This window comes from Chryseobacterium cheonjiense, from assembly GCF_012927265.1.
Lineage (GTDB): Bacteria > Bacteroidota > Bacteroidia > Flavobacteriales > Weeksellaceae > Chryseobacterium > Chryseobacterium cheonjiense.
Window position 1 is genome coordinate 57,672 of record NZ_JABBGF010000003.1, and the last position, 57,671, is coordinate 115,342.

The 57,671-nt window shown below is 36.4% G+C and carries 57 protein-coding genes and 1 tRNA gene (2 of these 58 cut by a window edge); 26 read left to right on the plus strand and 32 right to left on the minus strand.

Features of this window, described 5'->3' with window-relative positions; translation table 11 throughout:
- Both HHL20_RS15105 and tsf read right to left on the minus strand, forming a co-directional pair.
- Positions 1-2,653, minus strand: the 5' portion of a protein-coding gene (locus HHL20_RS15105; RefSeq protein ID WP_169232033.1) for a T9SS type B sorting domain-containing protein. It extends 716 nt beyond the left edge of the window; 2,653 of the gene's 3,369 nt are visible here — the first part of the coding sequence; the start codon lies at positions 2,651-2,653; the stop codon falls past the left edge of the window.
- A 193-nt stretch (positions 2,654-2,846) separates the two neighbouring features.
- Positions 2,847-3,671, minus strand: coding sequence for a translation elongation factor Ts (gene tsf / locus HHL20_RS15110; RefSeq protein WP_169232034.1), 825 nt, complete (start codon positions 3,669-3,671; stop codon positions 2,847-2,849).
- Between the two features lie 145 nt (positions 3,672-3,816).
- Between tsf and HHL20_RS15115 the strand changes: the two genes are divergently transcribed.
- On the plus strand, positions 3,817-4,524 hold the full coding sequence (locus HHL20_RS15115) for a DUF6759 domain-containing protein (protein ID WP_169232035.1): 708 nt from the start codon (positions 3,817-3,819) through the stop codon (positions 4,522-4,524).
- Positions 4,525-4,582: 58 nt separating this feature from the next.
- Here the strand turns inward: HHL20_RS15115 and HHL20_RS15120 are convergent, their stop codons facing one another.
- Positions 4,583-5,539: an acetyl-CoA carboxylase carboxyltransferase subunit alpha gene (locus tag HHL20_RS15120; RefSeq protein ID WP_169232036.1), complete on the minus strand. Its 957-nt coding sequence runs from the start codon at positions 5,537-5,539 to the stop codon at positions 4,583-4,585.
- 52 nt (positions 5,540-5,591) lie between these two features.
- Positions 5,592-7,322 (minus strand): glutamate--tRNA ligase, encoded by a 1,731-nt coding sequence (gene gltX / locus HHL20_RS15125; protein WP_169232037.1) that lies wholly within the window; start codon positions 7,320-7,322, stop codon positions 5,592-5,594.
- Between the two features lie 239 nt (positions 7,323-7,561).
- Here gltX and HHL20_RS15130 point away from each other — a divergent pair, with 239 nt between their 5' ends.
- From HHL20_RS15130 to HHL20_RS15150, 5 genes are all read left to right on the plus strand, one after another.
- On the plus strand, positions 7,562-8,956 hold the full coding sequence (locus HHL20_RS15130; protein WP_169232038.1) for an MAC/perforin domain-containing protein: 1,395 nt from the start codon (positions 7,562-7,564) through the stop codon (positions 8,954-8,956).
- 184 nt (positions 8,957-9,140) lie between these two features.
- Positions 9,141-9,485 carry a phosphomannose isomerase type II C-terminal cupin domain gene (locus HHL20_RS15135; protein ID WP_034689333.1) on the plus strand — a complete coding sequence of 115 codons (345 nt, stop codon included), beginning with the start codon at positions 9,141-9,143 and terminating at the stop codon, positions 9,483-9,485.
- A gap of 85 nt (positions 9,486-9,570) precedes the next feature.
- The gene (locus HHL20_RS15140; protein WP_169232039.1) at positions 9,571-10,371 is read left to right on the plus strand and encodes a glycosyltransferase family protein; all 801 of its coding nucleotides are present in this window, start codon (positions 9,571-9,573) and stop codon (positions 10,369-10,371) included.
- Positions 10,372-10,373: 2 nt separating this feature from the next.
- The gene (locus HHL20_RS15145; protein WP_169232040.1) at positions 10,374-11,027 is read left to right on the plus strand and encodes a glycosyltransferase family 2 protein; all 654 of its coding nucleotides are present in this window, start codon (positions 10,374-10,376) and stop codon (positions 11,025-11,027) included.
- A 12-nt stretch (positions 11,028-11,039) separates the two neighbouring features.
- A complete protein-coding gene (locus tag HHL20_RS15150; protein WP_169232041.1) occupies positions 11,040-12,302 on the plus strand; it encodes a glycosyltransferase in 1,263 nt (420 codons plus the stop codon).
- Positions 12,303-12,358: 56 nt separating this feature from the next.
- Here the strand turns inward: HHL20_RS15150 and HHL20_RS15155 are convergent, their stop codons facing one another.
- From HHL20_RS15155 to pdxA, 12 genes are all read right to left on the minus strand, one after another.
- The gene (locus tag HHL20_RS15155) at positions 12,359-13,603 is read right to left on the minus strand and encodes a glycosyltransferase (protein ID WP_169232042.1); all 1,245 of its coding nucleotides are present in this window, start codon (positions 13,601-13,603) and stop codon (positions 12,359-12,361) included.
- Positions 13,604-13,606: 3 nt separating this feature from the next.
- Positions 13,607-14,794: a glycosyltransferase gene (locus HHL20_RS15160; protein ID WP_169232043.1), complete on the minus strand. Its 1,188-nt coding sequence runs from the start codon at positions 14,792-14,794 to the stop codon at positions 13,607-13,609.
- Positions 14,794-15,786: a glycosyltransferase family protein gene (locus HHL20_RS15165; RefSeq protein ID WP_169232044.1), complete on the minus strand. Its 993-nt coding sequence runs from the start codon at positions 15,784-15,786 to the stop codon at positions 14,794-14,796. The genes HHL20_RS15160 and HHL20_RS15165 overlap by 1 nt, the downstream gene beginning before the upstream one ends.
- Before the next feature lie 4 nt (positions 15,787-15,790).
- A complete protein-coding gene (locus HHL20_RS15170) occupies positions 15,791-16,552 on the minus strand; it encodes a glycosyltransferase family 2 protein (RefSeq protein WP_228463202.1) in 762 nt (253 codons plus the stop codon).
- A 19-nt stretch (positions 16,553-16,571) separates the two neighbouring features.
- Positions 16,572-17,237: a polysaccharide deacetylase family protein gene (locus HHL20_RS15175; protein WP_169232045.1), complete on the minus strand. Its 666-nt coding sequence runs from the start codon at positions 17,235-17,237 to the stop codon at positions 16,572-16,574.
- 92 nt (positions 17,238-17,329) lie between these two features.
- Positions 17,330-18,118 (minus strand): glycosyltransferase family 2 protein, encoded by a 789-nt coding sequence (locus HHL20_RS15180; protein ID WP_169232046.1) that lies wholly within the window; start codon positions 18,116-18,118, stop codon positions 17,330-17,332.
- Positions 18,115-19,368, minus strand: a complete 1,254-nt coding sequence (rocD, locus tag HHL20_RS15185; RefSeq protein ID WP_169232047.1) for an ornithine--oxo-acid transaminase — start codon at positions 19,366-19,368, stop codon at positions 18,115-18,117. The genes HHL20_RS15180 and rocD overlap by 4 nt, the downstream gene beginning before the upstream one ends.
- Before the next feature lie 308 nt (positions 19,369-19,676).
- Complete coding sequence (accC, locus tag HHL20_RS15190) at positions 19,677-21,032, minus strand: acetyl-CoA carboxylase biotin carboxylase subunit (protein WP_169232048.1); 1,356 nt, start codon at positions 21,030-21,032, stop codon at positions 19,677-19,679.
- Positions 21,033-21,116: 84 nt separating this feature from the next.
- A complete protein-coding gene (gene accB, locus HHL20_RS15195) occupies positions 21,117-21,602 on the minus strand; it encodes an acetyl-CoA carboxylase biotin carboxyl carrier protein (protein WP_169232049.1) in 486 nt (161 codons plus the stop codon).
- A gap of 127 nt (positions 21,603-21,729) precedes the next feature.
- Entirely contained in the window at positions 21,730-21,933 is a 204-nt protein-coding gene (gene rpmF / locus HHL20_RS15200) for a 50S ribosomal protein L32 (protein ID WP_034746606.1), read from the minus strand.
- 59 nt (positions 21,934-21,992) lie between these two features.
- On the minus strand, positions 21,993-22,517 hold the full coding sequence (locus HHL20_RS15205) for a YceD family protein (RefSeq protein WP_169232050.1): 525 nt from the start codon (positions 22,515-22,517) through the stop codon (positions 21,993-21,995).
- A gap of 84 nt (positions 22,518-22,601) precedes the next feature.
- Positions 22,602-23,693 (minus strand): 4-hydroxythreonine-4-phosphate dehydrogenase PdxA, encoded by a 1,092-nt coding sequence (pdxA, locus tag HHL20_RS15210; protein WP_169232051.1) that lies wholly within the window; start codon positions 23,691-23,693, stop codon positions 22,602-22,604.
- Between the two features lie 49 nt (positions 23,694-23,742).
- On the opposite strand from pdxA, the gene HHL20_RS15215 reads away from it, so the two are divergent.
- Genes HHL20_RS15215 through HHL20_RS15225 form a run of 3 tightly spaced genes read left to right on the plus strand, consistent with a single transcriptional unit; the run spans position 23,743 to position 26,484 of the window.
- Entirely contained in the window at positions 23,743-24,348 is a 606-nt protein-coding gene (locus tag HHL20_RS15215) for a riboflavin synthase (RefSeq protein ID WP_169232052.1), read from the plus strand.
- A complete protein-coding gene (locus HHL20_RS15220) occupies positions 24,329-25,783 on the plus strand; it encodes a sensor histidine kinase (protein ID WP_169232053.1) in 1,455 nt (484 codons plus the stop codon). Before HHL20_RS15215 ends, HHL20_RS15220 begins: the two co-directional genes overlap by 20 nt.
- Positions 25,783-26,484, plus strand: a complete 702-nt coding sequence (locus tag HHL20_RS15225; protein ID WP_169232054.1) for a tRNA1(Val) (adenine(37)-N6)-methyltransferase — start codon at positions 25,783-25,785, stop codon at positions 26,482-26,484. The genes HHL20_RS15220 and HHL20_RS15225 overlap by 1 nt, the downstream gene beginning before the upstream one ends.
- A 28-nt stretch (positions 26,485-26,512) precedes the next feature.
- Here the strand turns inward: HHL20_RS15225 and HHL20_RS15230 are convergent, their stop codons facing one another.
- On the minus strand, positions 26,513-27,223 hold the full coding sequence (locus HHL20_RS15230; protein ID WP_169232055.1) for a cell division ATP-binding protein FtsE: 711 nt from the start codon (positions 27,221-27,223) through the stop codon (positions 26,513-26,515).
- 153 nt (positions 27,224-27,376) lie between these two features.
- The gene (gene rpmH / locus HHL20_RS15235; RefSeq protein ID WP_007843334.1) at positions 27,377-27,535 is read right to left on the minus strand and encodes a 50S ribosomal protein L34; all 159 of its coding nucleotides are present in this window, start codon (positions 27,533-27,535) and stop codon (positions 27,377-27,379) included.
- Between the two features lie 230 nt (positions 27,536-27,765).
- Here rpmH and HHL20_RS15240 point away from each other — a divergent pair, with 230 nt between their 5' ends.
- Positions 27,766-28,773: a DHH family phosphoesterase gene (locus HHL20_RS15240; protein WP_169232056.1), complete on the plus strand. Its 1,008-nt coding sequence runs from the start codon at positions 27,766-27,768 to the stop codon at positions 28,771-28,773.
- Positions 28,774-28,946: 173 nt separating this feature from the next.
- Here HHL20_RS15240 and HHL20_RS15245 read toward each other — a convergent pair whose 3' ends face one another.
- The 9 genes from HHL20_RS15245 to tilS form a co-directional block, all read right to left on the minus strand.
- The gene (locus tag HHL20_RS15245; protein WP_169232057.1) at positions 28,947-29,744 is read right to left on the minus strand and encodes a patatin-like phospholipase family protein; all 798 of its coding nucleotides are present in this window, start codon (positions 29,742-29,744) and stop codon (positions 28,947-28,949) included.
- 1 nt (position 29,745) lies between these two features.
- Positions 29,746-30,528 carry an alpha/beta fold hydrolase gene (locus tag HHL20_RS15250; protein ID WP_169232058.1) on the minus strand — a complete coding sequence of 261 codons (783 nt, stop codon included), beginning with the start codon at positions 30,526-30,528 and terminating at the stop codon, positions 29,746-29,748.
- Positions 30,529-30,537: 9 nt separating this feature from the next.
- A complete protein-coding gene (locus HHL20_RS15255; RefSeq protein WP_169232059.1) occupies positions 30,538-31,047 on the minus strand; it encodes a hypothetical protein in 510 nt (169 codons plus the stop codon).
- Between the two features lie 60 nt (positions 31,048-31,107).
- Positions 31,108-31,635, minus strand: a complete 528-nt coding sequence (locus HHL20_RS15260) for a biopolymer transporter ExbD (RefSeq protein ID WP_169232060.1) — start codon at positions 31,633-31,635, stop codon at positions 31,108-31,110.
- A gap of 214 nt (positions 31,636-31,849) precedes the next feature.
- Positions 31,850-33,904 carry a protein-disulfide reductase DsbD family protein gene (locus HHL20_RS15265; protein WP_169232061.1) on the minus strand — a complete coding sequence of 685 codons (2,055 nt, stop codon included), beginning with the start codon at positions 33,902-33,904 and terminating at the stop codon, positions 31,850-31,852.
- 271 nt (positions 33,905-34,175) lie between these two features.
- On the minus strand, positions 34,176-35,090 hold the full coding sequence (locus HHL20_RS15270) for a hypothetical protein (protein WP_169232062.1): 915 nt from the start codon (positions 35,088-35,090) through the stop codon (positions 34,176-34,178).
- A gap of 13 nt (positions 35,091-35,103) precedes the next feature.
- The gene (locus HHL20_RS15275) at positions 35,104-36,063 is read right to left on the minus strand and encodes a redoxin domain-containing protein (protein ID WP_169232063.1); all 960 of its coding nucleotides are present in this window, start codon (positions 36,061-36,063) and stop codon (positions 35,104-35,106) included.
- 87 nt (positions 36,064-36,150) lie between these two features.
- On the minus strand, positions 36,151-36,705 hold the full coding sequence (locus HHL20_RS15280) for an RNA polymerase sigma factor (protein WP_169232064.1): 555 nt from the start codon (positions 36,703-36,705) through the stop codon (positions 36,151-36,153).
- A complete protein-coding gene (gene tilS, locus HHL20_RS15285) occupies positions 36,678-37,964 on the minus strand; it encodes a tRNA lysidine(34) synthetase TilS (protein ID WP_228463203.1) in 1,287 nt (428 codons plus the stop codon). Before tilS ends, HHL20_RS15280 begins: the two co-directional genes overlap by 28 nt.
- A gap of 115 nt (positions 37,965-38,079) precedes the next feature.
- Between tilS and HHL20_RS15290 the strand changes: the two genes are divergently transcribed.
- The 5 genes from HHL20_RS15290 (at position 38,080) to HHL20_RS15310 (ending at position 42,465) form a co-directional block, all read left to right on the plus strand.
- The gene (locus tag HHL20_RS15290) at positions 38,080-38,913 is read left to right on the plus strand and encodes an OmpA family protein (RefSeq protein WP_169232066.1); all 834 of its coding nucleotides are present in this window, start codon (positions 38,080-38,082) and stop codon (positions 38,911-38,913) included.
- A gap of 383 nt (positions 38,914-39,296) precedes the next feature.
- Positions 39,297-39,944 carry an O-methyltransferase gene (locus tag HHL20_RS15295; RefSeq protein WP_169232067.1) on the plus strand — a complete coding sequence of 216 codons (648 nt, stop codon included), beginning with the start codon at positions 39,297-39,299 and terminating at the stop codon, positions 39,942-39,944.
- 77 nt (positions 39,945-40,021) lie between these two features.
- Positions 40,022-40,738, plus strand: coding sequence for a C40 family peptidase (locus HHL20_RS15300; protein ID WP_169232068.1), 717 nt, complete (start codon positions 40,022-40,024; stop codon positions 40,736-40,738).
- Between the two features lie 20 nt (positions 40,739-40,758).
- Positions 40,759-41,226 (plus strand): DUF1648 domain-containing protein, encoded by a 468-nt coding sequence (locus HHL20_RS15305; protein WP_169232069.1) that lies wholly within the window; start codon positions 40,759-40,761, stop codon positions 41,224-41,226.
- Between the two features lie 9 nt (positions 41,227-41,235).
- Positions 41,236-42,465 (plus strand): 3-deoxy-D-manno-octulosonic acid transferase, encoded by a 1,230-nt coding sequence (locus HHL20_RS15310; RefSeq protein WP_169232070.1) that lies wholly within the window; start codon positions 41,236-41,238, stop codon positions 42,463-42,465.
- On the opposite strand, the gene HHL20_RS15315 is transcribed toward HHL20_RS15310, so the two are convergent.
- The 3 genes from HHL20_RS15315 to HHL20_RS15325 are packed head-to-tail and all read right to left on the minus strand — an operon-like array spanning position 42,457 to position 44,833.
- The gene (locus HHL20_RS15315) at positions 42,457-43,083 is read right to left on the minus strand and encodes a deoxyuridine 5'-triphosphate nucleotidohydrolase (RefSeq protein ID WP_169232071.1); all 627 of its coding nucleotides are present in this window, start codon (positions 43,081-43,083) and stop codon (positions 42,457-42,459) included. The two genes, HHL20_RS15310 and HHL20_RS15315, sit on opposite strands and share 9 nt — an antisense overlap.
- Before the next feature lie 9 nt (positions 43,084-43,092).
- Positions 43,093-43,851, minus strand: a complete 759-nt coding sequence (locus HHL20_RS15320) for a glycosyltransferase family 2 protein (protein ID WP_169232072.1) — start codon at positions 43,849-43,851, stop codon at positions 43,093-43,095.
- Positions 43,852-43,861: 10 nt separating this feature from the next.
- Positions 43,862-44,833 (minus strand): acyltransferase family protein, encoded by a 972-nt coding sequence (locus HHL20_RS15325; RefSeq protein ID WP_169232073.1) that lies wholly within the window; start codon positions 44,831-44,833, stop codon positions 43,862-43,864.
- A 154-nt stretch (positions 44,834-44,987) separates the two neighbouring features.
- Between HHL20_RS15325 and HHL20_RS15330 the strand changes: the two genes are divergently transcribed.
- From HHL20_RS15330 to HHL20_RS15380, 11 genes are all read left to right on the plus strand, one after another.
- Positions 44,988-45,461, plus strand: a complete 474-nt coding sequence (locus HHL20_RS15330) for a lipocalin-like domain-containing protein (RefSeq protein WP_169232074.1) — start codon at positions 44,988-44,990, stop codon at positions 45,459-45,461.
- Between the two features lie 183 nt (positions 45,462-45,644).
- Positions 45,645-48,461, plus strand: a complete 2,817-nt coding sequence (gene leuS, locus HHL20_RS15335) for a leucine--tRNA ligase (RefSeq protein ID WP_169232075.1) — start codon at positions 45,645-45,647, stop codon at positions 48,459-48,461.
- A gap of 240 nt (positions 48,462-48,701) precedes the next feature.
- Entirely contained in the window at positions 48,702-49,565 is an 864-nt protein-coding gene (locus HHL20_RS15340; protein WP_169232076.1) for a MotA/TolQ/ExbB proton channel family protein, read from the plus strand.
- Between the two features lie 61 nt (positions 49,566-49,626).
- Complete coding sequence (locus tag HHL20_RS15345; protein WP_169232077.1) at positions 49,627-50,235, plus strand: ExbD/TolR family protein; 609 nt, start codon at positions 49,627-49,629, stop codon at positions 50,233-50,235.
- 12 nt (positions 50,236-50,247) lie between these two features.
- Positions 50,248-50,820 carry an ExbD/TolR family protein gene (locus HHL20_RS15350; protein WP_169232078.1) on the plus strand — a complete coding sequence of 191 codons (573 nt, stop codon included), beginning with the start codon at positions 50,248-50,250 and terminating at the stop codon, positions 50,818-50,820.
- A gap of 25 nt (positions 50,821-50,845) precedes the next feature.
- Positions 50,846-51,688: an energy transducer TonB gene (locus tag HHL20_RS15355; protein WP_169232079.1), complete on the plus strand. Its 843-nt coding sequence runs from the start codon at positions 50,846-50,848 to the stop codon at positions 51,686-51,688.
- A gap of 72 nt (positions 51,689-51,760) precedes the next feature.
- On the plus strand, positions 51,761-51,958 hold the full coding sequence (locus HHL20_RS15360; RefSeq protein ID WP_394352921.1) for a C4-dicarboxylate ABC transporter: 198 nt from the start codon (positions 51,761-51,763) through the stop codon (positions 51,956-51,958).
- Positions 51,948-52,820, plus strand: a complete 873-nt coding sequence (locus HHL20_RS15365; protein ID WP_169232080.1) for a PstS family phosphate ABC transporter substrate-binding protein — start codon at positions 51,948-51,950, stop codon at positions 52,818-52,820. Before HHL20_RS15360 ends, HHL20_RS15365 begins: the two co-directional genes overlap by 11 nt.
- Before the next feature lie 95 nt (positions 52,821-52,915).
- A complete protein-coding gene (locus HHL20_RS15370; RefSeq protein ID WP_169232081.1) occupies positions 52,916-54,565 on the plus strand; it encodes a tetratricopeptide repeat protein in 1,650 nt (549 codons plus the stop codon).
- 74 nt (positions 54,566-54,639) lie between these two features.
- Complete coding sequence (gene bshB1 / locus HHL20_RS15375; protein ID WP_169232082.1) at positions 54,640-55,359, plus strand: bacillithiol biosynthesis deacetylase BshB1; 720 nt, start codon at positions 54,640-54,642, stop codon at positions 55,357-55,359.
- A gap of 35 nt (positions 55,360-55,394) precedes the next feature.
- Positions 55,395-55,470, plus strand: a tRNA-His gene (locus HHL20_RS15380).
- A 169-nt stretch (positions 55,471-55,639) separates the two neighbouring features.
- Here the strand turns inward: HHL20_RS15380 and HHL20_RS15385 are convergent.
- A complete protein-coding gene (locus tag HHL20_RS15385; protein WP_029295477.1) occupies positions 55,640-55,975 on the minus strand; it encodes a DUF3276 family protein in 336 nt (111 codons plus the stop codon).
- 99 nt (positions 55,976-56,074) lie between these two features.
- Positions 56,075-57,671, minus strand: partial view of an ABC transporter ATP-binding protein gene (locus tag HHL20_RS15390; RefSeq protein ID WP_169232083.1) — the 3' portion only. It continues 65 nt past the right edge of the window; the window shows 1,597 of its 1,662 coding nt (coding positions 66-1,662); its start codon lies beyond the right edge, outside the window — the gene reads right to left on this strand; it ends in the stop codon at positions 56,075-56,077.

A 57,671-nucleotide genomic window follows, 5' to 3' on the forward strand; every position in this document is an offset into this window, starting at 1 on the left:
TCGGACACTCCGCTGCACTTGTAAATCTTATATAAAAAGTAGTTAAAGGTGAAGTAATAATCTGGGCAGGAGATATAGCATTGGTTCCTGACTGTGCATTCGCCAGAGTGCTATGAAAGGTGAGTGTTACTCCCGCATTTGTAGTGAACTGATTTTTATAGTCATTTAAATTTATGCTCTCGGAGCCGTTGATATCATTATCACAGACATCAGCATTTACCGTTGAGGTCAGCAATGCAATTCTGTTACCTATCTTAAAATTAATTTGACCAAAAGCCGGGGGGCAGCTTCCTGTAAGTGCATCGACACGAACATAAACCGTTGTATTGGCAGTATAACTCCAGTTGGCTGGTAAACTGTTAGTATTTCCAGCATTGGCATCTGTTTGCAGAAGGTAGTATCTTACGTTAACGATAGCCGGATTAGGTACAATGGATGAAGTAACGGTTTGAAAATTAACATTTACAATTCCGTCGAAATTATCATCGCAAAGAGTAGCATTGAAGTTTCCTGTATTTACAGACGGAGAGGGAGTTGTTGTTAATGTGATCTGTGCGGCTTTTGTACATCCATATTGAGAAGTAACATTGGCATAAACTGTTCCGGCAGGTCCGTTATAAGCTGCAGGATTGGCAATAGGAGTGCCGCTTAATACAGCATTGGTAAAGTACTGAACCGTAGTTCCGGGATCCGGGGAAACGCTTACGGAACTAAGATTGAATGTCCCGTTTCCATTTGTGTCAGTACATGATGTTAATGAGCCATTGGATGTTTGTAAAACATCTATATTGATGATTATTTTAAAGTATTCAAAATCAGCAGGGTTGCCGTTTCCTTCGGTATAATAAATAAAAGTATCTGTAGTGTCTGCCGTAAGACCCGGATTCGGAGTATAGGTGATTTGCCCCGTCGTAGGATTTATAGTTGCTGTTCCCGAGGTCGGTGCCAGAATAATACTTGTATTGGCAGGTACAATGGTTTGAGTGGATGTTGTAAAAGCTGGAGAAATAAGTTTTGTATTACACGAGCCGATAGTATAAGTGGTAGTTGTAATGGGTGGGCACAGTGTATAATTGTAGCCGGTTGTAAGTTTCGACTCGCAGTTGTTTTTTGTCACAAGACAGGTATACGTTCCGGCTCCGTACAATTCTGGATTAATTGAATATGAGGTTGCACCCGGAATCGGGTTGCCGTTGAGGTACCACTGATAAGCGTCATAAGTATTGTCTACCTGTAGTAAAATTCCCAGATAGCAGTCTCCGGTTTTTGAAATTACAGGAACTGATGAAAATCCTGCAAAATATCCGCCGTATCCTACAGCACCGCTTCCGGCTGCAATTCCGGCTGTAACAGGTTTGGTCGAATTTACCGTAACTGTTCCTGAGACGCTTGGGATAGAATAAGTTACCCAGTTTGGATTACCGGTTACAGGAACCGGGCCATTACTTGCAGCAATAGGATTCCCGTTTAAAGTTACGGTTGCACCGGTTTGGGTAATGATATTCAGCCTTGTGCTGTACGCCTGATTCCCGATTTGGTTAATAAAGCCGATTTCATCAATTTTGTTCGGAAGGAAACAACTGAGCGGCGGGATAAAATTCATTCCTCCCGTAGGATATTCGTTACCCCCTGAAACTCCTGCCAGAAACTGATATACGTATGCGTTTTTATTAGTGGAAATCCCCATATTGTAGATCCCGTTTCCCTGATTGATGTAATTGATGCTTGGGATCATATAATATTGTCCTTCATTCAGGGTAATTCCCGAATTGACTCCGTTAATCGTAATCTGCGTATTGTTTTCTGTAGCGATCACCAATGCGGATTCCATTTGTGAGGATACGGAACCATTTCCTTTCACCACCACAAAATCCTTTCCAAGCCTGTCTACAGGAACTGCCTGATCCATAAGGATGTCGTTGTTGGTAAGACCGTTTGCAGGGTAATGCATTCCGTTAAAATTTCCATTGGTTACGGATATGGGTTTTGTTGCTGTAATTTTAGCACCGATCAGTCCGTCCAGGTTGAAAAAGCTGTCTGTGGCGCGCACGTCCATAATGTAGGACTGTCCTTTATTTAGAGTGAAATTTTTTGTGGGGGTTGAGGAACCATCGGAAAAAATGACATTAGGATTATATCCTGAAACAACAACTGCTGTATTATCTTCGGTAGCCGTTACTCCTATTGTTGAATTGATGATCGGCGAACTTATATTCGGCGAATTCGTATTATTGGGAGCCATTGCCGCATAAAAAGTAGTGCCTAATCCGGCGAGGCCTTTTGATGTGATAATTTCTGCGTGATTCTGGAGAGAAAAACGGTAGTTGGCAAAAAACTTTTTAGAGCCTTTCACATACATTCCCATAGAGTTGGGGGTGAAAAGATCCTGTTGATCAGTCGTGATAAGAAAAGAATTTGGGATGGCCACTTCCACAGGATTACCTTTACTTACCTGTACCGTTGTATATAATATATTGTTATTGAAAATCTGGACACTAAAAGGAGTTGCCTCATTCGTAGAAAGATATAGATATCCCTGCAATGCACTGTTTCCGACTCTTGATGACATGGGAGCAAACCAATGATCCGTATCCAGCTGGGCATTGAATAATAAACAAAAAAAAGTACAAATGGTTAGTAGAAGTTTTTTCATGTTTTTAGATAAGGGATGCAAATGTAAGTATTAAAAATCAATTATTTATATAAATTTAACAGATAAATTATATAATTTTAACAATTATTGAATATTTAATATATTTTTAATGTGTCATAAGATCTCATAATTGTGAAATACAAAAAAATCCCGGTGATATTCACCGGGATCTGTATTTTAAATCAAAAAAGGATTATAAGCTTACTCTTACAAATCCGGTTACTTTAAGATCTGAATTTACAGATTTTACATAGTCAGCAACAGTCATGTTTGCGTCTTTAATGAAAGACTGGTGTACAAGAGTGTTGTCTTTGTAGAATCTCTGCATTTTACCTTTAAGGATGTTCTCAATAATATTTTCAGGTTTTCCTTCTTTAATAAGAAGTTCTCTTTCAATTTCTAATTCCTTATCAATTGTTGCCTGAGAAACAGAAGTTTCATCAAGAGCGATAGGGTTCATAGCAGCTACCTGCATAGAAACAGCTTTAGCAGCTTCAGAAGCTCCTTCTACATTAGCAGAAAGTGAAGTGATCGCAGCGATTTTGTTTCCAGCGTGAATATAAGCTCCTAAGAAAGGCCCTTCAATTCTTTCGAATGCACCGATCTCAATTTTTTCACCGATTACACCTGTCTGCTCAACTAATTTTTCAGCAACAGTAATTCCGTGGAAATCTGTAGCCAAAAGTTCTTCTTTTGTAGCAGCAAAGATCGCCATTTCAGCTAGTTCGTAAGCCAGTTCAATGAAAGCTTCGTTTTTACCAACGAAGTCAGTTTCGCAGTTTAATGAAATAACAGCACCTAAAGTGTTGTCTTCGTTTACTCTTGCGATCACTGCCCCTTCAGTAGATTCTCTGTCTGCTCTGTTTGCAGCCACTTTCTGTCCTTTTTTTCTAAGGATATCTACCGCTTTTTCGAAATCTCCTTCAGCTTCTACTAAAGCTTTTTTGCAGTCCATCATACCTGCACCTGTTTGGTTTCTCAATTTTGCTACGTCTGCAGCAGCTGGTGTATAAGACATAATATCTATTATTTTTTTTATTTAAGATTAGTATTAATTTTTAGCTTAATTTTAAAGCGATGCAAAGATAATGATTTTAATGATAAACTAAAAAATGACTTTTTGCGTTATTTATATATTTAATAAAATTTTAAATGTCTCTTTAATGAAAAAAATACTTCTCCTTATATTTTTATGCGTATTTGCCCTTGGTTTTTCACAGAAAAAGAAAAAAACAAAATCGAAAGCTATTGTAGAAAAAGAAACGGCAATTATTTATACCGAAAATGATGCGGAAACTACGGCTGAAGCAAGAGTGGTTGCAGGATTTCTGAAACAGAACCCGGGACACGCCAAAACCGATTATTTCAAGAGAAAGCTTATGCAGATCGTTATGGCAAACAACTCTCCCGAAGCCAAGCCTACGATAAAAGCGCTGAGTGAAGATAAGATCAAACAAATGGTCATTGATAACAATAATCTTAACAAAGGTAAAGCTATTGCTGCTAATACCGGTAGTGCAACACCTGAAAGAACAGTTAACTACGCCAGTGTTGGCGGGGCAACAAGTAAAAAATCAGGAGCGAGTGAGCAGAATAAAAAAACTGCCGCAATGCTTACGCACTTGTTTAATAATGATCCTATGGATAAGGAAGCATACATTAATATCAAGAATAGATCAAAATGTAACCTGATTGTAAAGATCAACGGTAAAAAATATTATAACCTTGATGTTCCTGCCAACGGCCAGAATTTCCTGCTTGTGGAAAAAGGAGAATACATTCTTACAACAATGGTTTGTGATGCAAAATATTCATCTTTAAAGAAGATCAATAAAGATATTGAGATCGAGCTGAATTTAAGGGAAGACTAATAAATTTTAGAATATAAAAATAAAAATCGGATGAGAATTTCTCATCCGATTTTTATTTTTATCCTTTAAATTGACCCATTGCAATGAATTTATCCTGCCTTTGGGTTTCAAGTTCCTGTCCTGTGAATTTTGCGAAGGCTTTGATATTCTGTAAAATAGAAGTCTTCAGATTCTGAAAAGTAGCTGCCGGATCGTAGTGGGCTCCTCCAAGAGGCTCTTCAATGATTCCGTCAATGAATTTCTCTCTTAAAGCATCTTTCGGGGTAAGGTTCAATGCATTGGCAGCATCTTCCTTATGATCCCAGTTTCTCCAGAGAATGGATGAGCAGCTTTCCGGAGCGATTACGGTGTACCAGGTATTTTCAAGCATGTATACTTTATTACCTACTCCGATTCCCAATGCGCCGCCACTTGCTCCTTCACCGATGATGTAAGTGAAGATTGGCGTTTTAAGCTGAACCATTTCAAAAATATTTCTTGCGATGGCTTCACCCTGGCCTCTTTCTTCAGCTTCCAGTCCCGGATATGCTCCCGGTGTGTCTACTAACGTTACAACAGGGATCTGAAACTTTTCGGCAAGTTTCATCAATCGCAGGGCTTTTCTATATCCTTCAGGATTCGGCATTCCGAATCTTCTGTGTTGTCTTTCTTTTGTTGTTCTTCCTTTCTGGGTACCGATTACCATCACTTTTTGTCCGTCCAGTGTAAGTAAGCCACCTACCATTGCCGGGTCATCAGCGAAATTTCTGTCTCCATGAAGTTCAAGGAAACTGCCTTTATCTGCCATTCCGTTGATATAATCCAATGCGTAAGGACGATCCGGGTGACGGGACAGTTGTACTCTTTGCCAAGGCGTAAGATTTCCGTAGATCTCTTTTTTCTTTTCTAAAATCTTATCCTCGATTTGGCTACATGCTAATTTTACATCAACACCACTTTCTTCTCCTACTAAAGAACAGGTCTGCAGTTGATCCATCAGGTCTTTGATAGGAAGTTCGAAACTTAAATATTCCATTTCTTGAAGTAAATTAAATCTTTCAAATTTATGAAAAATTATATGAATCTATTTAAAAATTATTGATCGCATTGTTTATTCTGGAGATAGTTTCCTCTTTTCCAAGAAGTTCCATGATGTCCGGTACGTCAGGGCCCTTAAGTTCTCCAACCAACGAAAGACGCAAAGGCATCATCACTTTCCCCATTCCCAAGCTTTTCTTTTCGGCAAAATCATGAACAGCCTGCTTCAGGTTTTCGGCAATAAATTCTGTATTTTCCAAATCCGAAGCTAATTCTCCTAAAATAACCGAAGTCTGATCATTCCATGCTTTTTTTGCTGCCTTTTCATCATAAGAAACAGGTGCTTCGAAAAAGAATTTTCCTTTTTCGTTATCCAGTGTAAGATCTTTCACAAAGGTCAGCCTTTCCTTCATTAATGAAATTATTTTCAGTAATTTTTCATCTGAAAGTGTTGTGTTAAAGTCTGAACTTTTTAAAATTTCAAGCAATTCTTCATCAGATTTTTGCTGGATATACTGGTGGTTGAACCATTCTGCTTTCTCTTTGCTGAATCTTGCCCCGGCTTTATGAACTTTATTTAAATCAAATTCTTTTGCCATTTCCTCCAGAGATAAAATTTCTTTATCGTCCGCAGGAGACCAGCCTAAAAGAGCCACCATATTGATGAATGCTTCAGGAAGATATCCGCTTTCTCTGTATCCTTTGGAAACGTTTCCTGTTGCATAATCCGTAAAATTCAGAGGAAATACCGGGAACCCGAATTTATCGCCGTCTCTTTTGCTTAATTTTCCGGAAAGTCCCTTCTTTAAAAATTGTTTTACAGCAGCAGTTAAAGCATTATCTTTTTCATTTTCTCCCAACATAGATTTGAATCTTGGGCTTTTTACTTCTGAAAAGAAAGATTTAATAAGTTCTGCAGATTCGTCAAAAGAAAATTCACTGTTTTTAGTTACAAATTCTTCAGAGAAAGATTTTGTAATACTGTCAATATTTTCTTTATTAATTAATGTTGACACATCCGGCTTTAAAATCAAAGAAAGATGTGCGAACTGGGGAGCTTCCCAACCCATAGCTTCGTACAACAGAGTATGCAGGCCCAAAGATGGCAGCCATTCTTCACCCCGGATCACGTGGGATATTTCCATTTCGTGGTCATCGATGATGTTGGCAAAATGATAAGTTGGCATCCCGTCGTTTTTTACCAGCACTTTATCATCTAAAGTGTTGGTATTGACAGAAAATTTTCCGCGGATAATATCTTCAAGATTCAGCGTTCGGTCTACCGGCATTTTGAATCTTACTACATACGGCGTTTTTTCGTCGAGCAGCTTCTTTACTTCTTCTTCAGAAAGAGCCAGGCTGTTTCGTAACTGGTTCCTTGTTTTGTTGTCGTAAGAGAAAACGTCACCTTTTGCTTCGTACTCTGCACGTGTAGCGTCCAGTTCTTCAGCTGTATCGAAAGCGATATAGGCATAATCCGTTTTTAGGATTTGCTCTGTATAACGATCGTAAATATCTCTTCTTTCAGATTGTCGGTACGGAGCAAATTTCCCTCCTTTTTTAGGGCTTTCATCGGCTATAATCCCACACCATTCAAGGGCTTCCTCTATATATTCTTCTGCGCCTTCCACGTATCTGGCGGTATCGGTATCTTCAATTCTCAATACAAATTCACCACCCTGGTTTTTAGCAAAAAGATAATCATATAATGCGGTTCTTACGCCTCCCAAATGTAATGGTCCTGTAGGACTCGGAGCGAAACGTACTCTTACTTTCTCCATTGTAAATAATATTTGGTGCAAATTTAGTTAAAATTATAAAGGTAGAAATTTCTAAATTTCTTTTATTTTAAGTTTTGTTCATCTGTATGATTTTTTTATTCAACAATATTTTTTTTAAATGCAATGGTTTGGTAAATAATACCTTATATTTTTTTTCACTGTTTTATGATAAAAATCAGGACCTCAGTTTTTTATCACTAAATAATGATTAATATTTTTGTGCAGATAAAAATTATACTATGAAAAGACAATTTGCACTTTTTTTAAGTGCTCTACCTTTGGTTTTTATGACTTCATGTTCAGTTGAAGAACTTGATAACAATGCCAATGTAGAAAGTACAAAAGCTTCAAGAAGCAACATTTCAGCAGCGAAATATTCTGGTGATGGCATTTATGATGTTTTAGGGCACGGTTATAATGCTGCCGGGGAATATGCTAATGCTACGTCAGCAGGGGCTAAGGTTATTGATGTTGAAAAACTTAAAGCGGAACAAAATAGAGTAGATGAAAATATAATATCTTCCCAGGAATATAAGGAAGAGTATGGTGAGAATGCAGAAAGTTATTCTAAAATGATTTCAACAAAAGTAGATGTTACTGCCGGATTTTCATTGTTTAAAAAAAGTATTTCTGTAGGTTTTAATTCTGCAGTAACTACAAACAATAAATTCGATGCAAAATATATTTATGGAAGCTATAACCTCACTATTATACGCAAAAGAGTAAATTTCAATGCAACTATAGATATGCTTAGTAATTATCTCACAACTCAATTCACTGAAGATTTACAAACGAAAACACCTCAGCAGATTGTGCAAGATTATGGTACTCATGTCATGACCGATATTTATACCGGAGCTAAAATGGATATTATGTTCCAATCAGAAACGACTAACGAAAATCGTGAACGTGCTGCGAGAATCGGAGTTAAAGTAGGTATGGATAAAGTCTTTGATGTAAACGTTACCAATGATGTAAATACATCAGAATCTTATAAGAATTACTCTAGCAAATTATGGTATAGAACGAGAGGAGGAGATCCTTCAAAAGGTTTAATTGGTGAAATTAATCTAGAACAGCCGACTACAAAAATTAATATTTCTAACTGGCAGAGCAGCTCGACTGTAAACAACTCTGTTTTGGTTGATTTTGGGCAAAACGGTCTTGTATTTATCTATGATTTGGTAAAAGATCCTGCTAAAAAGGCTGCATTAAAAGCTTATGTAGATCAATATTTGATTGATAATAAAGTGTTTTTAGATTATATACCTGTACCTGTTTATGGATTTTATAGCCCAGCTGATAGAGATCACTTACTTTCAACACATGCAGGAACACCTTATAATTATCAGGCGGAAGGTGAACAGTTTAAAGTATATAGTTATAAGGCACCGAATACAGTTCCGGTTTACCAGTTCTATAGTGCAAGCGACAGAGATCACTATTACTCAACTTACGCGGGTACGCCATGGAATTATACATATGAGGGAATTGCATTCTACGCCACAATGGATAGTTCTAAAAAGCCTATTTACCAATTCTATAGCGGAAGCCAGAGAGATCATTACTACAGTACTTATCCGGGCACACCAAATGGATATGTATCTGAAGGTATTCCTTTTTATGCTTATTAAAACTTTTATTGGATGCTATTATAAAGTGATTTATTTAGACATTTTATAAATCTGTGTAAAAAGCAATCGAATCAAACATAGGGAGGCTGTAAAACAGTCTCCTTCTTTTTTATTACAACTGAAAAAGATTATGTAATTTTGGTTTTTTTAAATGCTTAAATATTTAAATTTGTAATAAAAAATTATGTTAGAAATAGGCGAAAGACCTTGGGGAAAATATTATGTTTTGGCAGATGAACCGAATTATAAGCTAAAAAGAATAGAAGTAAACCCGGGACAGAAATTATCATATCAATATCATCACAAAAGACAGGAGCAATGGACCATTATTGAGGGCGACGCTACTGTTGTTCTTGATGATAAGGAAATCAGCCTGAAATATGGTGAAAGTATTTTCATTCCGCTGGGAGCCAGACACCGGATGATGAACCTTTCCGATAAGCCTGTTGTCTTTATTGAAGTGCAGACAGGAACCTATTTCGGGGAAGATGATATTGTGAGGATTGAGGATGAGTATGATAGAAATTGATTCTAAATAATAGCAAACTGAAGGGCTGTGTGAATTTCATACAGCTCATATTTTTTTTAAATGTATTTTTGTAGCCAAATAATTCATGATGAGAAAAGCAATCTGCCTTTTTATCGTAGGTGAGAAGTACCGAAAAATGTACGATAAAAGCAAAGCACAGTTTGAAATGTATGCACGGAAGTGCGGCGCAGATATTAAAATTATTAATCAACCGCTGGATGACAAATTTCACCGTCCGCTTTTGTCTCAAAAGTTATTGATTCCTGATGCAACTAAAGAATATGATATGGTTCTTTTTATGGATCTGGATATTGTAATTTCAGAAAAGGCACCTTCTGCTTTTGATTATCTTCCTGAAAATAAGTTTTTTGGAGCAATCCTTGATCCGAGAGGAACAGAAGAGTTTAACAAAACCTGGGGGCACATCCCAAGAATTCTTGAGGAAACCAATGAAATATATTTCACAGACCGTCATTTTGAAAATAATGAGCTGCTTGAGGGAAGTATTAACGGAGGAGTTTTTATCTTTCGGCCAGGAAAAGTTGCAGAAATCTTTAAAGATTACTATTTTTCAGACCATAACCAAGGCGAATTAAATAGTTTTGAAGAAACTCCTTTTGCCTATTTTTCCCAGATCAATAATTGGTTTGAAGCGTTGCCGATTGAGTTTAATACCCAAATCTTATATAAGATAAAAGGAACAGATAAAGGCAATTCAATACTAGAGAAAGAACAAAAGCTTCCTCGATTTTTTCTGAAATATTATTACAAAAAAACTGGTAGCTGCATGTATCCCACAAAAGCCTACAAAGACTATGTAAACCAAATTATCGCTGAAAATTATTTTATCCATTTTTCCGGGAATTACCCTATAATATATAACTGATTATGAGCTTACTTTCACGCATTTCAAGCAGATTTATTACCATCACGTACGGAATTACAGTCAATGATGAAACCAGAGAATTAAAATATTTACTGGATACTCTTCTCCCATTAATTGACAAAAATGATGAGGTTATTGTACTTCAGGATATTACCAATGAAAATAGGGAAGTGTCTCAACTGCTTGAAAATTACAGCAATATTATTTTGCTTAAAGCAAAACTGAATGGCGACTTTGCTGCCTTTAAAAATAAACTGATTGAGAAAGCAACTTCTCAATATCTTTTTCAGATTGATGCGGATGAATATCCAACAGAACATGTTATTAAAACGTTAAAGCCTTATCTGAAGAAAGAAAAAAGCGTGGACGTATTTTTTGTTCCCAGAATTAATATCGTAGAAGGAATTACTCAGGATTATGTAGATAAAATGGGCTGGAACCTGAATAATGAAGGATATATTAATTTCCCTGATTACCAAGCAAGAATTCTCAAGAATAATAAAAAAATATTCTGGAAAAATAAAGTACATGAAGTACTTTTCGGAAATAAAAATTTTACAGAAATTCCGAAAGATTACCGCTTATCTCTGATTCATAAAAAAAATTTTGAAAAACAGAAAAAACAGAACGATTTCTACGAAACACTTGAAGATTAAAAAAATAAAATCATGAATACAGGCATCAATGTTTTTGGATTTATTACTGGGGAATTTGGTATCGCCGAAGCTACCCGTCTGAATTGTAAGGCAATTCAGGCTGCGGGACTTCCTTTAAGTATCCTCAATTATGATGTAAAGACAAATCACAATACTAATGATCATACTTTCACGGAGTTTTCGGAGGATGCGCCCCATCCTATAAATTTGGTACAGGTTTCCCCGTCAACAACGGAAATCGTACATTTTTTTGAATATTTCGACTCTTCATTATTTAAAGAAAAATATAATATTCTTTATGTAGCATGGGAATCCGAAACACTGCCGGGAGATTATATTGTTAACATTAACCTCTTTGATGAGGTGTGGACGCCTTCCGAGTATTGTAAAACATGTCTTGAAAAGTTTATAGCATTGCCTATAAAAGTTATTCCTCATCCTATCGATATTGAATTAAAGCCTACCTATGATACCGATGCAGAACATTTTTATAATAAAGAAATGTTCAATTTTCTGTTTATTTTCGATTACAACAGTTCTATTGAAAGAAAAAATGTGATCAATTTAATTCAGACTTTCAGAAGCACTTTTGAAGGCTGGGATAATAATGCTTTTTTAACGATCAAAACCTCGAAGTCGGAAAAGTTTTCTGCCGAGAAAGATCAGATTATACAGGCTGTAGGAGATTCGGGAAAAATAAAAATTGTTGAGAAAATTTTTGCTAAAAATGTTCTGAATTATATCATCAGCCGATGTGACAGCTATATTTCTTTACATCGGTCGGAGGGTTTCGGGCTTACAATGGCCGAGGCGATGTATTTCGGTAAACCAACAATTGGTACGGGTTATTCAGGGAATTTACAGTTCATGAATGATGAAAACAGCTTTCTGGTAAAAGCACAAAAAGTTTCTTATGGATCAGATGATCTTAATTACAACTCTGAGACCATATGGTCGGAGCCATCTTTAGATGAAGCTTCAGAATATTTGAAAAAAATATACAGTGGGGGAGAAGCCGTTAAAAAGCAAGCAGATCAAGGACAGGCAACGATAAGAAATCATTTTTCTCTTGCCGGAATTGGAAGCATGATCAAAAAAAGATGTGAAGAGATCATCGAAGACCAAAAAATTGTACAAAGCAGATCGGGACTCATTTCCATGTATGCTGAAAATATCAGCCTAAAAAAAGATCTTAGAATTTATAAAAAGAGCAAACTTATAGAAGCTGTTTACAAAATTAAAATGTATTTTAGAAACAGAAAGCAGAAGAAATAACAAATTTATTATCAGTAAAATAAAAGTGCAGCAAAGTGTAATACTTTGCTGCACTTTTATTTTTTTCCTTTTATTTTTTTTAAGAAAATATTGATCTTTTTCCTTATTTTATTGTATAGTGTCTTTTCGAGATAATGAACTCTCCTGGTCAGCTTATCGATCTCTGCCAGATAAAAAATAGTGTCTGCATTATTGCCGCTGCTTTCCTTTTTCTTTAACCGGCTAATAAAAGATAATCTTATTTCAAATAATTTTCCTATTGTTTCCACAGAAAAATGATCTCTGATATGCGCTTCTGCATTATCTCTTATTTTACCTAAATTGGAAAAATTATTTTTAATATACTCAAGTTTTTCTGCGGCATCGGAAACGTCTGGTTTAGCCAGGGTAAGCCCTTCTTCAATCAATCCTTTTGTATTTGAGGTTTTAATTAAATTATAACGTACTAAAAAAGAGTTGTTTACATTCATGAAGTCCAAATTTCCCGAGTAACCTGTTCCAACTACAATTTTTCCGTAAGACATGGCTTCGGCCAAAGTTAATCCGAAGCCTTCTGAGCCGTGAAGTGAGATTAGCACATCAGATTGCTGAATTAGGGAGTGAAGTTTTCCTTTGGAAAAATGCTCATTAATGATGATGACATTTGAAATACCGCTGTATTTTTCTAATGCTTTAGCAGCATCTTTACTCCTTTCGAGATTGTGGGTTTTTACAATGAGAATGTTTTCAGAATCATTTTCAAAAATATTGAGAAAGGCACTGATCGTACCCTCAGGGTTTTTTCTAATCGTAGTACTTAATGAATCAAAAATAGTGATGTATATTTTAGCTTCCGGCTTAATGAGGTATTCATTCCGGTCAAATTCTTGAGAAGGGTTAAATTTTTGAATGGGGTGTGAAAAGCGGATCACCGGAATTCCGGTGTATTTTGTGAAGATATTAACACAAAAATCGCTTGGCACCCATAGCTCGTCAAATATATTTAAAAATTCTGCTGTTTTATCTGATACTTCTGGAAATTCCCATGCCCAGTAAACAATATTATAATAATCGGAAAGACGAATATCCTGATTTTTAGAGAAGAATTCGTAGGTTACATTGCTGTTGATGTGAAAAATGTTAACAGGTGCGTCAAGTTTCTTTTCAGCATCGTTTGTTATTCTTTCAAGAGTAGTTGCAGAATAATTGATTCTATTGACTTTAATGCCTGCATTTTCCATGGCAATGGCATTAACTCTTGTTGCCTCAGCAATTCCGAACTGGCCGTCAAAAAATCCGTGATAATTTACACTGAGCTGCATAGGTTATAAATTTTTTATTTTTCCTTCTATTTGTTCTACTGAAAAAGGCTTCAGGCTGTCCGCCGAGTTTTCGCAGAGCGTACCCCATAGCTTTTCGTCATTATTCAGCTGGATAATGGCTTCTGCAAAGGATTTCTCATCATTAGCGATGAGGACATTCTTTTCATTTAAAAGCTGCATGCCTTCGGCCCCGATGTCGGTAGTGACTACCGGCAGGAAATATTCGAAAGCCTGGCCTATTTTTCCTTTCACTCCTGCCCCGAAACGTAATGGGGCCACCATCAGTTTAGATTTCATAAAATGATCCTCAATACTTTCCACAAATCCTAAAAACTTAAATTTTGGATATTGTTTCAAATCGAGCTTTTCTGCAACGTTTCCTATTACGCTTACTTCAAGTTCAGGATTTTCTTTCCATACCAGAGGCATTATTTTTTCATACAGAAACTTCACGGCATCAATGTTCGGCTCGTGAATGGATCCTATAAATATAATTCCGCTACTTGCTTCAAAATCATTCCTTTCGGAGATATCAATTTTAGGATAGTGTATATTGGAAATGGTAAGAATTTTTTCTTCATCGGCGTATTTTCGCATGATGTCTTTTTCCTTATCGGAAATGGCAATAATATAATCCAGTTGAGGTGCAATTACCGTTTCTAAACGATAGAAGTGTTTGAAGTTTTTCTTTAACGAAATACGGTTTGGCTCAAGCTCAATAGCTCTTTTAAAGCGTAAAAAATGAATATCCACCATATCATAGATGAATTTTGATGAAGGCAGAATGTTTTTTATTTTTTTATAGAATAAATTCAATGCAAGCGGTCCGTTAAACCAGACATAATTTACTTTTTTAAAATGAGTAAGAAATTCGTAAATGTTTTTATATTTTGTGTTTTCTACAAATACAATGATATCGTGCTGCTGGTAAAATTGTACATAAGAATTATCTTCAAAAATATGAGGAGCAAAAAGAATACAATTAAAGCCTGCCTTTTTATAGATCATAATAATTTCTTTGAGCCTGTTGGACCCGGAATCCTTATCATGGGAAGGAATATCTCTTGATGCAAATAAAATAGTTCTTTTTGAAGGGTTAAAAGATGTTATGTTAACAATCTCCTGTGTATTTAAAATTTTGAGTTTTTCTTTTCTTTCAAAGTGTTTTTTTATTTTCTTTATAATTCCCATTATTGAGTTTTTTCATTGAGCCTGAAGACTTTATCCGTCCAATAATCCAAGGTATATCTGTTATAAATCTCTTTCGGAACTTTTTCATACGGGGTCTCAAAAAAAGATTTTTCCAGGTTATTGCATGTTTCGTTCAAAACTAAAATGTTCTGAGGATTGTAAAAATCATAGCTTTTAATTAATTCATTATCAGTAACAATTTTCTTTTCCAAAGCCATGGCTTCAAAAACCCTGAAACTAAGACCATATTGGTTTTCACGGGTAAGGTCAAGCAAAGCTCGCGAATTTTTATAATATTTCGGAAGCTTTTTATGACTTATTTTTTTAATACTGAAGATAATATGGAGATTTTCAGGGATCTTAAAAAACGCATTTCTCAATTGATGTTTCCATCCCTTTTTTCCGATGATAATAATCTGAAATCTAGCCTGTATCTGGAGTAATCTTTTGGTAAGCAGCTTGATGAATTCTACTCTTTTAGTGTCGTAAGATGTAATGTAAAAGAGATCTATTTCAGGCTTTTGTTTTTCGCATGGGCAAGACGGAAGATATATATAATTAGTGAGTTTTTCGAAGCCGTATTTTTCTACATCGGCGATATCAAATGAAAAAATTTTATCAAAAAGATCAAGTTTTTTTTCATCTACCACCACACGGTCAAGGCTGTCGTAAAGATAGGTGATAAGACGGGCGGTATATTTTCTGATTTCCTGAAGCGTAGACAGATCAAACGTGTCAGGATTCATCACAAGAATCTGATCCTGATATCCCAGTTTTTCAAGAGCCTCGGTAACAAACCGTTGTCTTTTTTCTGTTTTCAGGTTTTTATTAAGGAAAATTTTACTTACTGCATTCGTTGCCCTTTCACTAAAATTAGAATGGGTTACATCGCCAATTTTAATGTGATGGGCATCTATATTTTTAGAACGTAAAGCATCAACTATATAGTGGTCGTATCCCCAGAAATCGAAACTAATTACACAAATTTTCATTCAGTTAGTTTGCTCCTTTTAATGATTCATAAGTTTCAAAAACACTTAAGGACTGTAAATAAGAAAGCTGGTAGCCTTCTTTTCCGTCAAGAATACCTAAACGCAAAATGTATGCCTTAAAAAATTTAAAGGCTGTTTTTGAATATTGTGCTGCACGACTGTATTTTTTTCCACGGGCTGCCAGTTCCTGCCCTTTCAGAATACCGTAGTGAAGCATTTTTGTTTTATAGGATTCATAATCATTAACGGAAAAATGCAGGAGTTTATTTTTCATTATCCCTATGCTTCCGTTTACATGCAGCGTTTCGTGAACTTTTTTTCCACTGATGTATCTCGCTTTAGACTTTCTGAAAAGCCTGAAATTCTTATCGGTTTGTGTTCCGGAGTAATGAATGGGTTTCCCGGCAAAATAGAACTTTCTGAAAAAATAATAAGCATCTTTCTGAACAGGGCTATTTAATTCTTCCAGAATTTCCTTTTTTAAAGGCGTAGTGATTCTCTCATCTCCGTCCAGAAATAATACCCAATCATTTTTTGCGGCGTCCAAAGCTATATTTCTTTGCTTTGTAAAGTCCTCAAACGCATTTTGAATTACTTTTACTTTAGAAAATTGCTTTGCAATTTCTATTGTTTTGTCCGTACTGAATGAATCTACCACGATAATCTCGTCACAGAAATCAAAGCACTCCAATACTTCCTGAATGTTTTTTTCTTCGTTATACGTTATGATTAAGCCACTTACATTCATCATAACCTGTTCTGCCATTCCAATTAATTTTTCTTTCCTAAAACATTTTTAATCTTCCAAAGATAAGTTTTAATTTGAAATGTATCAGCGTGTCTTTCCCCTTAATATCGATTCTGCATAATTCATAAGGTTTATGGTAGGGGGACGAATTAATTTTGTTTCCGATTCTTACGGCATAAAGAATATTAAGACGCTGTAAAACTGAAAAAACAGCCTGTTTGTCAGAATTCTTTTTAGGATACTTTCCGTAGGGATAAGCAAGGACTTTAGAATAGTTTATATTTTCTTTATCGAGAATCTGCATGTTTCTTTTAAGATCATTTTCTATAAAATCTGCAGAAACGGTTTTAAAGTTTTGATGAGAGTGGCTGTGGAGACCAATCTCAAAATATTTTCTGTTCAGCCGCCGAATTTCTTCAAAAGACATCATCTTGTTTTCTTTATATCCTTTCAGGATAAATTCTGTGGGTATAAAAATGGTGGCTTTCAGATTATACTTTTCCAGTAGGGGAGGGAGATATGTTTCATTGTTTTTATAGCCGTCATCAAAGGTAATAACAATGCTTCGTCGAGATGGAATATTAAGTTCGCTGAAAAATTTTGAAGTATAATTTTTTCGCTGTAAATAGCTGAACTGTTCTTCGAGATTTTTGAGGCTTACCGTGAGATCATCATTACTTTCCTCCATGATCTGATGATACATTAAAATGATCAGCCGTTTTTTCGGAAAAAGAAAAAGATAAATCCGGAAATACAGAAACAGAAAGAGAATTATAATAATTATTAAATAAAATATCATAAAAAGTTGCCGTATTTTTGCTCCAATTCTATCATCCGTATTTTTTCAAACAGTTTGATGTATTTTAGAAAAGTATAATACGACATAGTTTTAGCTATATAGAAGCCCGGAAACCCATCCAGAAAACCAAATTTAAAAATAAAAACTTTTATAAATACAAAAATAGGATTGATGATAATTTTGAAACGGTTGATCTTTTTGCCTCTTTCAAACATTTTTTCAGCCATCATATCAGAATACCTGTTGATTTTCGTAACATGATGATGAATATTCTTATACGTGTAATGGTTGATTTTTCCTTCCAGGATGCCTGCTTTTTCGTGAGTTACTAAAAACTCATGTACTTTATCGTCAGAATATTTTGCAGAACCATTTCTGAAAAGTCTTTCCTTGCAAACATCTCCCCATCCTCCGAATTTAATCAGGTGAATGCCTAAATGATTATTGTACTTTGCCCGATAAACTGAAAATTCAGGATTTTGCTGAGATATTACTTTCTGAATAGATTGTTTTAATTCTTCATCAGGAACTTCATCAGCATCAAGAAAAAGAATCCATTCGCCGGAACATAGCCCGAGCGCATGGTTTTTCTGCTCACCATATCCGTTAAATTTCTTTTCAAAAAACTGTATTTTAGGACAATGCTGCAGGCAGATTTCTTTGGTTCTGTCTGTTGAAAAGCTGTCTACGACAATAATTTCGTCAACAATTTCCGAAATTGAGTTGAAAAGCCTTACAATATTATCCTGTTCATTGTAAGTAATAACTGCTAGTGAAAGTTTCATTTCTGCTGAAATGAAAGAATGGTTTTTTCAATAATTTTTACACAGTCTAGAAGCTGTTCTTCCGTAATCACCAATGGTGGTGCCAGTCTGATGATATTTCCGTGGGTTGGTTTGGCCAGAAGTCCGTTTTCTTTTAATTGTAAACAGATATTCCAGGCTGTAGAACTTTCCGGAGTATCATTAATCAAAATAGCATTCAGCAATCCTTTTCCTCTTACTTTGGTAATAAGATCGGTCTTTTCGATTACTTTTTCAATTTCGGAACGGAATAATCTTCCAAGCTCTTCAGCTCTCTCAGACAGTTTTTCTTCCTTTACAACATCCAGTGCGGCAACGGCTACAGCACAGGCAACAGGATTTCCTCCAAAGGTAGAGCCATGTTGGCCGGGTTTTATGACATTCATGATCTCATTATTGGCCAGTACTGCCGAAACAGGATACATTCCACCGGAAAGGGCTTTTCCTAAAATTAAAATATCCGGCTGTACGTCCTCATGATGACATGCAATCAATTGACCTGTTCTTGCAATTCCTGTCTGAACTTCATCTGCAATAAAAAGAACATTGTTTTTTTTACACAATTCAGAAGCGTTTTTCAGATAGCCGTTATCAGGAACGTAAACTCCCGCTTCACCTTGGATCGGCTCAACCAGAAATGCAGCAATATTATCTGACTCCCTGCTTAGAACTTCTTCCAGTGCAGCAAGGTCATTGTATGGAATTTTTATGAATCCCGGAGTAAAAGGTCCGTAATTCTGATTGGCATCCGGATCGTTTGAAAAGGAAACAATAGTGGTTGTTCTTCCGTGGAAGTTATTCTCACAAACAACAATTTTAGCAGCATTTTCTGAAATGCCTTTTACTTCATAGCTCCATTTTCTGGCCAATTTTACAGCGGTTTCCACAGCCTCGGCTCCGGAGTTCATCGGTAATACTTTATCAAACCCAAAAAGAGCAGTAATCTTTTGCTCATACTCGCCCAGTTTTGAGTTATAAAAAGCTCTTGATGTTAAAGCCAGTTTTTTAGCCTGCTCTACCAGAGCTTCTACAATTTTTGGGTGTGAATGTCCTTGGTTTACAGCGGAATAAGCAGATAAGAAATCATAATATTTTTTACCTTCCACATCCCAGACGAAAACGCCTTCTCCTTTGTCCAGCACAACGGGAAGAGGGTGGTAATTGTGAGCACCATGTTTGTCTTCAAGATCGATAAAATATTGTGAATCTTTAACTATTTCTGCTGTTGACATATATTTGATTTTGCGCAAATGTAAACATTATAAATGAGATAGCTAAACAGAAATCCTGTGCTGAAAATAAAGGGAATTTAAGAACTTTTAAGCCGCTTCTAAAACTGAATCAGAAAATATTTCTTATACAGATAATCTGTTATAGTTATTCTATCTTTAAAATATAAAAATTAAATTTTCCTTAATTTAAAATTAAAATGTCAAATTTCAGTCAGACCTTTACAAAACTCAGAATTTAACAATTGTTTAGATCTGACGCATAAAAAAACCGCCTTTTTAAAGGCGGTTACAAATTATATACAAATCAATTAATGATTGTCATACTTTCTGTCCATTACAAAATCCTCCATGAATTTTGTAGTGTAGTTTCCTGAAAGATAAGCTTCGTTATCCATCAGCTGTCTGTGGAAAGGAATCGTAGTTTTCACCCCTTCAATATAAAATTCTTCCAATGCTCTTCTCATTTTTGCAATCGCTTCTTCACGGGTCTGTGCCGTTGTGATGAGTTTTGCAATCATGGAATCGTAATTAGAAGGAATCGTATATCCTGAATAAACGTGAGTATCTACTCTTACACCATGTCCTCCCGGAATATTTAATCCTGTGATTTTTCCCGGAGAAGGCCTGAAATCCATGTAAGGATCTTCTGCGTTGATTCTGCATTCGATGGAATGTAATTTCGGATAATAATTGATTCCTGAAATTGGAGTTCCCGCAGCCAGAAGAATTTGTTCTCTGATCAGGTCATAATCAATTACCTGCTCAGTGATCGGGTGTTCTACCTGGATTCTTGTATTCATTTCCATGAAATAGAAATTTCTGTGCTTGTCTACAAGGAATTCAATGGTTCCCACACCTTCATATCCAATGAATTCAGCAGCTTTTACAGCAGCTTCTCCCATTTTTTCACGAAGTTCATCCGTCATGAAAGGAGAAGGAGTTTCTTCCGTAAGTTTCTGATTTCTTCTCTGAACCGAACAGTCTCTTTCAGAAAGGTGACAAGCTTTACCAAACTGGTCTCCAGCAACCTGGATTTCTATATGTCTCGGCTCTTCAATCAGTTTTTCCATATACATTCCTCCATTTCCGAAGGCTGCAACAGCTTCCTGGATAGCAGATTCCCAGTGATCTTTAAGGTCTTCGGCTTTCCAAACGGCTCTCATCCCTTTTCCGCCACCTCCTGCAGTAGCTTTGATCATCACCGGATAACCAATTTCCTCAGCAGTTGTTGCAGCGATTTCATAAGACTCAATCAAACCGTCTGAACCCGGTACGCAAGGTACACCTGCGGCTTTCATGGTTGCTTTGGCATTTGCTTTGTCTCCCATTTTTTCAATCTGTTCAGGAGTAGCACCGATGAATTTGATGCCGTTTTTTTGGCAGATTCTTGAGAAGTTAGCGTTTTCTGATAGGAAACCGTAACCTGGGTGAATGGCGTCTGCATTGGTAATTTCTGCAGCAGCAATAATATTAGGAATTTTAAGATAGGAGTCTTTACTCATTGCAGGACCTATACAAACCGCTTCGTCTGCAAATCTTACATGAAGACTGTCTTTGTCTGCAGTTGAATAAACTGCTACGGTTTTGATCCCCATTTCTTTACAAGTACGTAAAATACGCATTGCAATTTCGCCACGATTGGCAATTAATATTTTTTTGAACATCTTAATGCTATTTTAAATTTGAAAATTTGAGAATTTGAAATTGATTTACAATCAATTGTCAATCATCATTAATCAATTATATAATTAAGATGGATCTACTAAGAATAAAGGTTGGTCGTACTCTACAGGGGTAGCGTCATCCACTAAAATCTTAATGATTTTTCCACTTACTTCGGATTCGATCTGGTTGAATAGTTTCATTGCTTCGATTACGCAAACTGTTTTGCCAATAGAAACTTCGTCACCTACATTTACAAATACATCTTTATCGGGAGATGGTTTTCTGTAGAAAGTTCCGATCATTGGAGACTTGATGGTCACATATTTACTGTCATCAGATGCTGCTTCAGCTTTTTCGGCTGGGGCAGCTGCAGGAGCAGAAGCCGGCGCAGGCGCAGCAGCTACCTGCTGAGGTGCAGTGTGGTAAACTGCAGGTTGAGCATAAGCAACTTCGCTACCCGCTAATGGAGTTTTAATAGTGATTTCGAAATCTTTAGTTTTGTATTTTACTTCAGAAACTTCTGCTTTAGATACAAACTTAATAAGATTTTGTATGTCTTTAATGTCCATAAATTTGATATTTGATTTTGGGTCAAAGATACCAAAAAATCGTAAAAAACAACAAAAAACCGCCAAATTTTATAAAAATCGGGCGGTTTTTGTATTAAAACGAGTGTTTTCCAGTGAAAAACGACTCTTAGTTTTCTTCAGTAGCTGTTACTTCTTTTTCCAATACTACTTTACCTCTGTAGTAAAGTTTTCCTTCATGCCAGTGAGCTCTGTGGTATAGGTGAAGCTCTCCTGTTGTTGCATCTTTAGCTAATTGAGGAACTACAGCTTTGTAGTGAGTTCTTCTCTTATCTCTTCTTGTAGACGATTGTCTTCTCTTTGGATGTGCCATTTTCTAATAACTTTTTTAATTGATGAGCGATGAGATTCATCATCTCATCATTAAACTATTTAATTTTTATTCTTCAAATTTTTCAGTGCGTCCCATCTAGGGTCACTTTCATGTTCTTCTTCTGCATCATTTTCTTTTGGACTGAACTTCTCAAGGATTTCCAGATCTTCATCACTTACATTCGGTGATATCTTTTTCATCGGGATGGAGAGTGCAACATTTTCATAAATTAATTGCGCAACATTGAAAGCATGATCACTGGAAGGAATCGTAATAACATCTTCCTCACTGTCGTCATATTCTTCCCCGAATTTCACCAATACCCTGATCTCATTTTCAATGGCATGGTCGAAATTTTCGTTTGTAATATCACAAACAAGCTCTACCGTACCCTTTACTTTTATCTCAAACTCCAGAAATGTAGAATGTTTGTCAAGTAAAACATCTACTGAGATTCTGGGATTTGTAAATTCCTGTTCAGTATCAAATAATTGAAAGAACTCTTTATCTATCTCAAACCTGAACACGTGCCTGCCGGTTTTCAACCCGGAAAAGCTTACGTCATAGTTTCTTAACTTGTCCATAAAATGAGTGTGCAAAAATATGCAATTTTTTTATAATAACAAATAATTTCTAAAACAAATTAACTTAAAATCCATATTAAAGATTTAGCCTTCGGATTCATCCGGCAAATCTTCATCTATTCCGTTATCTACAGCCATTTTTCTCGGCTGCAGTCGGTTGGCCATCAAATCATTATATTCACTTCTGTTCCTGAAAATTTTAATCGCGGTAAAGATGGCTTCGGTAAAACTTTGCTCATCGGCTATGTTTTTACCGGCAATATCATACGCTGTTCCGTGGTCAGGAGATGTTCTTATGAAGGGAAGGCCTGCCGTATAGTTTACCCCTTCTTCATAAGCTAATGTTTTAAACGGGGCAAGACCCTGATCGTGGTACATTGCCAAAACCGCATCAAAGCTTTTATATTTTCCCGGCTGGAAAAAACTGTCTGCCGGGAAAGGTCCGAATGCCAGAATTCCGTTATCTGAAAGTTCCTTGATAGCCGGAGCAATGATTTCAATTTCCTCTTTTCCGATCACGCCTCCGTCACCCGCATGCGGATTCAGCCCAAGAACCGCAATTTTAGGCCTTGAAATATTAAAATCTTCAATTAAAGTCTGATTTAAAACCCTGATCTGCTTTTTAATTTTTTCTTTGGAAATATTTTCAGCAACTTCAGCAATCGGAATATGGTGCGTAAGAACAGCTACCTTTAAATCTTCCGTTACCAGGAACATCAGTCCTTTTTTGTTGAACTTTTCTTCAAAATACCCTGTGTGCCCGGCGTGTTTGAAGCCCATTTTTACCATTTCATCTTTATTGATGGGTGCTGTTACCAGTACATCAATTTCTCCTTTTAATAAGGCTTCCGTGGCGGCTTCAAGAGAATCAATGGCCATTTTGGTAGATTCCTCCGTTGGAGTACCCAGTTCTACTACAGAGTTTTCCTTTGCCAGATTCACCATATTCAGCTTTCCGGCCTGAGCCTGTGACGCTTCATTAATGTAGTTGAAGTTCAGGTTCAGTTTAAAAATGTTTTTCTGATAGGTAAATAATTTTCCCGAACCAAAAATTACAGGGGTGAAAAAATCCGTAATGGTTTTGTCTGTAAGGGATTTCATAATGATTTCGGGACCGATGCCGTTGAAATCTCCTATTGAAATTCCTACTCGTACTTTATGGTTTTTTGGGCTCATTTTGATTATCTTTGAAGATTAATAAACTACAAATTTAGCAAAAAATAATATGTTCACAGGAATAATTGAAGCGGTAGGAGTAATTGAGAAGATTGAAGAAAACGGAAGCAATATTGATTTTACATTAACATGCCCTTTCACGAACGAATTGAAAATTGATCAGAGCTTAGCGCATAATGGTTGCTGCCTTACGGTTGTAAAGATTGAAGGAGATCAATATGTCGTAACTGCAATCAATGAAACGCTGGAAAAAACAAACCTCGGTAAATGGAAAGTGGGCACCGTGGTAAATCTTGAACGTTGTATGAAAATGGACGGGCGGCTGGACGGGCACATTGTTCAGGGCCATGTTGACAAAACCGGTGAAGTAGTAAGCATTGAAAATAAAGACGGAAGTTACTTTATTACCATAGCGTACGAAAGTAACGGAGGTTTCGTAACGGTTCCTCAGGGTTCCATTACCGTAAACGGGATCAGTCTTACGGTTGCAAAAAGTCAGGACAACCAGTTTTCCGTTGCTATTATTCCGTATACTTGGGACTTTACAAATATGCAGTATCTGAAAAAAGGTGACAAAGTTAATTTAGAATTCGATATAATTGGTAAGTATATTGCTAGTTTAATTAATAAACAGAATGTCAATGATTATGTATAAAGGATATAGCTTAAGAAACCGTGTTTTTTTCGGATTCTTATTGGTATGTCTTTTAAGTGTAGTGGCTTCTTCGCTAGTTCCTTATTTTGTTTTAAGGGAAAATTCTATGACGAAAAGCAAAATTGATATGCAGGAAAAAACGGGAGCAGTGATCCGGTACCTTGATTATGCAGTGAGCATGAAACATACCGAGACAAAAGATCTTCCCACTCTTCTTGATAATAAAATTTTCGAAATTGCAGATATCAATCAGCACGACATAATTTTATACGACTTAAAAGGAAATTACTTACTTTCAAATAAAGATGAAAGCCTTGTTGAGCAGAAGAAGGTTCCTATTACGATTGTAAACAGGATTCTAGCAACAAATGCAAGGGTAGACATAAAAGGGTACGACGCCTCTAAAGATGCTGTGCTTACATCGTCTTACCTGCTTCTGAAAAATAATGATCTTGAGCCTATTGCTATCGTGTATATTCCTTTATATCACAATGAATCTGCCTATCTGGATGTTCTTAATACGTATGTGAAATACATTATCCTTGTTGATGTTTTTCTGATGTTGTTCAGTGTATGGTTTAGCTGGGTGATGTCAAATAGTCTTGCTAAAAATATCACGAAATTTTCTGATATGATAACCCGCATTACACTATTTGAAAATGAAATGCGGCCGATCCGTTATTATAAAAACGATGAACTAAATGCTTTGGCAAGAGCTTATAACAGGATGATTCTTCAAATTCAGGATCAGAAAGAGAGGCTTCGTTTTAAGGCTTCGGAAGAAGCCTGGAGAGAAATGGCCAAACAGGTAGCTCACGAAGTTAAAAATCCGCTGACGCCCATGAAGCTTACCATCCAGAATTTTGAAAGAAAATTTGATCCTGAAGATCCTAACGTAAGGGAAAAAGTGAAGCAGATGAGCAAAACGATGGTAGACCAGATCGACCTTATCGCTACTGTAGCATCGGCATTTTCTGAATTTGCCAAGCTTCCGGAAAAAAATAACGAGATCATTAACCTCAATAATGAAGTGGAAGATATTCTCCGCGTTTTTAATGACGACAGCATTTTTATGCATTCCAATAAAAATAATATTATGATTAATATGGACAGGATTTATCTGTCCAGGATCATTACCAACCTTGTTACCAATGCAAAACAGGCAGAAAGTGATGAGCGGAAATTAATTATTAATGTTGATGTAGAACAGCATCAGAGAAGAGTGATGATCTCTGTTCAGGATAACGGAATAGGCATCCCTGAGAATATTTACGAAAGAATTTTCGAGCCTAATTTTACCTCTAAAAACAGCGGTATGGGCCTTGGATTATCCATGGTCAGAAAGATGGTAGAAGACTATAAAGGTGAAATTGCCGTAAAATCTGAAGTTGGAAAGGGTTCTACGTTTACCATTACTTTGCCTACAAACCTATAGTGAAACCTTTTAGCTTTAAACAATTTACCATTCAGCAGTCGAAAAATGTTTTTCGGGTGGGAACTGACGGTGTCCTGCTCGGTGCTCTTGCGGATGTTAAAAATGCCTTCAGTGTTCTTGAAATCGGAACAGGAACGGGCCTGATTTCTCTAATGCTTGCCCAGCGGAATCCTGAAGCGAAGTTCTTGGGAATTGACATTAATAAGGATGCTGCAGAACTCACGAAAGTTAATTTTCAAAATGCACCTTTTTTTTCAAGGTTAAAAAATATTCATCAGGATTTCAAAGATTTTGAAACGGAGCAGGAATTTGATCTTATTGTTTCTAATCCTCCATATTTTGAAGTCTCTGATTCTGAAAAGGACAAAATTGCCCGGCAGACCGTAGAATTGAATTTTCGTCAGCTAATTGTAAAGTCTTCACAGATGCTTTCTAAGAAAGGAATTTTGTCGGTAATTATTCCGGCTGAAGCGGGAAATAATTTCATGACGACCGCGTATGAAAGTGGAATGTATTTAGTGCGGAAAATTATTGTAAAAGGAATTGAAAATTCAAAAGTAAAAAGGCTGGTTCTTGAATTTTCCAAGTCTGAAAAAAGACTGGAAGAATCTGAATTGATTATAGAAAAAAGTCCGAGACAATACTCGGACCAATATCTTGAACTCACCAAAGAGTTTCATGTTTTTAAAAAAGAAAGTTAGATTTTAGTATTATCTAAATTCTTACTTTTTATTCAAATAATTCTGCGGTATCAAGCACAGAAACTTTTCCGTCTTCACATCTGATTGCTTCACCGGGGAAATTCTGTATCATATGATAATCATGTGTCGCCATTACTACAGCTGCTCCATTTTCAAGGGCAACCTGTTTTAACAGGGTCATAATTTCATTAGACGTTTCAGGATCAAGATTTCCGGTAGGTTCATCTGCTAAAATTAAGTCAGGATGATTAAGTAAAGCTCTTGCAATCGCCACACGCTGCTGCTCGCCACCCGAAAGTTCATGAGGCATCTTGTGTTTCTTGCTTTTCATGTTTACGCTTCCCAGCACCTCGTTGATACGGTCTTCCATTTTAATTTTGTCACTCCATCCTGTCGCTTCCAGTACGAATTTCAGGTTTTTTTCCACGGTTCTGTCGGAAAGCAGCTGGAAATCCTGGAAAACAATTCCTAATTTTCTTCTTAGGTTGGGAACGTCAGAAGCTCTCAGCTTGGCAAGATCAAAGCCAACCACAGCTCCGTGACCTGAAGCTAAAGGAATATGCCCGTACAAAGTTTTCAGCAGTGAACTTTTTCCTGAACCTGTTTTCCCGATAAGATAGCAGAAACGTCCTTTCTTAATGTTCAGATTTACATCGGAAAGCACCGTAAAATTTTTCTGTGCGATCTTGGCGTGCTGCAGGCTGATGATGTTGTCTCCGGCAATATTTGTATGTGGCATAATTCAGTTTTAAAAGTACTTTTTCTAAAATTTTTTCAGATTTTAAAAATAGGAAAAAGAAGAATAAGGAACCTAAATTTTAGGAAATTTTAACAACAAAAAATGCCTGAAAAACTTCTTTTCAAGCATGATTTGTATATGATAATAAAAAGATTATCTCTTAGCGCGTGATGCACTTACAGTTAAACTCTTTCTGCCTTTAGCTCTTCTCGCAGCCAAAACTCTTCTTCCATTTGGCGTAGACATTCTTTCTCTGAAACCGTGTTTGTTTCTTCTTTTTCTTTCTGATGGCTGGAATGTTCTTTTACTCATTACTATATGTTTAAATCGTAATTATCTATTAATTTTCAGGTTGCAAAGATATGCAATTTTTTAAAAGTTGCAAACTTTACTAATGTTTTTTTGAATTTTTTACCCCTTTCTTTGGAATTATTGCTAAGTCCCGCCAGATAAGAATTTATAAAGGTACAAAATAATAGGTAATGATTTATTTAAAAGCTCTATCTTTGGAAACTTAAATTTTAAAGAAAATAAAACATCCCATGTTTACACCCGCGGAACTTTTAGAAATCAATACGTTACTGACTCCGGAAAACAAAATCGTAATCCTTACCCATTACAATCCTGATGGGGATGCGATCGGTTCCAGCCTGGGTTTAAAACATTATCTGAAAGCAAGAGGAATTTTTGCGGAAGTGATCGTTCCGAACGATTTTCCTAAATTTCTGAAATGGATGCCGGAAGCTAAAAAAGTTCTGATAGGGGAGTACAAAAGAAAAGTAGCTTCTGACCTTATCAGTGAAGCGGATGTTATTTTCTGTCTTGATTTTAATGCCCATTCCAGAATTGGTCTGCTAGGTGACTGGCTGGCTCATGCAAAAGCAAAAAAAATTCTTATCGACCATCATCAGCAGCCTGAGCCGTTTGATTTTGTATATTCGGATACGGTTATTCCGGCAACCTGCCAGATGGTGTATCATTTTATTGAAGCACTTGATGACGAAAATCTCGTTAATAAAGATATTGCCGAATGTCTTTATACGGGAATTATGACAGATACAGGAGGTTTCCGTTTCCGCTCTACCAGTTCGGCCACCCACAGGATTATTGCAAACCTTATTGAGCATGGAGCAGATCCTGCAATGATTACCTCGAATACCTGGGATACGAATACCGTTTCACGTCTTCATTTATTAGCCTTAATTTTAGGAAGAATCGAAGTGGTAAAAGACGGAAAAGTTGCTGTTCTTTATTTAACAAGGGAAGAATTAAAAGAATATGGTTTCCAGAAAGGAGATACAGAAGGTTTTGTAAACTACGGACTGAGTATTATGGGAGTGAAAATGGCGGCATTCTTTATGGAAGATCTATATGAGAATTTTATTAAGATTTCTTTCAGAAGCAAGGATGATATGGATGTTAATCAATTCTCAAGAAAATATTTTAACGGAGGAGGCCACATCAATGCAGCAGGTGGGAAGTCCCATGAATCTCTGCCGGACACCATTGAAACGTTCAAAAATAAAATTCAAGCTGAAGAAAGTTTGTAAATAATATTTAGGTTAAGGTTTAGTCTAAGCAAATTGCGTTTTGTTGTCATTCAGCTGCATCTCAGTGTTTAAATAATATACTCAGAATTCAAATTTTATTTGAGGATGCTTTGTCGTTTTGTTCCTCGTAACATACACTTAACACTCATACATTAAACTTTCAAACTTTCAGTTTAGTTCTGAAACCGTGAATGTCCTTTTTCCTCAAGTTCTTTGCAGGTATATTCATACACTTCCTGAAACATGATATCAAGGAATTTTTTGTTGAATAAACTGAACTTTGTCATTTTAGGCGGATCCAGAAAAATATCACAGGATTTTGCTTTGGAGTAAACGGATTTTGCGATTGCCAAGTGTAAAATTCTATCGAATTCCTTCATCAAACTCATTTTTTCGAGACTGTCATAGCTGATGGAATTAACGTGTGAAGCAATCAGGAAATCGCATTTATCAATAATGGGCTCAATAGGAAGGTTGTCTAAAACACCACCGTCTACATAAATTTTCTCACCCATTTTTACAGGGGGTAAAATAAAAGGTACGCTGGATGAAGCGAGCAGCGGCCCGAAAAGTTCGCCTTCCGAAAAGAAATCTACAATTCCATGTGTCATTTCGGTTGCAGCGACATATACCGGGATTTTTAAAATTTTAAAATCATCTTCCGGGAAATGATCCATAAATAATTTCAGTATAAATTTCGAACTGAAAATTCCGTTTTTAGAAAGCTTTAAATACGATCTGGAGAAAAAAGTAGTCTGTTTTACAATTTCCATCATTTCATCCGGCGATTTCCCAAGGGAATAAAATGCGCCTACAATAGATCCGGCACTGGTTCCGGAAATGATATCGGGTTTAAGGTTGTATTCTTCCAACGCTTTTAAAACTGCAATATGGGCAATCCCACGCATTCCTCCGCCTGAAAGTGTAAGGCCGATTACGGGTTTCTTTTTTTTGAACAGAAAATCCAGCATCTTAGAAAACTAAATGTTTCGGTAAATGATGAAGAAGCTCCGTATTAATGATTTCTGCGCAGATTGTCGGCTTTTCCCAATGACCGTTATGTCCACAGTCGAGCACGTAAGATTTGATGTTGGTTCTGTCCGGAAGATTCTTTATCATCGTTTCTGTTTTTACCGCATTGTCATGTTTCCCGGCAAGCACTAAAATTTTGCAGTCAAGATTTTCCAGAATGTTCTTTTTGTCTGTTCGCTCTACCATTCCTTTTACGGATGCCAGAGCGCCAAGGTTATTGGTAGAAAGAGCAACTTCAAGCGCTGTTTCTATTTTGCCTTCAAGAACATCTCTTTCATTCGGATTGAAAAGATTGGGAACTCCAGCTCTGACGTAGTGTGCAAAAGCATCTTCAATGATTCGGTAACTTTTGATGCGCTGCTCTTTTTTTTCAGCATCATCAGCAAGATAGGATGAGAAAAATAGGGTTAAACTTTTCAGATACTCAGGATATTTTTCAGCAAAACCGAGAGAAATATAGCCGCCCATTGAATGTCCTAACAAATGAACTTTTTGCAAATTTTGATCGTCAAGAACTTTTTTTACCTCTTCTGTCATCAGTTCCATAGTCTGAACGTCCGCAATAATATCCGATTGCCCATGTCCCGGAAGGTCGATTTTCAGTAATGAAAAATTTTCAGAAAGATGAGGTTCCATGTCACTCCAGATCGTAATGTTTTCCATAAAACCATGAAGTAAGACCAGTGTTTCCTTTCCGTTTCCTTTTCTCTCGAAGTTTAGCATAATTTCAGATTAAAAATGAATATCAATATAGTCAACAAATCCCGAACCATTTACCATATCCTGAAGTCTGTATGTTTTGCCGCCATCTTTAGACATGAATGTTTTTGTTCCTTTTCTAAGATATGGCTTTCCGTTTTCATAGTCAGAAATACGTTGTGAAATGGTTCCTGTAAAATTCATGTGCTTATCGGAAACTACAGCCATAAAACCTTTGATTTCAAGGGAATTTTTTCCGGATTTTATTTGTCCGGAGACATTATAATGGTCTCTTTCACCTTTAATTTTTTCGAATGAAATGGTTCCTGAGCCTTGTATGGAATTGTGGGTGAGTTTGTGGGACCCGCTGAAATCTTTAAAATGATTTTTAGATTTAATGCTATCGTTGATTTTTGTTCTTGCAGCGTTAATGGAATCTATAATTTTTGTACTGTCGGTCTTATCGGGAGTGGAAGTTGCTTCCTTCTTGGAACAGGAAACCAAAAAAGCGGCTACAGCAGCTGCGGTTAAAAAGTTTTTCATTATATAAAATTATAGCCAAAAATAAATAAAAAAAGAGCATTTTGAAAATGCTCTTGATTGTTATTGGGTTAATTCGTCGTAAACTTTCTTTTCCCAGGGCTTGATGTCGGTAACGCCGTAGCGCTCTTTTTTGGAGATCGCGATATTATCCAGAATATCTACGAAGTTTTTGTAATTGGCATCATCGGTAGGCTCAATGATAATGGTAAAGTTTTCTTTATTTGGAGCATTATTATAAGCTTCGGAAATAATTTTAGTGATATTAATTCCACTGAAATCTGTTTCCTTTAAATTGCTTTTGTCTAGATCTTCCTTCGTTTTCTGATGATAAAATACCCGGTTGTCTTTACCCAAAATGAAGGTAATTTGATTATTAACATCTATTGGAGGAGTTGGTTGTGGAATAGGATTCGGATCTTTCGCCGGCAATCCTAAATCCATCACGTTAGGTTTTGTAAAATTAGTGGTAAACATAAAGAAGGTAATTAAGAGAAATCCTAAATCTACCATTGGAGTCATGTCTACGCGGATCATTTTTTTTCTCTGCTTGCTGACTCCCTGCTTTTCTTGTGCGATAATTTCAGCCATAGTTAATAGTTTTTAAATGTTAAATAGTTTCTAAATAAGCGTGTCGAATTTTTACTTATTTGTAAAATTATATGCAAATTATATACCTGATTCTTAAATTAAATATAGATTTTATATTCTTTAAATAGGATATTTTGTATTTTTCTGCAAATCAGCATAATAAAAAAGCCTTACCAAAGAATTGATAAGACTTTACTCTCTATTAATCGTAAAATTATTTATTGTTCTTATAATAATTTACTCCGCATTCAAGGAATTTTTTGAAATCCTCTTTAGGCATGTATCCTGAAACCGGAGTATTAATAACTTTTCCGTCCGGAGTCAGCAAAACGTAGTGTGGTTGTGAATTGTTATTAAAATTAACCTGTTGGAACAAACTCCATCGGTCGCCGATTGTTTTTACCTTTTTCACCTGTCCGTCACCAAGATCAATTTTTGTTTTCTGATCTTCGGGAAGTTCTTCCTTATCATCGACATAAAGTGAAGCAAGGACGACATCATTCTGAAGAATAGGCAGGATATCGCTTTCGCTCCACACGAATTCTTCCATCTTTCTGCAGTTTTCACAACCATAACCAGTGAAGTCAATTAAGATCGGTTTATCTTCTTTTTTAGCGATTTCAACCGCTTTAAAGAAATCATGTTCCGGATGCATTCCTAAAATTCCGTCTTTTTCATCATGGAAATAACTGACGTTCAATGGAGGCAAAATTCCGCTTAACAGTTGCAACTTCGGACGCTCTGAAGGAATTAATCCCTGAACAAGATAAATCACAAATCCGAATCCTAAAACCCCCAGGATTTTTCGGGTAATTGAAATTTTCGGTTTTTTATCATCATGCGGAAATCTGATCACACCAAATAAATAGAGTGCTAAACCTAAAGCTACAAGAATCCAGATCACAATGAAAAGTTCTCTTTTCAATAAGAATGTTTTGGAAACCAAATCTGCTTTTGATAAGAATTTTAACGCTAAAGCCAATTCTACGAAACCTAAAACAACTTTTACGGTATTCATCCATCCTCCGGATTTTGGAAGACTTTGCAGTGCCTGCGGGAATAAAGCCAGCAATCCGAAAATAATCGCCCACGCCAAACCAAAACCTGCTAATGCAAAGGTAAGTAACATCGGAACATTTGCCGAGCCTGTCACTGCGCTTCCCAATAAGCTTCCTAAAATAGGACCCGTACAGGAGAATGAAACGATCACCAATGTTAAAGCCATAAAGAAAATGCCTACAATTCCGCCTGCTTCTTCCGCTTTTGAAGATTTATTGGCAATGGCACTTGGCAATGTGATATCATAATATCCGAAGAAGCTTCCCGCAAAGAAAATGAATATGATGAAAAATGCGATATTCAGCCATACACTGGTGGATATTTCGTTAAAAATATTTCCCGCAATGCCATCAATAATATGAAAAGGCACACTCAGCAAAACAAAGATCAGGAAAATGAAAAATCCGTAGATAAAGGCATCTCTTTTTCCTTTGGCCTTATTTAGGCTGCCTTTCGTAAAGAATGAAACCGTAAGCGGAATCATCGGGAAAACGCACGGTGTAAGCAATGCGATAAGTCCTCCTATGAACCCCAGAAGAAGGTAGGTCCAATAGTTTTCAGATACTTTTTCAGTGGCAACTCCGCAATCGGTAAGCGGTTTCTGGAAATTGATCGATGCTATCTTTAATTGCTTAGGATCCAGCTTTGCTGTTTCTGTTACAATAACAGTGCCTTTTACCGGATTCACTACTGCAGTGTCTGTTTTTGCAGAATCTTTTGCAGGTACTTCAGCCGCTTCTTCCACAGCACCTTTTGGTGTTACCTGTTTGTTGAATTCTAAAGTATTTGGCGCCAGACAAACCCTGTCGTCACAGGTCTGGTAGGTAATTTCAGCAACAACATCACCTGGTTTTGTACCGTCTTTGAGTTTAAATTTCTGTTTAAAACCTGCTGAATTGGAGTAATACACAATCGTTCCTCCGAAAGCTTCTGAAAATTCTTCATGCTTTTTTCCAACTTCGGTAAATTTGCCGATCAGTTCAATATTTTTCCCGGAAACTTTATAATCAGTAGGAATTCCCGTGTCTTCCGGAATGTCTTTGGAATAAATATGCCACCCGCTTTCCATCGTAGCATTCAGCACGGCTTCATATTGATTGTCGCCTAATTCGTTGATTGTAAATTTAAATTTTACAGGATTTTTGATTTGTGCATTAATTCCTGTTGCTAAAAACAGCAGAATTAATAAAAACCAGTTTTTAAATTTCATTTTGCTTCTTATTAAAAATTTTGAGAAGGTGTCGGGACTTCTCACTCCCTGCATGTTTCCGATCTTGTCTGTAGGGAATTATCCCGAATACAGAATCCCGATCGGTCCGGAACCGGATTTTGTGTCGCTAAATTAGATATTTTTTCGTCCCTAAAAAACTTAGGAACTTTCTTTTTTTTAAATAACAGTTATTTATAAAGAGTTATGGTAACATTCAGGACATGAAAACATGTTCCATTTGTTTATTTTTTAATTATAAATAATGATGTTTTTAAAATTTAAAACTGTATTCCAGATTAGCAATGAAGCTTCTTGTCAATCCGTCGGGTCTTGTATCGCGCACTAAAAACGGAACCCCTACATTCAGCTGCAACGCGTTGGTATTATTCAATTTATAATCCAGGAATACATTTCCATTAATAGTTAAGCCGTCAGAACCGTCAATTTCCTGCTGGAAGCCGGCTGAATTGGTGAATTTATCTTTAGAAAGATGATAAATATTTAACAAGCCAGGTGTTAATAATAGTTTTTCCGTAATTTTTATAGGATAAGAAGCTCTCAAAAGCACGTCACCACTTCGCTTGAAATCTTTCGTGCTCTGAAAATCTGCTAATGCGGAACCGGCAGGATAATTTTTAGCGTTAAACTGATTTTCGTTTTGTGTTAAAGGCTGCTGTAAGGCCGCAACCAATTGCAGTTTTTTAATCTGATATCCAACCCCTGCAATAAGATCAAAGGTTCCTAAGCTGGATTGATAATCCATGGGAAGAATATTTCCGTTGTCTGCCTTATTCCCATTATTGAGCGGGATTTTCGTGCCTAATGTGAATGTAAAGTTTTTGTTTGCCCGGTAATTTGAATTCAGGTAAATGTCTGATAATCCAAATACACTGATGCCATTTCCTGTTTGGGCAATAGAAGTAGCTTTGGCGCTGATGCCAAATTTAGAATTGATCTGTCTGTTATATTCCAGATACTGTCCGTAAACAGATATGGAATTATCAGCTTTTCCGAAAGAAAATCCTGCTTTCAGTTCATTTCTGTGACTATTGGCAGAGTCAGCAGCATTATGCGGCTTTAAACTGTTTACGGTACAAAAACCGGCGTCACTGCAACCCTGGGCATGTGAAATTCCGGGAATAGTCATCAAAAAAATGCTTAGAAAAGCGAAATAAAATGTTTTCATACTATGTTTATTTTTATAATTGTTTTAAAATATCTTCTATTGATGCTCTTTCTTTATAATCCGGATTAAAATGTCTCCACGAGATGATTTTATTTTCATCCAGAATAAAAGTTGCGGAAACCGGAAGCCTCCCGGAATTATCAGATCTGCTAGTGGCAAAACCTTCTACCTTTGAATTGTAGAGATCCAGTATTTTTGTATCCGGAGTATAAAGTACGTCAAACGCTTCGGCGATCTTGTAGCCGTCGTCATATAGAACCGTATATGATGTTTTGGTTTTTTCGATGGTTTTTTCTATAAATTCCGGTTTTTCCGGAGATATAATAACCAGTTTCGCATTTTTAGCTTTTAATTCAGGAGAAATGTTTTGAAGAGATTCTATATATCTGTTGCAGTAAGGACACCATTGCCCGCGAATGAAAACCACGACCAGTTTTTCCTTTTGATTTGATGATGAAAATGTATTTCCCAAATGATCTTTCGCAGAAAAGTCCGGAATTTTATCTCCTACCATCTTTCCTTTTACCATATCAATTGTTTTCGGAAGTGAGGCTGATGAAATTTTATTCACCACCGACATTCCTATGGATGAGAATTGTTCGGCGTTATAATATCCGAAATCATACTGAACCAATTTGCCGCTTGCATTTAAAAACAAGAATGACGGGAAATTTACAATTTTAAACTCTTTTGCCAGTGCTACACCTTCCTTTTCTGCATCTATGGCAAGATTCACGAAGTTTTTATTAAAAAAATCACCAACCTTTGCATCGGTAAAAGTATTTTTCTGCATCAGTTTGCACGGCCCGCACCATGTTGTGTAGATGTCTATGAAGATGAGCTTGTTTTCTTTCTTTGCAATTTGTTTTGCCGTTTCCAAACTTACCTTTTGGAAGTTGATTCCTTTTTTACCCTGTGCATTTGCAAAGATTGCTATTAAAAAACACAGGCTTAGTATTATTTTTTTTGTCATGATATTGTTACTTATCCATAAGTTCCAAAAACAAAAAAAAATCACCCGGAAACCGAGTGATTTTTTGTAACTGTCAGCATTTCAATGCTAAAAATTATCCTTATCTTTAATTTTTCTGATTTGCTCTACACATTTATGCTTTTGGTTCTGTGCATTGTGCTTGCTGGAATATTTGTATTTGCTTTGAATTTCTTCAATGTTTTTATTATTCATAAAAATATCCTGGATCAAATTTTTGCAGTGTGAAGATATGGCATTCATATAATCGTTAAGCTTATCCCAATAATCACGTTCATTTTCAATGGCGGTGTTTATTTCTTCCTGATGGGTTATATAGTAATTATCAGGGATTTCTGTCAAAAACTCTTTATTTCTCAGCTTCTTCAGCCATAAATTTTTAGAAATTCCCGATAGATAATTGGCGAGGCAAGTATATGCTTTGAAATTATCGGCGTATAATTTTTCGTATAAAATAATAAGTGCATCCTGAAAAATATCTTCAGCATCTTCAAGGTTTCCGTTGTTGTTAAGAACAAACTTTTTTGTGTAGACAAAATATTTTTGATATAAAATCGCGAAAGCAACGTTGCTGTCCTTTCTGAAGTCCTCTATTGCTAAAGTGTTTGTTGTTCTTTTATCCATCGTATTTTCAGTGTTTTTTCGGTGTGCTGTTCTGCGTAAAATCTCCTGTCCTGTCTATAAGGTACTACACCGAGCACCTGATCTTCCGAATCGCAGAGCAGCCATATATTTTGTTTTTCTAAAATAGATAATTTTTCGTCACGCAGGAATTTGGAAATCTTCTTTTTGCCTTTCATCCCAACGGGGAAAAATACATCTCCTTCTTTTTTCTTTCTTAATTTTAATGGGAGGCTGATCTTTTCAAGGTCTACAAGCCAGTCAAATGATTTTAAATCAATAAATTGATATCCCTTGTTTTCGTGGAGTAATATCTCATTATCATTGTTTTCTAAAATAATTTCTTCAGACTCTTTTGAAATATGCTCTTTAAGTTCTGTGATGACAAAACCATTCCGATCGACAGCTAACTGGTATTCTCTCGAAAAAAATACGCTTCCGTTTTCTGCTATAAAAATTTTTGCAATTTCTTCTTCCTGTGTAAAGCCGTACTTTCTTAAAATTTCAAATTTTACAAAATCGCTTTTTGCGGCAAACTGTTCCTTGGATAATATTTTGTGGTACTTGTTAAAAACGGTAATGCGTTTTTCGATTTCTTCAATCTGTTGCTGAACAAAATGTTTTGTCCGGTTGAGGTATAACGAACTTTTTTTGAAATTTTCCAGGAAATGTCCATTGGTTTCCGTTAGTTTAGGAACAATTTCATGTCGTATTTTATTTCTCAGGTAATCATTTTTCGAGTTGGAAATATCTTCGCGGTATTCAATATGGTTTTCTTTGGCAAAAGCATAAATTTCTTCTTTGCTAAAAGGTAAAAGCGGCCGTAAAATATGATTATCATTGGCTGGGATTCCTGCCAATCCGTTTATTCCTGCTGCTTTTGAAAGATTAATAATAAAGGTTTCCAGCTGGTCGTTCAGATGATGGGCAGTTACCAGAAAATCAAGGCTTTCTTTTTCGCGGATTTCTTTAAAGAAATTATATCTCAGTTCCCGTGCCCACAGCTGAATGGAACCTGCAGGTTTGTTATCTTTATTAGAAACTGTATATAAATGGAATTTGATATTATTGTTTTCACAAAAATCCTCCACTACTTTTTGATCCAGGTCAGAATCTTCACCACGCAGTTTATAATTGATATGAGCAACTTGGAATGTTACTCCTAAATCATTAAAACACTGGGCCAAAACCATAGAATCTGCACCGCCGCTTACTGCCAGAAGATAGGTGCCTGTTTCGGGAGCCGGGACAAGATCTTGCAATTGGTTTTTTAGGTCAGACGTTTTCAATAGGTATGCTAAGAATTTCTTTGTGCAAAGATAATCGATATAATTAAAATGAATTTTGTTACCTTTGATCGTCTAAAAATGATTATTTATGAAAATTTTTAAAATCTTAGCAGTATCTGCAATGGTGTTGGGAATGACATCTTGTATCAGCAAAAAACAGTATGATGCACTGAGCTCAAATTACAAACAATGTATTGAGAACGTGGGAGAAAGACAGAGAGAAATTCAGGATCTGAAGTCTCAGAACTCTGCTTTGACGAGCGAAAACAACCTGTTAAAAAGTCAGCACGATGCTTTGAAATCATCATTGGATGCATGTCTTTCCAATACAGGGAAAAGCTCTGCCAATATCGATAAGCTGGTGGGAGAGATCAACTCTTCAAACTCTTACATCAAGCAGCTTATCTCCAGCAATGCTAAAAATGACAGCTTGAATCTGGCATTATCAAACAAACTGAAAAGATCGTTGGATAATGTAGCAGACAGCGATGTTCAGGTGAAAGTTCTGAAAGGAGTGGTTATGATCTCTCTTTCTGACAAAATGCTTTACAAAACAGGAGATTACAACGTATTGCCTGCAGCACAGGAAGTTTTAGGAAAAGTAGCGAAAGTAATCAACGATTACGACAAATATTCTGTACTAATCGAAGGAAATACCGACAATGCTCCTTTAAACTCTCCAAACCTGCCTAAAGATAACTGGGATCTTTCTGCATTGAGAGGTACTGCCGTTGCTAAAGTATTACAGACTCAGTTCGGAGTAGATCCAGCGAGAATCACAGCCGGTGGTAGATCAGAATACAATCCTAAAGCAACTAATATGAGCGTTTCCGGAAGAGCTGAAAACAGAAGAACGGAAATCATCATCATGCCGAAGCTGGATGAATTCATGAAATTAATGGACATCGCGCCGAAAAAATAATAAGAGCAAACATTCAATCAATATAAATAAATCCCGAAGTAATTCGGGATTTATTTTTTTAATCAAATTAATTCTTCTTTTTTCAATAATGAAATAATTCGCTGTAAAAATGAATTGGATATTTCCGGCTTAGTTTTCTTCAGAGATTCTGTTCTGTCTTTAGATAGCGCATTTCTCTTTTTCTCCTGGTTAATTTGTTTTACTCCCGCATTCATTTTAGTTAGTGTTTTTACCCTCGTCCAAAGATATAGCTATTCCGAAAGCCAAAACACCCGTGTTTTTACGGTAATTTTTCCGGGGATTCTCCCATGACTCGGAATATTTGTGATTCGTTGGGCTTTTTGCTTATATTTAAGTAAATTTGAATCAACAAAATTTGTAGAATGAGCTTTTTTGAAGAAAAGAATCCGGAAATGGACCGTTATCTGGAAACCCATGCTTCATCGGAACCCGAAATACTGAAAAAGCTGAGAAGGGAAACCTATCAGAAAACAACTCAGCCCCACATGATTTCCGGGTATCAGCAGGGAAGATTGCTTACGATTATTTCCCAAATGATGCAGCCCGAAAATATTCTTGAAATAGGAACATTTACCGGATATGCCACGCTTTGCCTTGCATCAGGACTTAAAGAAAACGCCAGGATTACTACACTTGATGTGAATGAAGATCTTGCTTATCTGCCTGAAAAGTATTTTGCAGAAAGCGGGCGTTCTTCTCAAATTGACTTCAGGCTTCAGGACGCAAAAGAATTTTTGAAAGAAACCGACCAGTTTTTCGATCTTGTTTTTATCGATGCAGACAAAGAAAATTATGCGGAATATTTCAAATTGATCAAGCCGCGCACAAAATCCGGTTCGGTAGTAATGTTCGACAATGTACTCTGGTATGGGAAAGTACTGGAAGAAAATCCCAAGCAGAAGTCTACACAGGCTATTAAAGAACTCAATGATCTGATCGCGAAAGATGATGATTTTGAAAATCTTATTTTACCTTTGCGGGATGGTGTAAATTTTTTACGCAGAAAATAAAATAAGGCTGAGTGTAAGGCTGAAAATTTATTATGAATTTCAATCTTATCTTCATTCTAAACCTTTAATATAAATTAATGAATAAAGGAGTTTGTATTGTAACGGTGGCACCTGTGCGTGCGGAAAGTTCAGACAAGGCTGAAATTGTTACGGAAATACTTTTTGGCGAAAGCGCCGATATCCTCGAAGTGAATAAAAACTGGACCCGGATAAAAATGCACTATGACGGATATGAAGGCTGGATGGATACCAAACAGCTGAAGCCCGTAACCGATGAAGAACTGGGGGCTCGAAAAGTAACCATTGTAACCGAAGATTTCGCTTCCGTAATGATGAATGACGGAAAAACACTGCTTTCTATGGGTTCTGAAGTAGAATTCCCGGTAGTTGCATCCAGAAGAAGCCACGATATACGGCAGAGTATCGCTTTAACAGCGAAAGAGTTTCTTAATGTCCCTTATTTGTGGGGCGGCAAAAGTTTTTTTGCGGTAGACTGTTCCGGATTTACACAATTGGTATACAAAATTCATAATATAAAATTGCCAAGAGATACCTCGCAACAAGTAGAAGTGGGAGAGTCTTTAACCTTTGTTGAAGAAAGCCAGCCCGGAGATCTTGCTTTTTTTGAAAATCCTGAGGGCAAAATTATTCATGTGGGAATTATGCTGGATAACCAGAAAATCATTCATGCATCCGGAAAAGTAAGAATCGATACGCTGGATTCTACCGGGATTTTTAATAAAGAAATGAATAAACATACCCACAAACTGAGAGTAATCAAAAGCATATTATAAATTTTTTAAACAAAATTGAAATGGAAAATATTCTGTTGCTGATTTTTGATGTTTTAAATTTCGGGCTGCTTGTGTTTCTATGGTGGTTCAGTATTAAAAATTACAAAGCATTACCGAAGACCATTCCTATTCATTTTGATTTTGACGGAAAAGCAGATAATTTCGGAAATAAAAAATATTTTTATCTGATGCCTGCTGTACTTACAATCATTTATTTTTTATTTGTATTTCTCGTCAGAAGTCCGGAGTCATCCAATTTTCCTGTACCAATTACTGAAGAGAATGAAAATGCTCAGTTTCTCATCATGGGAATTTTCATAAGATGGCTTTTCCTTTTAGTAGCATTGATCTTTCTTAATAGCCAGGACTACATGCTTAGATATTCACTTAATGAAAATGCAAAACCGCGGGTTGCATTTTCAACATTGTTATTCTCAATCATTGGAAGTTTGGTTGTCCTATTCATTTTTGTAGGACTTTTTAAATGAAATTTTAAAATGGCTTTTTTCTACAACATATTTATCAGCTTAATGATCTTCGGAATGAAGGTTTTTGCTTTGTTTAACGAGAAAGCAAAGAAAGGAGTCCTCGGAAGAAAAGAATCGTTAAAAAAAGTACAGTCGGCTTTTTCTGCGAAGGATAAAGTAATCTGGATGCATGCTGCAAGTCTTGGCGAGTACGAACAGGGACTGCCGGTGCTGGAGCAGCTGAAGAAAAACCTTTCGGATCATAAAATCCTGGTCACTTTCTTTTCACCTTCCGGATATGAACATATTGTGAAAAAGAAAAATATTGCAGATGTCATTTGTTATCTGCCGTTCGACAAAAAGGCAGATATTAAGGAATTTGTCGCTCAGATCAATGTTGCCTTGTTTTTCACCGTAAAATATGATTATTGGTATAACCTTTTAGAAGAGCTTAAACAAAAAGGTATAAAAACGTATGTTATTTCCGCTCTCTTTTATGATACACAATCCTTCTTTACTTCGTATGGTAAATGGTTTGTAAAACAGCTGCAGAAAAATATTGACTGGTTCTTCCATCAGACAGAAATGTCTTATGCACTGGCGAAAAGTGTGGGGCTTACTCAATCTTCCGTAACAGGAGATACCCGTTTTGACCGCGTAAAGCAGCTCCGAAACCGGGACAATCATGTTGAATGTATTAAAGATTTCATAGGACGGGATAAAGCTGTTGTTTTTGGAAGTTCCTGGCAGGCCGAAGAAAAAATGGCTGAAGAAGTCTTTTTGGGAACCCCATATGCAAAACTGATTATTGCGCCTCATGATCTTAAAAGAGTCCAGCATCTGAAACAGGTGTTTCCGGAAGCTATCTTGTACAGTACGATTAAAGATTCGGCAGAAAATTTTAACTCCAGAGTTTTAATTATCGATAGTATCGGTCTTCTTTCAAGATTGTATTCATATGCAGATATTGCAGTCGTGGGAGGCGGCTTTCATGATGCAGGATTGCACAATATTCTGGAAGCGGCAACTTTCGGTGTACCTGTAATTTTCGGAGATCATTACCGCAAAAATCCGGAAGCCGATGAGCTAATCTCCGCAGATGGTGGGAAATCTTTTGAAAAAACAGGTTTGGCGGCAGATTTTGTGATGTTCCTGATCAATAATGAAGAAACACTTCAGATGATGTCTGCAAATGCTAAAAAATTCGTTGATGATAAACCGGGTTCAACGGAATTAATTATCAATAAAATTTTATCGTAAAAATCCCTGACTTTTAATTTCTTTTATCATCTGATCAAAATTTTCCGGAATTTTGTCGCTTGTAAGCCAGTTAAGATCTATTCCGTTGTTAATGAAAAGTTTTGAGAGATAATGGTTTTGAAGAATTTTTCCTTTCAGTTCATCCAGATATTCATCAATTTCCATCCAGTAATCTACATCCAGCTTTTTGGTAAGAAGCAGAGCTTTTACGGTTTTATTAATAATATAGAGGTAAAGCTTATACACATTATCAAATCTCAGACGTCCAAGATCATCATTATAATTCAGGATTGTATTTATCAGCAAAAGATTAAGGCTTACTTCTCCGAATTTATCGGTCGTGATTTTTACATGTTCCGTGATTTCCGCACTTATTTTTCTGACGATGCTCAGGAAATATTTTTGGTTGCTGATGTATTTTGAAGCAAGTATTACCTTCTCTTCAACAATATCTTCCATAGTGTCCCTCTTATTGTCAGTAGTTTCAGGATCAATAAGTTCGAAATATAATTTTTTGGATAAAAGTTTGTCTTTTTTCAATAATCTGAATATAAGCCTGTCCTTTTCTGCGGGAGAAAAATTGCTTATTGCAGCTTTGAAATCTTTTGAATATTCCATTTTTTAAATTTAATTAAAAATTCTGGAATATTTTATAAATCCGTTTAATGCCCAATTTGCCGTGTAATACAAAGATTTAATTGTAGAAAACCCCATAAAATCCTTATACACCAGATATTGATCTTTAATAATGTTTTGTTTCTTGCGGGAAACGCTGTTTTGACGCATTCTGTATTTGGCAAGAGTTTTTTGTAAAGGATAGCCTTTCGGAATTTCTTTCAGAAGATTCAGCCACATTACGTGGTCTTCACGTTTGCTTTTTATTGGGAAGAAAAATTTGCCGACTCTCTTTGTGTCGTACATTGTTGATACCGGCGCCAGTCTGCAGGTTTTAAGCAAATTTGAAAAAGTTACGATTTTATCTGCCTGGAAATCTTTCAGTACGGGCTTCATGGTGTGTTCGTCGCATCTCGAATAGTTACAGTAAACGAGTTCTGCATTATACTCTTCCATATAACGGATCATGGTTTCGAGATATTCCGGTTGCCAAAGATCGTCGGAATCAAGAAAGGCAATATACCTTCCCTGAGCTCTTTCAAGGCTTTTATTTCTGGCATTGCCCGCCCCGCCATTCTGCTCCAGAACGTGAAGCTGTATTCGCGGATCATTATATTTCTGTAAAATTTCAACAGTATTATCCCTGGAAAGGTCATCCGTAATCAGCCATTCCCAGTTTTCATAGGTCTGGCCAAGTACACACTGTATCGTTTCCTCAATAAATTCTGCCGAATTGTATGAAGGTGTGATAATGGAAACAAGTTCTTTCATTTGTGTTGATTTATAAAAATTTTTTCTCAAAAAAATGCCATGAGCAAATCCCTACTGCAACGACGACAAGCATGCAGACTACCGCCATTACATAAGGATTATAATCCTGAAATAATCCTAAGGTAGTAAAAACCCGGATGATGGGAAAATGAAAAATATAAATTCCGTAAGTGAAATCCCCGTATTTCCCAAAATTATTCAGGAATGAAAAGGAATAGGCAATATACAGTACAATAATGCCGATCATCATGGGAGAGAATAGTTTAAAATTAAAAATCAGATCAATCCAGACCGTGATTAAAGCAATAATAAACAGAGTGTTTTTATGTTTTATGAAATGATCAAAATTAAAGTAGATCAGCATTCCCGGAATAAAATAAGAAAGTGATCCCGGCAGTTGCTTAGCTGCTGACATGTTGTTTAAAGATTCAAAATAATTAAGATAAATAAGAGACAGAAAATACATAATCACCAGACTGGTGTTTCTATACTTATTATTTTTTCCAAACAATAAAAAAAGTAAAGGGACACAGAAGTAATAGGACATTTCAACTTTCAGAGTCCACAACGCTCCGTTTACTGCCTGATTACCGAAGACTCCGGGTAACCAGGGTGCTTTGAAATTCAGAAATAAAGAATTCCAGAAAAGGTATTTACAGACCTGTGGATTGGTGAAATATTCAGCAAAAGAATAAGTGCTTACCAGGCTCAGTAAAACAGCACACAGAAAAACGACCAGCAGATACGCAGGAACAATTCTCCTGATTCTTTTTTCCAGATAGCTTTTTAAACCTGAAGAACGTTCATAGCTCCTTGCAATAAGAAAACCGCTTACAACAAAAAAACCGAAAACCGCTATTTCAATGGGGCTGCATTGAAGAATTTTCAGCTCCGGAGAGACACTTAAAGTTCCAAGATGGCCCACAAAGACAATGAAAGCCAGGAGAACGCGGATAAAGTCGAAATTATTTTTCGTTATCATTTGTGTTGTTTTGTACAAAAATAGCTTTTTCCTGCAATATAGATACTTCTAAGCCTTAATATTTTAAAAATAATTAAGTTTACAATTATTTTTTGCAAAATATTATTAAATAAATCAAAAAAATTATAATTTTAGCACTTGAAAAATTTGATACATGAAGAAATTAGCATTACTATTTGCAGGTCTATCATTATTAGTAGCGACAGGATGTAATAACGACGACGATAACACAATGGAATATCCGATTGTGGGAACCTGGCAGCCCATGAAAGTGGTTGTTACCACGGTGCCAACAGCAGGGACTCCTGTTTCAGACGGAATTTCTTTTGATACCGACTGCCAGAAAACATCAAGATGGGTATTTGCAGCGGCAGGCTCAGGAAAAAGAACCGAAAACGGAGACGGATCTACACCAGGAACCTGTCAGCCAACTTTCGACAGAAATTTTACATATACTTATGATAAAGATAGTAAGGCTATTCAGGTAAAATACCAGGGAATTGTTGAACCGGACAAAGGAAGCGTGGTTACCCTTAATGAAACTACTTTGAATATTAAGATAGAGGATACTTCAAACCCTACTAAATACCAGTCAAAAACTTATACCTTAAAGAGAATTCCTCAATAATAATAGCTTTCTTACTAAAGCTTACGATCTCATCTTCGGATGAGATTTTTGTTTTATGAGATTTCATTTAAAATTAAATCCTATTTCTGTTAAAATCATTATTTTTGTGAATCTTGATTTTTTAGAGTTAAAAGAAATTTAATCTAAATATCGAAGTCTAACATCTAATCTAATTTACAAAAAGTGTTTTACGATCATCAGCAGATAGAAAAAAAGTGGCAGAAATACTGGGAAGAAAACCAAACCTATAAAACTTCCGACAGCACTGATAAACCTAAGTTTTATGTTCTCGATATGTTTCCGTATCCTTCAGGGGCCGGACTTCACGTAGGGCATCCTCTCGGATATATTGCGTCAGATATTTATGCGAGATATAAAAGACATCAGGGATTCAATGTGCTGCATCCGGTAGGCTACGACAGTTTCGGGCTTCCTGCTGAGCAGTATGCCATCCAGACCGGGCAGCATCCTGCCGTAACTACCGAACAGAATATTACCAGATACGAAGAGCAGCTTAGAAAAATAGGCTTTTCTTTTGACTGGAGTAGGGAAGTAAGAACTTCAGATCCTTCTTATTATAAATGGACCCAATGGATTTTCATTGAACTATTCCATTCCTGGTACAATAAAAATACGGATAAAGCAGAACCGATTTCCAAGCTGATCAAACATTTTGAAGATAAAGGAACGCAAGATTTACATGCGAACCAGACCGAAGAGCTTCACTTTACGGCAGAAGAATGGAATACGGCTTCTGAAATAGATAAAGAAGATATTCTTTTAAATTACCGTTTGGCGTACAGAGCAGAAACTACCGTAAATTGGTGTCCCGCGCTTGGAACCGTACTGGCAAACGATGAGGTGAAAGACGGAAAATCCGAAAGAGGAGGTTTCCCGGTGTTTCAAAAGAAAATGATGCAGTGGAGCATGAGGATTTCCGCATACTCCGAGAGATTACTGCAGGGACTTAAAACTTTAGATTGGCCACAGCCTTTGAAAGATTCTCAGGAATACTGGATCGGAAAATCGCAGGGAGCACAGGTGAAATTTGAAATCGAAGGCCATCCTGATGAAACAATTGAAGTATTCACAACAAGGCCTGATACTATTTTTGGGGCAACTTTTATGGTGCTGGCTCCGGAAAATCCTTTGGTAGAAACCATCACCACGCCGGAACAAAAGGCAGAAGTCGATAGCTATATCGAAGAAACTTCCAAGAAAACGGAAAGAGACCGTATGGCGGATGTGAAAAATGTTTCAGGAGCCTTCACGGGAAGTTATGCACTTAATCCGTTCAGCAATGAACGAATGCCGGTCTATATTTCAGATTATGTATTGATGGGCTATGGAACAGGAGCCGTAATGGCAGTTCCGGCGCATGATGAACGTGATCATAGGTTTGCGAAGAAATTTAATTTAGAAATAAAAAAGGTTGTAGAAACCGATGAAGATATTCAGGAGAAATCTTTCGATTCCAAAGATTCTGTATGTGTAAACTCTGATTTTTTAAATGGTTTAAAATATGACGAAGCAAAAGCTTTAATTATTTCCGCTATTGAAAAAAGAGGTATCGGGCACGGAACAACCAATTACAGACAACGTGATGCGATTTTCTCCAGACAAAGATATTGGGGTGAGCCGGTTCCTATATATTATAAGGATGGAATGCCATATACTTTGCCGACTTCTGCGCTGCCTTTGGAACTTCCTGAAGTTGAAAAATATTTACCGACAGAGGATGGAGATCCGCCATTAGGAAATGCAAAAACTTTTGCGTGGGATGAGGCGAATCAGAAAGTAGTTGATACAAATCTCATCGACGATAAAACAGTTTTCCCTTTAGAATTATCTACAATGCCGGGTTGGGCGGGAAGCTCATGGTATTTTTTACGGTATATGGATCCGCATGACGAGAATGTTTTCGTTAAAAAAGATCTGGCTGATTATTGGGGACAGGTTGATCTGTATATCGGTGGAAGTGAGCATGCGACCGGACATCTATTGTATTCAAGATTTTGGAATATGTTCTTAAAAGACAGAGGATATATTGATCATAATGAACCTTTCCAAAAGTTAATCAATCAGGGGATGATTTTGGGGATGAGTGCTTTTGTGTATAGAATTGAAGGAACCAATCAATATGTTTCTAAAAATTTAGCTAAAGAATTTCAAACACAACAGATTCACGTTGATGTATCCTTGTTAAAAGGAACCTCCGATGAATTGGATACGGAAGCATTCAAAGCATGGAGACCTGATTATACAGATGCAGAATTTATTTTGGAAGACGGAAAATATATTACTGGCCGTGAAGTAGAGAAAATGTCCAAGTCAAAATACAATGTGGTAAACCCGGACGATATCTGTGAAGAATACGGAGCGGACGGATTAAGATTGTATGAAATGTTCCTGGGTCCGCTGGAGCAATCCAAGCCTTGGAATACACAAGGACTAAGCGGAGTATACGGTTTTCTTAAAAAATTCTGGAATTTATATTTTAATGGCGAAGTTTTTGAAGTGTCTGAAGAGGAACCGACAAAAGCAGAATATAAAATATTGCACACCTTAATTAAAAAAGTAGTTTACGATATTGAAAACTTCTCTTTTAATACATCTGTTTCTTCATTTATGATTGCAGTGAACGAACTGCAAAAAATAAAATGCAACAAACGCAATATTTTGGAACCTTTGTCCGTTATCATTTCTCCGTATGCGCCACACATTTGTGAAGAACTCTGGAGTTTGCTTGGCCATACAGCGTCAATTGAATTTGAGAAATTCCCTGTGCTGAACGAGGATTATCTGGTAGAAGATGAATTTGCTTACCCAATAAGTATAAACGGGAAAACAAAGCATAAATTATCATTATCTGCACAACTTTCTCCCAAAGAAGTGGAAGATTTGGTATTGCAGGATGAAAAAGTTCAGCAGTTTCTGGAAGGCAAAGCACCGAAGAAAATCATTGTGGTGCCGGGAAGAATTGTGAACATTGTAATTTAAATAAAAATTAACATTGGCAAATTAAAAAAAATGAAGGCGGATATTTTTTAAATTTTTAATGTAATGCTAAAATTTAATGATTATTGCCAAAAAAAGAGAAAATAATTATAATATCGAAATCGTATTAAAATTTTATTGTCAAAAAAAACAGAAATGTTTATTTGAGACTCTTGCATTTTAATTAATTTTGCCTTTAATTTACACCTTGTAAAATTTTAAAACAATATAATTTAGTTAAATATGGAAATGAATGTTTCAAAAAATGATGAGCAAGTAGTTGCTAAAAAAGCGGGAGGTCTAAACCCAGCTGTAATTATTCCTATTATCTTAGCTATAGGAATTTGTATTTATTTATTCGTTTTGGGTAGCCCTGGAAACTTTAAAGATGCTGACAAATTAGGAGCAGGATCGGTAGCGTTTTCAGATGTTGAAGGAAAAGACATTCACCCAGATTCTTTCTTAGGAATTATCTACAAGGGAGGGGTTATCGTACCAATCTTGATTACTTTCATGCTAACCGTAATCGTGTTCTCAATTGAAAGAGCATTGGTTTTAGGAAGAGCAGCAGGAAAAGGAAATTTAGATAACTTCGTTGTACAGGTAAGAAGCTTACTAAACCAAAACAAAATTGATGAAGCTTTAGAAGAGTGCGACAGACAACAAGGTTCTGTTGGAAACGTAGTTAAAGAAGGTCTTACTACTTACAAAGCTTTATCTCATGATACTACGCTTAACAAAGAGCAAAAAATGGTAGCGCTTAACAAAGCAATCGAAGAAGCTACTACTCTTGAGATGCCAATGCTTGAGAAAAACATGATGATCCTTTCTACTTTAGGTACTGTTGCAACGTTAGTAGCGCTTTTAGGTACGGTAATCGGGATGATCAAGGCATTCTTCGCGTTAGGTTCAGGAGGTGGTACTCCGGATGCTGCTGCACTTTCTACAGGTATCTCTGAAGCTTTGATCAACACGGCGTTAGGTATCGGTACTTCAGCAATCGCTATCATCCTTTATAACTTCTTTACTTCTAAAATCGACGGATTAACTTATAAGATCGATGAGATCGCAATGAGTATCCAACAGTCTTTCGCTGAATTCAACTAAGAATCTTAGCAAAGAATTTGCACTAAGTAAAAAGAAGTCTAATTAAAAATTATTAATAATAATGGCGAGAGTCAAACCAAAAAGACATGGAGTAGTAACGGATATGACGGCAATGTGTGACGTTGCGTTCCTGCTGCTTACGTTCTTTATCTTAACCACTCAGTTTAAAAAACCTGACGTGGAGCAGATTAAACCGCCATCTTCAATATCAGAGAAGTTACTTCCTGATGCAAGTTTGATGACCATCAACGCTACTCCGGACGGAAAATTCTATTTCCAGCCCGTAGAAAATGCATCAGAGAGATTACAGCTTTTAGACAATATGGGTAAAAAGTATGGTATTACTTTTGACAATAACGAAAAAGCTGCATTCCAGAAAGTACAGGCTATCGGGGTTCCTATGAACCAGCTGAAAAGCTATCTTGATTTGCCAGATGACGCGCAGAAGAATTTCAAGAGTCCTACAGGGATTCCTATGGATAGTACAAATAAGCAATTGGTAGACTGGGTAAAAGAAAGTCTTGCTGTTAATCCTGATTACAAATTGGCGATTAAAGGAGACGTTTCTACAGAATATCCTAAAGTAAAAAACTTATTTGAGGGTTTAAGAGATATGGATTTTCTTAAATTTTGGTTGATTACATCACAAGAAGGTAAACCTAACGAATAATATCGATTAGAAATGGCAGAAGTACAAGTACAGGAAAAAGGCGCCAAAGGCGGCAAGGTACGTTCCAAGAAACAGAGTACCAGAGTCGATATGACTCCGATGGTGGACTTGGGTTTTCTATTGATTACCTTCTTTATGTTCACAACCACATTCTCTAAACCGAATGTAATGGATTTGGGTCTTCCGGCAAAACCGAAAGATGAAACAAAAAAACCACCTCCAACAGAAATTAAACTTTCTAATTCCATCTCCTTATTATTAGGTAAAGACAATAAGATTTTCTGGCACCAACAGGATAATACATCCTTAACAGACCAAAATCTTAATGAAACTACTTTTGACAGAGAAGGAATCAGAAAAGTAATTGAGCAGGCAAAAGCAAATGCAGCTGATAAATCCAAATTTACCGTGATTATCAAGCCTACTGACGATGCTGTATATAAAAACTTTGTAGATATTCTTGACGAAATGGCGATTACCAAAAGCGAACAGTATGGGGTTACCGATCTTAAGCCTTGGGAAAAAGCTATTTACGACAGAAAGGTTGGGAATTCAGGAGCTGCTGCAGCACCGGCTACTAAGTAATTTAAACCATAAAAATTGTAAATCTATGGCAAATGAAAATGTATACGATCCGAATCTTACTTTAGATGAGATTGTATTTGAAAATAGAAACAAGGAATATGGTGCATACGATTTAAGACATCAGTACCCAAAACTTCTGACAAAATCTTTCATCGTTGGAACAGCAATATTCTTAGTTCTGGCATTGTCTCCTTTTATTTATCTTACTATTAAAAGATTAACTGAACCGCCTAAACAAGAAGTTAAGGCAGATTTGATTAATATTCTTGAGGATGATCCAATCATTGAGCAGCCGAAAGAAGAAGAACCACCGCCTCCTCCACCACCAAAAGAAGAGGAGAAGATTGAAATTATTCAGAACGTGGTTCCGGAGCCTGTAAAAGCTCCGAAAATTGAAACGCCACCACCGCCGATTTCTAAGCAGTTAGAAACTACGACTGGTCTGGTAAATCAGGAAGGGGTTAAAGCTCCGGCTTATACGCCACCGCCACCGCCACCATCAACAGGTACAAAAGCTTCAACAGCTGAAGTTAAGCCTCAGGTAAGTGATACCCAGGTTTATACTGAGGTAGAGCAGACTGCTGAATTCCCTGGAGGTATTAATGCTTTCAGAAATAAAGTGGCAAGTAATTTCGATGGTTCTGCAATGAACGGAGATGAAGGTACGGTAAAAGCTGAAGTTACTTTCGTTGTAGAAAGAGACGGTAGTATTACAGACGTTAAAGCAAGTGGAGGAAATTCAGATTTCAATGCTGAAGCGATCAGAACTATTAAGTCTATTAAAAATAAATGGACTCCTGCCAAAATCAACGGACAATCTGTACGTTATAGATTCAGATTACCTCTGACTATGAATTTTGAAGGATAATTTATCTTTAAATAATAATTAAAAAAGAGAAGCATATGCTTCTCTTTTTATTTTTTTTGGTATTTTTGTTATATGATGTTCAACTGGTTATCCCTTGTAACGGGATTATTTTATATCGTTTTGGGAATTGTTGTCATTCTCTACAAATTCTTTTTTACTGTTCTGGATCCCGGCGTTGCGTATGCATTAGGAGGATTGCTAATTCTCTACGGTATTTTCAGAATCTACAGGGCCATCTCAAAAATTAAAAATACGGATCATGAGAAATAGTATTAAAATCATAATGCTGTTCTTTTTCAGTATAATAGCTGTTGGCTGTAAAAAAGAAGAAAAATCTCCATCTTATCACAAAGGAGAAATGACCATCTTTACCGATGAATCATTTAAAAGTGTTACGGAAGCACTAGCAGAAGGCTATATGATCAATTATCCTGAAACCAAAATAAAAGTGGTTACCAAAAAGGAGGATCTCGGTTTTATTGATCTACTGAATGACAAAGCTAGAATTGTAGTGATGTCCAGAGATTTAACCCCAGAAGAGATAAAAACGTACGAAGAAAGAGTAGATCTTAAATTTTTACCTGCAAAATTTGCTGCAGATGCAGTTGTTTTTGTTGTTCCTAAAGATTCGCCTAAAGAAAGTATCTCTATGGAAGAAATTGAACAGGGAATGCAATCTGATGATAAAAAATTTATTTTTGACGGTACCAATTCAAGCAACCTTAATTTTGTTGCCCAGAAACTAAAAAAACAGGCAAAAGATTTGAAGTTTTCAATTATTCCGGGAAATAAAAATATTATTGAAGAGCTTACTAAATATCCTGATAAAATTGGCGTTATAGGTCTTAATACTTTCAGCCGTCCCTATGACAAAGAATCTGAAGCACTGAGGAATATGGTGAAGATACTTCCTGTAGAATATAAAGGAAAGCAGTACAACACCGATTATGAAAATCTTCGCAAAATGAACTATCCTTTTACCAGAGTTTTATATTTTTTAACAAATGAAGGTAACTTCAATATTGCAAACGGCTTCATAAGATATTCCTGTACGCAACTCGGTCAGATGATTGTTCAGAAGGAAGGTTTACAGCCTTACAACATCTACAGAAGAGAAGTACAGATGCGTTAAAATATATTAAATAAGCATGTTACCCCAAAATAAATCCCTATTTTGGTCTGAAAATTGTGTACAATATAAATTGAAATTCGATTTGAAAATATAAAATGAGAGATATAATGAATATGAATGTAAAGAAGATTGCTTTTGGAGCAGCAGTGGTATTTTTTACCAATTTTGCCTTTGCGCAAACTGTACAGGATGGAATTAACAGTATGGACAGCGACAAGTTTGCTCAAGCAAAAACTAACTTCACCAATATGATTGCATCGGCACCTACTGCCGAAAACTATTTCTATCTTGGAAATACATATTTAAAACAGGGAGAACCTGATTTTGCAGCGGCGACAGATAATTTTAACAAAGGTCTTGCAGCAGATAAAAAAAGCTATTTAAACAGACTAGGTCTGGCAACCGTAAAACTCGGAAAAGGAGATAAAAATGCTGTTTCGGAAATTCAGAATATTGTTTCGGATTCAAGAGAAAAAGATGCCGAAGTATTATTCAGAGCTGCAGAAGCTTTAACTTTATTTGAAAAAAATAATTCCCCGGATTTAGCTATTCAATTCCTTAATAAGGCTATTGAAAGAGCATCGAGAAAAGATGTTCCGGCGCACTATTACTATACCTTAGGTGATGCGTACAGATTAAAGAGAATGCCTGGAGATGCCATGTCAGCTTATGATAAAGCACTTCCATTAGCCAAAAATAAAGCTTCCGTTTATACAAGAATAGGAACATTATGGATGGCAGCACAGCAATGGCAGCAGGCTAAAACAAGTATCGATAAAGCTATTGCTACAGATCCAACGTATGCACCGGCTTACAAAGCATTGGCTGCATACGATATCCGATATCAGCAAAATGCAAAAGCAACACAGGATCTTATCAACTATACTAAATATGCTGATGAAGATCCGTATACACAATTAGAAATTTCCAAGCTTTACTTCACCAATGAAGATTATGCAAACTCGAAGCAGGTTTTAGATAAGATTTTTGATAAAATCAATGACCCAATTAAATTTAAACTGAGAGCTTATCAATTGTATGCAGACGGTAAATATGCAGAAGCAAAACAAAATATAGATAATTTCGTTTCTCAGGCAGACAAATCAAGAGTACAGCCTGCAGACCAGGGATTGATGGGATTAATCGCTGCTGGCTTAGCTAAAACGGAAACGGATGCCGCTAAAAAAACAGCTTTGACAACTGAAGCCCAACAGAAAATTGCTATTGCAAAAGCAGCTAAAGATGAGACCATGAAATGGGATATGGAGCTAGCAAAAATTTCCGGAGGAGGGGCATCTCAAGCGGATGTTGACGCAGGACCTACAAATCCTGTAATTGAAGGGTTGAAACAAAAAGTTGCAGCTAATGCTCAGGATTCAGATTCTTTATTTAAGTTAGCAACTGCATATCAGGATGCGAAAAACTGGAACGGGGCAATCCAGACATGGCAGAAGATGAATGCTCTTCTTCCTGATTGGGCACCTGGTTATTACAGCTTAGGATATTCTTATCAGCAGGCAGGTAATAATGATGCTGCAAAAATTGCCTATGAGAAATTCATCAGCACAGTAAAACCGGCAGATCAGGAAGCCAACAAGCAAACTCTTGCCTACGCTTATTTCGCTGTAGCATATATGAGCAAAGATTCTGATATTGCTAAAGCTAAGGACTATGTTGCAAAATCGGTTCAGTTGGATCCTAGTTATCAGGATGCTGTTAAGCTGAATGCTGAAATCAATAAATAATTTAAATTTAATAATACAAAGCTTCCCAATCGTTATGTTTGGGAAGTTTTTATTTAAGTCATATCTTTGAATATATGAAAACAGATGTATTAGCTTTTGGTGCACATCCTGACGATGTAGAATTAGGTTGCGGCGGGACAATCGTTAAAATGGTTTCTGAAGGAAAGATCTGCGCTATTGTTGATCTTACCAAAGGGGAACTGGGAACTAGAGGAACTGAAGAAACCAGAAAAGCAGAAGCCATGGATTCGGCAAAGATTTTAGGTGTTGCGGCTAGGGAAAATCTTGGAATGAAAGACGGGTTTCTGGAAAACTCTGAAGAATACCAGATGAGAATTGTAAAAATGATCCGCAAATACAGGCCGGAAATCGTTTTAGCAAATGCAATCGATGATAGACATCCCGATCATGCAAAAGGCGCGAAATTAGTGTCTGATGCGTGCTTTCTGGCGGGGTTAAGAAAGATTGAAACAGTTCTGGAAGGAGAAAATCAGGAAATATGGAGACCTAAGCATATTTTCCACTATATACAATGGAAAAATATTGAGCCGGAATTTGTAATTGATATTTCTGAGCATCTTGATAAAAAAATTGAGGCCTGTATGGCATTTAAAACACAGTTTTACGATCCTGAATCTAAAGAACCGGAAACGCCAATTACTTCTAAAGATTTCTATGAGAGCTTAACATATAGGGCTCAAGATTTAGGAAGATTATCGGGAGTGACTTATGCTGAGGGATTTACGTCTGAGAAGCTGATTGCGATGAAAAATTTTGACGGAATTGTTTGGTAATTAAAAAATCTTTCCTATATTTGCACTCACAAAACGGTGATTGTAGCTCAGTTGGTTAGAGCGTCGGATTGTGGTTCCGAAGGTCGTGGGTTCGAGACCCATCATTCACCCAAAATAGCACCCTGCTTACTAATAAGCAGGGTGCTTCTTTTTATATTATTAAGAAAATACAAGAATTACTATTTTCTTAATTGGTGCAGTTAAATAATTGGCTTACAAATTTAATCACAAAAAAAGCATCTTTTTCCAGATGCTTGTGTTTTTTGATGTTGTTGGTATTTTAAACTTCGTCGTCAGAATCAATAGTGTAGGTTCTGCTTTTGAAGTCTTTGTCATGCTTTTCTGATATTACATCCTCACCCTTCTCGTTAATGATGAAATCTGTGGACTCATTAAACATCTCCTGAAAACTTTTAAAATCCTCTTTATAAAGATAAATTTTGTGTTTCTCGAATGTAGCTTCTCCATTCTCTCCGAAGTTCTTTTTACTTTCGGTAATCGTAAGATAATAATCTCCTGCTTTCGTCTCGCGCACATCAAAGAAATAAGTTCTTCTTCCTGCTTTTAACACCTTCGTGAAAATTTCATTTTCATGGCGTTCCTTGTATTCACTCATTGTTAGATATTTTTTAATCTTGTTAAGAACAAATATAAAAGTTTTCTTTTAATCACAAAATTATTTTTATGATTTATTTAACATTTGTGAAAGAATGGGCTATGCAGTTACGGAATTGCTAATTTCTGTCAGGTTCAGGATTTTATCTGCCCGTTGGGCGCTAGACTCTCTATGCGTGATGATTATAGAGGTTGCATTATGGATTTTTCTCTCGATATTTTCAAGGATATTCTGCTCGGTTTCAGTATCCAATGCAGACAGCGAATCATCAAAGATAATGATGCCTGGATCTTTAATTAATGCTCTTGCAATACAGATTCTTTGCTTCTGGCCTCCCGAAAGCATGACACCACGTTCACCTACCATGGTTCTGTACTGATCTTTAAACTCAACAATATTTTTATCAACATCAGCAATTTTAGCATATTCAACCACTTTTTCATGGGTCGGATGATCAATGGCAAAGCCGATATTATTTTCAATAGAATCAGAAAACAGGTAACTTTCCTGAGGAATATATCCTATGAATTTTCTGTAATTGTTCAGATTGTGTTCTTTTAAATTTTTTCCGTCAATTAAAATTTCTCCTTCTGTAGGATCAATAAGTCTGCAAAGTAATAGTGCGATGGTAGACTTTCCGCTACCTGTTTTACCCATAATGGCAATAGACTCCCCGGCTTTTACTTTGAAACTGAGATTTTCAAGAGCTTTAATTCCGGTGTTCGGATAAACGTAAGATACATTTCTGAATTCAATATCTCCTTTAATAGGTTCACTTTCAAAGTTTCTATTAACGATTTCGGATTTCTTATCCATAAATTCATTGATTCTCTGCATAGATGCTTCAGCCCTCTGGTTAACCGAAGTTACCCAGCCTACCATAGAGAATGGAAATATCAGGGTATTGATGTACATAAAGAAATCTGCAATTTTACCGATGCTCAGTTCCCCTGCAATATATTTCTGACCGCCGATCCATATGATCGCCACATTCAAGAGTCCGATCACAAAAAGGATAATAGTGAAAAAATAAGCCTCTGTTTTTGCAAGATCAAGAGCTTTGTTCTGATAATCGGTAACTTTTACTCCATAATTCTTTTCAATATATTTTTCGCGGGCAAAAAATTTTACCACCCGGATCCCCGAAAAGCTATCCTGCACAAATGTTGAAATGGCAGACTGGCTTTTCTGCATAATCTTTGATTTCCTGTTGATTATTGAACTTACCTTATATATAGCGTAAGATAAGAGCGGTAACGGAAGTAAGGTCCATAACGTCATGGAAACGTCTGTCTTAATCATATAAATTGCCGTAATCACTACCAGCACTACAAGGTTGGCAACATACATTACACCAGGTCCCAGATACATTCTTACTGCAACGACATCTTCACTTAGCCTGTTCATGAGATCTCCTATGGTAGTCTGCTTATAATCCGTTAAAGATAAATCCTGGTAATGTCTGTAGATTTTATTTTTAAGCTCGTATTCAATCCTTCTTGAAGCAACAATAATGGTCTGTCGCATCATAAATGTGAAAAATCCGGTAAGCAGTGAACAGCCTACGATAATCGCTACATAAATCAATACCTGTCTGTTAAACCCAAGATTTCCGTTTCTAGTAAGCTCATCTACCGATTTCCCGACGTACTGAACTTTATAAATATTAAAGAAATTACTGGTAATGATAAATAAT

Excerpts from the sequence above, each read along its gene's own strand:
- HHL20_RS15170 (WP_228463202.1), bottom strand. The coding sequence starts at position 16,552 with ATGGCAGAACAGGTTATGATGAATGTAAGTGGCTTAATCATAACGTAT.
- HHL20_RS15180 (WP_169232046.1), bottom strand. The coding sequence starts at position 18,118 with ATGAAACTTTCACTAGCAGTTATTACTTACAATGAACAGGATAATATT.
- accC (WP_169232048.1), bottom strand. The coding sequence starts at position 21,032 with ATGTTCAAAAAAATATTAATTGCCAATCGTGGCGAAATTGCAATGCGT.
- HHL20_RS15280 (WP_169232064.1), bottom strand. The coding sequence starts at position 36,705 with ATGGATAAAAGAACAACAAACACTTTAGCAATAGAGGACTTCAGAAAG.
- HHL20_RS15310 (WP_169232070.1), top strand. The coding sequence starts at position 41,236 with ATGGCTTTTTTCTACAACATATTTATCAGCTTAATGATCTTCGGAATG.
- HHL20_RS15320 (WP_169232072.1), bottom strand. The coding sequence starts at position 43,851 with ATGAAAGAACTTGTTTCCATTATCACACCTTCATACAATTCGGCAGAA.
- HHL20_RS15120 (WP_169232036.1), bottom strand. The coding sequence starts at position 5,539 with ATGGAATATTTAAGTTTCGAACTTCCTATCAAAGACCTGATGGATCAA.
- HHL20_RS15145 (WP_169232040.1), top strand. The coding sequence starts at position 10,374 with ATGAGCTTACTTTCACGCATTTCAAGCAGATTTATTACCATCACGTAC.
- HHL20_RS15130 (WP_169232038.1), top strand. The coding sequence starts at position 7,562 with ATGAAAAGACAATTTGCACTTTTTTTAAGTGCTCTACCTTTGGTTTTT.
- HHL20_RS15290 (WP_169232066.1), top strand. The coding sequence starts at position 38,080 with ATGAAAATTTTTAAAATCTTAGCAGTATCTGCAATGGTGTTGGGAATG.
- HHL20_RS15255 (WP_169232059.1), bottom strand. The coding sequence starts at position 31,047 with ATGAAAAACTTTTTAACCGCAGCTGCTGTAGCCGCTTTTTTGGTTTCC.
- HHL20_RS15315 (WP_169232071.1), bottom strand. The coding sequence starts at position 43,083 with ATGGAATATTCAAAAGATTTCAAAGCTGCAATAAGCAATTTTTCTCCC.
- HHL20_RS15140 (WP_169232039.1), top strand. The coding sequence starts at position 9,571 with ATGATGAGAAAAGCAATCTGCCTTTTTATCGTAGGTGAGAAGTACCGA.
- HHL20_RS15230 (WP_169232055.1), bottom strand. The coding sequence starts at position 27,223 with ATGCCACATACAAATATTGCCGGAGACAACATCATCAGCCTGCAGCAC.
- pdxA (WP_169232051.1), bottom strand. The coding sequence starts at position 23,693 with ATGAGCCCAAAAAACCATAAAGTACGAGTAGGAATTTCAATAGGAGAT.
- HHL20_RS15250 (WP_169232058.1), bottom strand. The coding sequence starts at position 30,528 with ATGCTAAACTTCGAGAGAAAAGGAAACGGAAAGGAAACACTGGTCTTA.
- HHL20_RS15295 (WP_169232067.1), top strand. The coding sequence starts at position 39,297 with ATGAGCTTTTTTGAAGAAAAGAATCCGGAAATGGACCGTTATCTGGAA.
- HHL20_RS15240 (WP_169232056.1), top strand. The coding sequence starts at position 27,766 with ATGTTTACACCCGCGGAACTTTTAGAAATCAATACGTTACTGACTCCG.
- HHL20_RS15275 (WP_169232063.1), bottom strand. The coding sequence starts at position 36,063 with ATGACAAAAAAAATAATACTAAGCCTGTGTTTTTTAATAGCAATCTTT.
- HHL20_RS15365 (WP_169232080.1), top strand. The coding sequence starts at position 51,948 with ATGAGAAATAGTATTAAAATCATAATGCTGTTCTTTTTCAGTATAATA.
- HHL20_RS15115 (WP_169232035.1), top strand. The coding sequence starts at position 3,817 with ATGAAAAAAATACTTCTCCTTATATTTTTATGCGTATTTGCCCTTGGT.
- HHL20_RS15155 (WP_169232042.1), bottom strand. The coding sequence starts at position 13,603 with ATGCAGCTCAGTGTAAATTATCACGGATTTTTTGACGGCCAGTTCGGA.
- HHL20_RS15215 (WP_169232052.1), top strand. The coding sequence starts at position 23,743 with ATGTTCACAGGAATAATTGAAGCGGTAGGAGTAATTGAGAAGATTGAA.
- HHL20_RS15385 (WP_029295477.1), bottom strand. The coding sequence starts at position 55,975 with ATGAGTGAATACAAGGAACGCCATGAAAATGAAATTTTCACGAAGGTG.
- HHL20_RS15245 (WP_169232057.1), bottom strand. The coding sequence starts at position 29,744 with ATGCTGGATTTTCTGTTCAAAAAAAAGAAACCCGTAATCGGCCTTACA.
- HHL20_RS15260 (WP_169232060.1), bottom strand. The coding sequence starts at position 31,635 with ATGGCTGAAATTATCGCACAAGAAAAGCAGGGAGTCAGCAAGCAGAGA.
- HHL20_RS15270 (WP_169232062.1), bottom strand. The coding sequence starts at position 35,090 with ATGAAAACATTTTATTTCGCTTTTCTAAGCATTTTTTTGATGACTATT.
- HHL20_RS15355 (WP_169232079.1), top strand. The coding sequence starts at position 50,846 with ATGGCAAATGAAAATGTATACGATCCGAATCTTACTTTAGATGAGATT.
- HHL20_RS15135 (WP_034689333.1), top strand. The coding sequence starts at position 9,141 with ATGTTAGAAATAGGCGAAAGACCTTGGGGAAAATATTATGTTTTGGCA.
- HHL20_RS15345 (WP_169232077.1), top strand. The coding sequence starts at position 49,627 with ATGGCGAGAGTCAAACCAAAAAGACATGGAGTAGTAACGGATATGACG.
- HHL20_RS15305 (WP_169232069.1), top strand. The coding sequence starts at position 40,759 with ATGGAAAATATTCTGTTGCTGATTTTTGATGTTTTAAATTTCGGGCTG.
- tsf (WP_169232034.1), bottom strand. The coding sequence starts at position 3,671 with ATGTCTTATACACCAGCTGCTGCAGACGTAGCAAAATTGAGAAACCAA.
- HHL20_RS15370 (WP_169232081.1), top strand. The coding sequence starts at position 52,916 with ATGAGAGATATAATGAATATGAATGTAAAGAAGATTGCTTTTGGAGCA.
- HHL20_RS15360 (WP_394352921.1), top strand. The coding sequence starts at position 51,761 with ATGATGTTCAACTGGTTATCCCTTGTAACGGGATTATTTTATATCGTT.
- HHL20_RS15165 (WP_169232044.1), bottom strand. The coding sequence starts at position 15,786 with ATGAAAATTTGTGTAATTAGTTTCGATTTCTGGGGATACGACCACTAT.
- gltX (WP_169232037.1), bottom strand. The coding sequence starts at position 7,322 with ATGGAGAAAGTAAGAGTACGTTTCGCTCCGAGTCCTACAGGACCATTA.
- HHL20_RS15160 (WP_169232043.1), bottom strand. The coding sequence starts at position 14,794 with ATGGGAATTATAAAGAAAATAAAAAAACACTTTGAAAGAAAAGAAAAA.
- HHL20_RS15265 (WP_169232061.1), bottom strand. The coding sequence starts at position 33,904 with ATGAAATTTAAAAACTGGTTTTTATTAATTCTGCTGTTTTTAGCAACA.
- rpmF (WP_034746606.1), bottom strand. The coding sequence starts at position 21,933 with ATGGCACATCCAAAGAGAAGACAATCGTCTACAAGAAGAGATAAGAGA.
- HHL20_RS15325 (WP_169232073.1), bottom strand. The coding sequence starts at position 44,833 with ATGATAACGAAAAATAATTTCGACTTTATCCGCGTTCTCCTGGCTTTC.
- rocD (WP_169232047.1), bottom strand. The coding sequence starts at position 19,368 with ATGTCAACAGCAGAAATAGTTAAAGATTCACAATATTTTATCGATCTT.
- accB (WP_169232049.1), bottom strand. The coding sequence starts at position 21,602 with ATGGACATTAAAGACATACAAAATCTTATTAAGTTTGTATCTAAAGCA.
- HHL20_RS15350 (WP_169232078.1), top strand. The coding sequence starts at position 50,248 with ATGGCAGAAGTACAAGTACAGGAAAAAGGCGCCAAAGGCGGCAAGGTA.
- HHL20_RS15340 (WP_169232076.1), top strand. The coding sequence starts at position 48,702 with ATGGAAATGAATGTTTCAAAAAATGATGAGCAAGTAGTTGCTAAAAAA.
- HHL20_RS15220 (WP_169232053.1), top strand. The coding sequence starts at position 24,329 with ATGTCAATGATTATGTATAAAGGATATAGCTTAAGAAACCGTGTTTTT.
- HHL20_RS15150 (WP_169232041.1), top strand. The coding sequence starts at position 11,040 with ATGAATACAGGCATCAATGTTTTTGGATTTATTACTGGGGAATTTGGT.
- HHL20_RS15205 (WP_169232050.1), bottom strand. The coding sequence starts at position 22,517 with ATGGACAAGTTAAGAAACTATGACGTAAGCTTTTCCGGGTTGAAAACC.
- HHL20_RS15330 (WP_169232074.1), top strand. The coding sequence starts at position 44,988 with ATGAAGAAATTAGCATTACTATTTGCAGGTCTATCATTATTAGTAGCG.
- rpmH (WP_007843334.1), bottom strand. The coding sequence starts at position 27,535 with ATGAGTAAAAGAACATTCCAGCCATCAGAAAGAAAAAGAAGAAACAAA.
- bshB1 (WP_169232082.1), top strand. The coding sequence starts at position 54,640 with ATGAAAACAGATGTATTAGCTTTTGGTGCACATCCTGACGATGTAGAA.
- HHL20_RS15300 (WP_169232068.1), top strand. The coding sequence starts at position 40,022 with ATGAATAAAGGAGTTTGTATTGTAACGGTGGCACCTGTGCGTGCGGAA.
- HHL20_RS15175 (WP_169232045.1), bottom strand. The coding sequence starts at position 17,237 with ATGTATCATCAGATCATGGAGGAAAGTAATGATGATCTCACGGTAAGC.